Origin of the sequence: Pseudomonas sp. RIT-PI-a, from assembly GCF_001187875.1 — a bacterium.
Lineage (GTDB): Bacteria > Pseudomonadota > Gammaproteobacteria > Pseudomonadales > Pseudomonadaceae > Aquipseudomonas > Aquipseudomonas coleopterorum.
In genome coordinates, this window is sequence record NZ_LGIR01000033.1 from 1 (window position 1) to 55,949 (window position 55,949).

Below are 55,949 nucleotides of genomic sequence, written 5' to 3' on the forward strand. Positions count from 1 at the left end.
GACTAAGCCCCCCACACCCCGGCCACGAACCCGGCACATGGCGAGCGCCCTCGGCGCTGATGGCCGCCGGCCTACTGGAGGCGATCGGCGCGCATGCCCCCCAGGAACTACCCCGCCCCCGCTATTCCCCCGAAGCCCAGCCAGGCACACGGCTACGCAACGGCCACGCCATGCGCGCGTTCAACATCGCTTTGGCGAAGCGATTGGGCGAAGCCTGCAGACAGGGTGAGTTTGCCTTGGTCATCGGCGGGGGTTGTTCGATCCTTTTGGGGGCGTTGGCGGGCGCTCGCCAAGCCGGCCCCGTTTCCCTTATGCATATCGATGGGCACAGCGACTTTCGCCATCCGGGCAACTATGACTCGCAGCTGAGCCTCGGCGCGGTAGCGGGCATGGACCTTGCGTTGGCCACTGGGCGTGGTGAGTCATTGGCGACACAGTGGCCGGGCGTCGTGGGACCTCTGGTTGCTGACGTGGATGTCGTTCAGCTGGGCGAACGGGAAAATCGCGACGCAGATTTTGCGTGGCCTGACATCAACGATACGGCGATCAACCGGATCGATGTCTTTGAAGCGCTGAGATTGGGACCAGTTGCCGTCATTCAACGCATTCGCGAAACGCTGGGCCGAACACCTGAACAAGGGCTGTGGATACACCTGGATGTGGACGTTCTTGACCAGTCCGTGATGCCCGCCGTGGACTGCCCTGGCTCTCCGGGCATTCCAGCTGCGGACCTGTCGCGCATCATGGCTCCCTTCGTGGCTGACCCGCGGTGCAGGGGGATGACCGTCACGGTATTTGACCCTGACCTAGACCCTGACGGTCGCTACGCTGCGGTCATCGTGGATCTGTTGAAACAGTTGCCGTTCCCCGTTCAGGTGAACCCGTGATCCGAGCGAAGCAGGCCCTGTCCTTCAACCCCCACGAGCCCCGGGCATCACCCTCAACAGCTTCGCATCGACCCCATCGGTAAGCACATAGATCGACCCATCGGGAGCCACCTTGACGTCTCGCATGCGCTCGTCCAGTTCGCTCAGCAGCAGTTGCTGATCCACGATCTGCTGCCCGTTGCGGACAACGCGGCGCACGGCGCGTTCCTTGAGGGCCGGGACCAGCAAATCTCCGCGCCATTGGGGAAACAGTGGGCCGTCATAAATCGCCAAGCCTGAAGGTGCAATCGACGGTGTCCACTCCAGAACCGCATCTTGATAGCCCGGCAGCTGAGTGAACGGCGTCACCTTGGCGAACGGGTAGTCGATGCCAGCGGTCACGACAGGCCATCCGTAGTTGCCGCCCGGCACGATCCGGTTGATCTCGTCACCGCCGCGCGCGCCATGCTCGGTGATCAGCAGGTCGCCCGTTGTCGGATCCACGGCGATGCCTTGGACATTGCGGTGGCCGAGGCTGTAGATCTCGGGGGCCGCACCGGCTTTGCCGATGAAAAGATTGTCCGCCGCAGGCCTGCCCTCGCGATCAAGCCTGACCAGGGTACCCAGATCGTTCGCCGGGTTCTGCGCTTCCTCACGTCGCTCACTGCCGTCTCCCTGGGAAAGCACCAGGGTCTCGTCACCGAGAAAGGCAATGCGCCCACCGTTGTTGCCCGTGCGAGGTTTGAGCATGGAGCTGAACAGGACTCGGACATCCTCGATTCTGTCGCTCTTCAGCGTGGCCCGTACCAGGCGCGTGCCGTTCGCAGCGGCTTCGCCGTATCCCATCGTCAGGTACAGCCAACCATTGCGCTCGAACTGTGGATCCAGCGCGACTTCCATCAATCCTGCGGTGCCGCCCTGCTGGAAGATGGGCGGGAGCCCGTCGAGCTTGATCTGCGAAGCTGCGCCATTCGTGCCAATGACCAAGAGTCGCCCCCCCATTTCAGTGACCAGCACACGGCCGTCCGGAAGAAACGCCACCGACCACGGGCGGTTCAGCCCCGTCGCGACGGTTTGCACTTCATAGCTGGCCCGATCCGTTGTCGCCGGCTTGTCGGGGGCGCCTGGGGTCATGGCGAAAAAAAGCATGGCCGGTGCCGCCAGCAGAACTGCCACGACAGCCGCCTCGCGCCAGCGCCCTCCTCCGTCTGGCGAATCACTTCGTTTGGACGAGCTGTTCAGACGCGCATACAGCCACCCGCCGACGATCCCCGTCAGCGACATCAGGACAAGGCCCACAGTCGTGCGGGTGCCCGGCAGTGCGGGCATGGGGATCACCGAGCGCATCAGCCAGAAGACGAAAGCCAGACCACACACGCTGGCCGCGATGAACACGAACCGGCGCCAGGAAGGCGGCGCGAAACGCAGCACCCAGTGGCCTGCCAACACCGCGAGCAATAAGGCTGCCGCAGCGATACCGAACATGACCGGACCGAACCGTGCAAGGTCTTCGAGCGTCGTCCAGAGCCGAACCGATGAAGTCACCGGCGCCCCGAGACGGAGCAGCTCGCCTAGATTGAGCTGGGTCTGCACGATACTGGCGATGGCGCCGGTTGCCAGCGCGGCGACAAGCAGCGTCCTGAGGGTGCGAATCATGGCCGTCATTCGATTTCGTCTCTGGCTGGCTTCCACGTTTTGCAGAATCCCCACGCGTCCTGACCTGAGACACTTCCCCTGGAAAATTCGCTCATCGAGTGTGCTACCAGTTCTTACAGACGAACTGCCCGCGGTTCACCGGAGTTTCACGCCCCCAAACAACATACCTTCGTTGGCCTCGGCACCATCCCAGGCCTGGATGACCATGGCAACCTGCGACCTCAAGACCGCTTCCCCATCAGAACTGGTATTTAGCCGTGACCATGAGATTGCGTGGGTCGCCGTAGTAACCGCCGAGGAAGGTTTCATCCAGTGAACTCAGGTACTTCTTGTCGAACAGGTTGTTGACGTTGACCAGCGCAGACAGGTTGTCGGTGAACTCGTAGCGGGCCATCAGGTTGAAGACCGCGTAGTCGTCCTGTCTGGCTTTGACGGTCTTGCTCAACTGCCACGGCGTGGTGCTGAAGTGGATGCCGCTCTGCCAGTTGACGCCACCGCCCAGGGTCAGCCGATCCAGTTCGTCAGGCATGCGGTAGGTGGTCCAGAACTTGACCAGATCGGCAGGAGCAACGGTATTGATCCGGTCGCCATCGGCGTTTTCCGTCACGGCGTGGGTATAGCTGGCCGCGACTTTCCAGCCGGGCTGGATCTCACCGTTGATCTCCGCATCGAAACCGCGGGTCTTGGCGCCGTTGACCGCACGGTAGGCTCGTTCGCTGAGGGTGCCGCTGACGATCTGTCCTGGATCAAGCTCTGCCAGGTTGTCTTGCTTGGTCATGAACACGTCGAAGCTGGTGGTGATGCGACCGTCGAGAAACTCGCTTTTGACACCAATCTCGAACGCATCGCCGGTACGCGGTTCCAGGGACTTGCCGTCCCGATCATGCACACTTTGCGGCTTGAAGATGCTGGTGTAGCTGGCGTAGATCGAGTGTTGGTCGGTCAGGTCGTAGACGATACCGGCGTAGGGGGTGAACTCGCCGTGCTCCTGGTATTGGGTATCGCTACTGTTGGCGGCATCTGCCGGCGCCCGGTAATGGTAGTAGCTGTCGTATTTATAGTTGCTGGCCCGCCCGCCGAAGATGATCGACACGTCATCGGCAGGCCGCAGGCGCACGGCGGCGTAGGTGCCCAACTGGCGAATGGTGGTGTCGTTATCGAACAGAATCTGGCCGTTGCCCTGAGGTTCCTCGGTACGGTTGTTCCACGTGTAGTAGTTGATGGAGCGACCTTCGACATCTTCGCCCGCGGCAGGATCGTTGTGGTCTTCGAACTTTGTGTAGGTCATGCCGATCACGAGTTCATGCTCACGCCCGAACAACCGGAACGGGCCCTTGGCGTTGACATCAATCCCGGTCTGTTTTTGCCAGCCGGTCGACGAGCCACCATAGAGCTGCATGCCGTCACCGGTAGCTTCGTCGATAAACCCCCAGCTGGCGGAAGCCAGTTTCGAATCGCGCTTGCTGTACATCTGATTGACCGAAGCCTTCAGCGCCCAGTCATTGGCCAACTGCTGTTCCAGCGAGTAGAAGACATTCAGCGTGTCCTGCTGGCGCCTGCTCCAGCGCGACGCCGGGTTGGTGGAGCGGGAAAAATCGGTCTGCCCGCCCTCGCTGTTGAACAGCGGGAAACTGGCGAAGGACACGCCGCGCGGATCCTGTTTTTGATAGTCATAGCCAGCGGTCAGCAGCAGGCTGTCGGTCAAGTCGGCTTCGACGATGCCGTAATGGACCTGTTTCTCTGTCTGGTAGTGATCGATGTGGCTATTGCCTTGCTGATAGGCGTTGACCATGCGTCCGCGGATGTTGCCCGTGGGCGTCAAGGGTCCGGAAACGTCCATCTCGGTACGGTACTGATCCCACGAGCCCAGGCCTGCGCTGACATAGCCCTGCAATTGATCGGTGGGGCGCTTGCGCACCAGATTGATGGTGCCCGAGGGATCGCCGGCCCCGGTCAGCAGCCCGGATGCACCGCGCAACACTTCGATACGATCATAGATCGCCATGTCGGACAGGCTTTGCGGGGTGGCGCTGGTGGAAACCACCAACGTGGTAGGTACGCCGTCGTACTGATAGCTGTCGATACCATAGCCGCGGGAGTAGATGTTCACCCGCTCCGAATCCAGCGGTTGCAGAGAAATGCCCGGGGTTTGCTCCAGTACTTTGGCCAGGCTTGTGAGGTTCTGGTCATCGAGTCGCTGGCGGGTGATGACGCTGACGGTCTGCGGCGTTTCACGCAACGACAGGTTCAAACGTGTCGCGGTCGTGGTCGCCGTCGTGGTATAGGACCCGGAACCGTCGCTGGTAAGGCCCAGGGCTCGCGCATCGATACTGGTGGCTCCGAGCTCCACGGCGCCCTGCTCTTCGACGACCTGGTTCAGCAGGTAATTGCCCTGCGAGGTTTTCACCACAGCAAGGCCCGTACCCCTCAGCAAACGGGCGAAGCCCTGTTCCACGCTGAACGAACCTTGCAGACCGGGACTGGACAGGCCGGCGGTCAAACGGGCATCCGCAGACAGGGGAATTGCCGCCTGACGCCCAAACTGGCTGAGTGCCTGATCCAGCGGTCCGGCTGCGACCGAGAAGCTGACCACCGCCGAGACCGGCGCAGGCGGATCCTGAGCGTACACCCCAGAGGCGGCCAGCGTTGCGCCCAAGGAAAGACTGCTGGCCAGCAGCAACGGCAAAGACCAGACGCGGGTTTCTTCGATGGTGTGGCCAAGGGCCGGGCGACGGTGATGGCTAGGATGCTTCATGCAGTGTTTCCGGAAGGGCTGAAAAGGCCGCCTACATGGCGGGGGTATCCCCAGGCCAATCGAGAATCGAAAAACTGCCCCCCGTTTGAAAAAAAATCAGGCTGAACCCCGTGCCGCCACAGTGACCCAGTATCGCGTGCGGCGCACGATGCTCACCGGAAGGCTGTCCTCGAGTAGCGAGAGAATGCGTTCGCTGTCGTCCAGTGGGTAGGAGCCGGTAAGCAGCAGATCGGCCACCTGCGGATCGCAGCGCAGGACACCGTTGCGATAGCGCGCCAATTGCGCCACGAAATCGCCCAGCCGCATGCGCTCGGCCACGATGAAGCCGTCGATCCAGGCAAGGCTGGCCGCGTTGATCGGCTGGGGGGGGGAAATGCTCCCGCGAGGGATGCGGGCCTGACACCCCGCCTCGACGATCTGCTCCGCCAGGTTGCCGGGCATGGACGCCGCCACGCGACCGCTGCTCACTGACAGCAGTGTGCCTGACCCCGCCTCGTCGCAGCGTACGGTGAAGCGCGTGCCCAACGGACGCAGCAGGGCATCACGCGTTTGCACGAGCAGAGGTCGCCGAGCCGAATCGCTACCGGTGAGAATATCCACCTCACCGTAGCGCACGAGGATGCGCCGCTCATGAGCATCAAAGCGGATGTCCACTGCGCTGTCGGTGTTGAGCCACAACTGTGTACCGTCGGCCAGCCGGTGGCGGCGACGCTCACCGGTTGCCGTGCTCAGATCGGCCAGAGCCGATTGCAGCCAATGGCCGTCCTTTGTCTGCCAGCCGACTGCCCCCAGCAGCCCGGCCCCGATCAATATTTTCAATGCCTGGCGTCGGTCGCCACTGACGTAACGAGTCTGTTGCAAGGCGCGGCGCGCGACAGGGCTTTCCAGCGCCTGGGCGCGGTTCTTGATGACATCGGTCAGACCTGTCATGCGTTGCCAGGCGCGCTCATGCTCGCTGTCGCTTTGTCGCCAGCGCTGCAGTTGCTGTAGATCGGTTTCACTGATGTCGCCGGATTGGCTCAGGGTGAACCAGGCAAGTGCTTGATCTCGCACCTCGGCACGGATCGGCGACTCTGAGGTGCGGCGTGCAGACACGGGCTTCACTCGAACAGACTGGCGTAGCAGCGGCTGAATGCCTTGAGCATGGACTTCTGCACCTGATTCACGCTGAGCCCCAACTGGGCAGCGATCTGTTTGTAGGTCATGCCATCCAGCTGCGAGAGCAGAAAGATCTCCCGGACACGTGGCGACAGACCCTGCAGCAGTGCGTCGATTTCGGTGAGGGTTTCGATCAGCAGGTAACGTTGCTCGGCAGACAGCTCGACGTGCTGTGGCTGTGTGGCGAGCGCTTCGGCATAGGCGCGCTCGACGGCCAGGCGTCGCCAGCGATTGACCAGCAGGCTGTTGGCAATCGTCGCCAGGTACGCCAGCGGCTGCTTGAGTTCATCGACCGGATTGCGGGAACGGATGATCCGCACAAAGGTGTCCTGAGCCAGGTCATCGGCATCCGCAGCCTGGCCCAGACGGCGTTGGAGCCAGCCCTTGAGCCAGCTGTGATGTCGCACATAGAGGACTTCGACATCCTGTTCGAACGAGTTGTGCGTCCCCATCAGCCAGTACGCCTATCCGTAGATGATAACTATTCGCAATATTAGCGATAAGTCTCGGCTGGCTGCAACGTGTTACTCGGATCGCGTACGCGAAACTGCTTCGGCGACTGTCCCGTGCCGCGCTTGAAAAAACGCGAAAAATACGCGGGATCGGAAAACCCCAGGCGGTCGGACACCTGGCCGATGGTCATGGTGGTGTACACCAGGTCGCGCTTGGCTTCGAGCAACAGGCGCTGATTGATCATCTGCAATGCGGATTGGCCCGAAAGGCGCCGACACAAGGCGTTGAGGTGAGCGCTGCTGATCCCCAGGGTGGCTGCATAGTGGTCGATGGGCAAATGCTCGCGAAAGCGCAGTTCCAATGCCCGGGTGAAGTCCTGCAGATACTCCCGGCCCCGATCCGGTTGCGCGGCGTGCGACAAGGACAGCGCCTGTTTGCGGCGACTGAGCCAGATCGACAGCACCGTGATCAGCGATTGCAGCATCGCGTCGCGGCCGGCCTGCTGTTGGTTGTATTCCTGGGTCAGGGTTGCAAACAGGGTGTCCAGATAGGGGCGATCAGTACCGATCGGATAACAGGCCGCAGTGGTCAGCACCGGACTGTTGAGCAAGCTGGCCAGTTGCTCGGCCAACGGTTGCGCCAGGCTGAGTACGTAGCCCTGAATGTCTTCGGAGAACTTGAAGGTGTGCACACTCAGCGCCGGGACGACTTGCAGAGCAGGCGGATCGACGTGATTGATCACCTCCTCCACTTTCAGGCTCGCCTGCCCGGCCTGCACGTACAGCAGCTGCACCAGATCACTGTGTCGATGGGGCTTTATTTCCCAGCCGTGAAGCTGGCTGCGCGCGGGGATCGACTCGCAGTGAATCAGGTCGGGCGTCGGCCAGGCGCCGGTTTCGCCATACAGTTTGAACACCGGGACAGGTATCGCTGAGGATTTCGACATCGCTGGCTTTGCCTCGGGACGATCCACCGAAAGTCCATGGAATATGCCGAATATTGCCTTCTTATCTCAAGTTCAGTCATCAAAAATACCGGAGACAACAATAAAAAGTGCTCTGTGAGGCCTCGTGCCCCAGTGGCACACCTGAGGACAGCTCCCTATGAAAACCCAAGTCGCTATCATCGGCTCCGGCCCGTCCGGCCTTTTGCTCGGGCAACTATTGCATCGTGCCGGCATCGACAACGTCATCGTCGAACGCAAGAATCCCGACTACATCCTCTCCCGAATTCGGGCCGGTGTGCTGGAACAGGGCATGGTCGATCTGCTTCGTGAAGCAGGGGTCGGCGCGCACATGGACGCCCGCGGCCTGGTCCACGACGGCTTCGAGCTGGCGTTCGACGGACGCTGTGAACGCATTGATCTCAAGGCGCTGACAGGGGGCAGAACGGTGATGGTCTACGGCCAGACCGAGGTCACCCGTGACCTGATGGAAGCCCGCGCCGCCGTGGGCGCGCTGACGCTCTACGATGCCGACGACGTTCAGCCCCATGACATGAAAACCGACAGCCCTTATGTGACCTTTCAGCGCAACGGCGAGACGGTTCGCCTGGACTGCGATTACATTGCCGGTTGCGATGGTTTTCATGGCGTGTCGCGACAAGCGATTCCAGCCGAGGCGCTGAAGATTTTCGAGCGGGTTTATCCCTTCGGGTGGCTGGGGATTCTCGCCGACACCCCGCCGGTCAATCATGAGCTGATCTACGCCAACCACGAGCGTGGCTTCGCCTTGTGCAGCATGCGCTCAGCCACCCGCACGCGCTATTACGTGCAGGTGGGCGCCGAGGAAAAGGTCGAGGACTGGTCGGACGCGCGCTTCTGGGACGAGCTCAAGCTTCGCCTGCCGCCGCCTATCGCCGAGCGGCTGGTCACCGGCCCCTCCATCGAAAAAAGCATCGCGCCGTTGCGCAGCTTCGTGGTGGAACCGATGCAGTACGGTCGCCTGTTTCTGCTCGGCGACGCTGCCCATATCGTTCCGCCCACCGGCGCCAAGGGTCTGAATCTGGCGGCCAGTGACGTCAGCACCTTGTATCGCATTCTGCTCAAGGTGTATGGCGAGGGGCGCACCGATCTGCTGGAGAAATACTCGCAGATCTGCCTGCGCCGGGTCTGGAAGGCTGAACGCTTCTCCTGGTGGATGACCTCGCTGCTGCATCGCTTTCCCGATACCGATGCTTTCGGCCAGCGCATCCAGCAAACCGAACTGGACTACTTCGTAGGCTCGGTCGCTGGACGTCAGAGCATCGCCGAAAACTACGTCGGCCTGCCCTATGAGGACATCGAGTGAACGCGCTGAGCCACCCACTGAACTGACACGCGGGGGCTGCTATTTCTTTGGAAGTCGGTCCAGATCTGCGGGACCGAGTTCCACCCTTGCCCCCTCCCCTTCAGATTCGGCTTCTCGACTGACACGCTCATCATCCGTGAGGCCTTTGCCAACCTCCTTCTGCACGATCGGATCGTTTGGAGTATTTGGCGCGTCAGCGTTCTCGGCGTTCTTGTCGGTTTCTGTGTTCATGTCAACCTGCCTGATGAGTCAATCGAAACGAAGGGAAAAAGCGCTATCAGTCGATGATCGGGAAGGTAACGGTGAATTGGCTACCTCGCCCTGGACCGTCACTGTGCGCAGTTATACGCGCACCGTGCGCATCCACCAGTTCCCGAACCACGGTAAGCCCGATACCCAAGCCCGAGCCGTCGAAGCCGATGGCTTCCACGTCCTGGACGTAGGGATCGAATATACGAGGCAGCAGGCTCGACGGGATGCCTATGCCATTGTCCGATACAACGACGGCAAGGGTTTTTTCGGCCGGTGTACATATCAACGCGATCATTCCGTTTCGCGGTGTATATTTCGCCGCATTGGTAATGATGTTGGTGAAGATCTGCATGATGCGGACACGGTCGCCGTTCACCATGACTTCCGTCGCTGGAAGTGAAACATCGAATGTCAACGTCTTGGACAGTATCAGGGAGGCACAGCTGTCGACGGCTTCCTGAAGGATGGGAACGATATCGACCGGTATGCAATTCAGGCTCAGCTTTCCCCTGCTCACGCGGGAGATATCCAGCAAGTCCTCGATCATCCGTGACAGGTGCTTGACCTGATTTTCGATCAGAACGCCCATCTGCGGAACATCACAACTGGGCGTCATGCGCATGCGCTGGGCCAGCAGACTGATCGGTGTCAGCGGGTTGCGCATTTCATGCACCACCGATGTCAGCGCATTTCTCTGCTGCGACAATGCGTGTTCAGCATCGGCCTGAAGCTTTTGAGCCCTGAGCGCCGCCAGGACCAGGTGTTCATTGGCTTCCTGCATTTCTTGCTGCAGGCTTTTGAGTGTGGCCGGTTCCTGCACCGATGGAAGATCAGGCACTGCCAGGGCGGCGCGGACCAGCCGTTGGTTGGCCTCCACCAATAGCTGTATGTGCACGCCATTGCCAGCAACCGTTTCTGCTTCAAGAAGTTCGCGCTGCAGCGCAGCCAGATGGGCAAGCACCTGGCGCTTCTTCCTTGGATCGGTGAAAGCTAGCTTATGAGCCTCGTCCTTGTTTTCACGCGCGTCTGCTCCCTTCGACTCATTCACTAGGTGCTCTCATGAGATATCTTCTCCAGCAGGTGACGTCGAACAATGGCGTCGAGTCGGCCGGCCACCCAGCAGTCCCTCCTGGCCTTGGACCCTACCCCCGATTTGCAAGCCGTTGTCATTGATGCGATACATCCGCAGCTCGTCCGAATGCGCACTGGCCCTGACCTTGACCACGGCCATGATGCGCTGCAGACGACTGTCGACTTCGATATACCGCTGCACGATGATTGCATCGGTCAGAAACGCGGTTCCGTAAGGACTGAATCTGAGATCGTTGTAGCGATCTTCAAGCTCGGAGGTCATCAACACGGTGACCCCGGTCGAGGTGAGCGCACTGACCATGCGCGACAACGACTCGCGAAAATCCTCCCGGAAAGCCGGGGCAACGGCGAGCTCGAACCCTGACAACGAGTCGATGACCACCCGGGTCGCACCCAACCGCTGAATCTCACTGAACAGTTGCTGCACGATTTCATCGATGGACAGATCCGGCACGCGTCGATCGACTACGCCGACCTGATCGTTCTGGATCAGGCGAGTCAGTTCCGCGCTGCGCAGGTGGCTGGGCCGTTGTTCGAAGACCGCCATGACACCTTTCTCGCCACAACGCGCGCCTTCCTCGAGGAACGCCGCCGCCAGCAGGCTCTTGCCTGAACCCGAAGGGCCGGCAACCAACAGGGAGTAGCCCTGAGGAAGGCCACCGCCCAGCATGTCGTCCAGATGGGCCACGCCCATGCCCAGACGTTGCGCCAACCCACCTTGAAACAGCGCATCGCTGTGCTGGCTGCCTACCGAGGCCGGTGGAAACACAGTGACGCCGCCCTGGCCGATACGGAACGTATGCAAACCCGGTAGCGTCGGTTGCCCGCGCATCTTCATGATTTCCATCTTACGCACCATCGAGTTGCGCTGGACGCTTTGGCGAAGCCAGATCAATCCGTCGGCCACGGTGAAGATGGGGTTGCTGTCCAGCTCGTTGAAGTACTCGCCCAGCAGAAACGTCGTGGCATGCCAGGTGGTCATCAACATGCCCAGCTGTTGCACGAACTGAGGCAGGTTGTTGTTCGGATTGCATTCCGTTTCGCTGGCCAACACCACCGACCGAAACGAATCGACGAACACCAACGCAGGGGAATGGGTTTCCACCTCGCTGACAATGCGTCGAAGGACCTCGTCCAGGTCACCGGCGAGGGTATCGTCTGCCAGGTTGACGTAGCGGATCGACGTATTGACCGCTTCCTCGTCGAAGAAATCGAACTGCTGCTGATAGCGCAGCATCTTGAGCGGCGGCTCGCCCAGCACGGTGAAGAAAATGGCCGGACGTTCAGGCGTCGCCAAGGCAAACATCATGTGATGCGCCAGCGTGGTTTTTCCGCATCCAGGTGGACCTGCGATCAGGTTGAACGAAAACTCGGGTAGCCCCCCGCCGAGGATTTCATCGAAGCCTGGCACGCCGGTCTTGAGGCGGTTGATGGTGACTTTGGTACTCATTGTGGTGTGTCCTGCGGAGCTGGGCCGCTCAGAAAATTTCCCCACACGTCCAGTAGCAATCGTGCAGCCAGTGATCGTCCGATCAGGGTGGCGAGGAGCTCGTAGAATGTCTTCAGCAATTGCTCGCTAAACATGACTGCATCTGTCTTTTCTTGCTCGCTCAGGAGTGAACGTAGTTGCGTCAGGTTCATCGCAGCTGCGAGTCCCTTGTATCTTTCTGCATAATCCGGATGCGTCGACATGCACAAGAACAGGCTGCGACGGTATAAAGCAGCAACGCCTTTCGGCCCAATGATTGGCGTGAGGGTGGCATCGATATCCTCGAACATGGAAATGATCGCATCGGCGATTTGAAAATTGTCAACGAGGCTGCCAACCCGATGCGCCAAGGCTGCTGAGATCTTCTGGCTCGCTCCGGTTTCAGGTGACATGAGTGTAGATTCTGATAAATGTGTGTTAAGGGTACACCTTTCAGGCCACCAGGGTTGAATAAACGAATTCTATCTGATGAAAAGTCCCGACGGGTTGATTGCTGTTCGCATCGCTCTTGACATGTAACAACTTCAATACAAATTCTTATACAAGTTGTTATACAGTTCAATCCTGACTGAACAACTTAGTGCACAGCGTAGTACTTCCAAATGATTGTACCGCCCACACAATCATCAGCGGTACTGCATGACCCTATGGCACCGGGCGTTGGTCGACAGTGCCGGTTTCAGGCGTATGGCAGGCAACACAAGGCCTTGCGCATGGGCGTCCATTTCCACCCACCGCTCGCATGAACTCGGCCGATCGGTACGAAAACTGCATCTGTCCGATTCGCCGCCAATCCTATGACATCAATATGAAATTACGTCACTTCACCCCCGCCAGACTTTCGCCGTCGTCGCTGAGCAAAGCCTTGATCGGTTTCATTGCGCTGGTGTGCCTGTCCCTGATCCTGGCGACGGCCTGGCAAATGAACCTGTCCAGGCTGGAACGTCTGGCGACCGCCAAGGTGGCCGTGTCGAACGTCGTTCGTGCCGCTGAACAGCAAGCACAGGATACCGTGCGCCAGGCCGACAATACCCTGCGCGACCTTGTGGAACGCGTGGAGCACGACGGCCTGGCCATTGGTGAACGAGATCGCCTGGCAAAGCTGATGGCTCAGGACGTGGCGGACATGGAATCCATACAGGGGCTTTTCATCTACGACGCCCAAGGCAACTGGATAGTCAACTCCTTCTCCCAAGGACTGCAAAGCAACGACAACAGTGATCGACCGTATTTCATCTATCACCGCGACCATTCGGACAGGTCGGTTCAAATCGGCTCCATCGTGAAAAGTCGCCTCACCGGCGACATGGTCATCCCGATCAGCCGACGCATCGATGGTCCGGACGGCAGTTTTGCCGGCGTGGTACTGGCCACTGTGCCCGTGGCTTATTTCCAGAATTTCTTCGAGCGAATGGACGTAGACGACCAGGGCGTGATTTTCCTGGCACTCAACAACGGCGATCTGCTGGCTCGACGCCCGACCCTGACCGCGCTGATGACCACCAATCTGGCCAAGGGCGAGATTTTCTCGCGCTACCTTCCCCAGAGCGACAGCGGTATTGCCGTGACCAAATCGCTGGTGGATGGCGTGGAAAGGATCTATGCCTACCGACGCGTTGCCGGCCTGCCCATGGTCGCGGCTGCCGGCGTGTCCTCTCACCACGTCTTCGCGCCCTGGTGGGCATATGCCTATCGATCGGTAGGGATACTGGCCCTGATCTGCCTGGCGCTGATCGTGTTGAGCGTGTTGTTGTACAAGCAGATCCAGCAACTGATCACCGCGGAAAGCGAGTTGCAGAGCGCCCAGAACGAACTGGAGATCATCGCGCAGACCGACAGCCTGACGCACCTGGCCAATCGGCGCCGCTTCGACGTTGCCGTGCAACAGGAATGGGGACGGGCCAGCCGCAATCGGTCGACGCTCGCGATCATCCTGTTGGACATCGATTGGTTCAAGCAATACAACGACCACTACGGGCATGTCCGGGGTGACGACTGCCTTGTGGAGGTGGCCAGCCTTATCGGCGCCGCCGTGCAGCGAGCGAGCGATCTTGCTGCGCGGTATGGTGGCGAAGAGTTTGTAATTCTATTGCCCGAAACGGATTTCGCCGGTGCGCTCAGCGTGGCCGAAAAGGTCAGGCAGTCCATCTTCGATGCCCGCATAGCGCATTCAGCCAGCCCGCTGGGCAACGTCACGGTGAGTCTGGGCGTGGTGGCAATCACTGCGCCGAAACAAGACGCCTACACCGCCGCCCTGAAAGAGGCGGATCGGCTGCTTTATCGCGCCAAAAAACGAGGTCGAAACTGCGTCGAGGCCAACGAGCTGCTCGGTATGCAAGCAAGCAGCCCCTACACGACCAGCCCGGTGATCTGAAGACACGAGGATGCGGCCCGCCCCCACGGAGGCAGGCCCTACCCTTACACCTTGAAGCGTCGAACGACCGCGATGAGATTGGCGTTGGACGCGGCGAGTGCCGAAGTGCTGCTCTCGCTCTGCGCGCCACCGGCGACCAGTTCATCGACGATCTGCCGCACCGCCACCATGTTGCGGTTGATCTCTTCGCTGACGGCACTTTGCTCTTCAGCCGCCGTGGCTATCTGAGTGCTCAGGTCATTGATGCGCACCACCGACTCGGTCATCCCGTCCAAGCCTTCGTTGACTCTGGACGTCTTGTCGACCGTGGCCTGGCAACGCTCCTTGGTGTTCTCCATCGCCACCACTGCGGCACTCACACCGTGCTGCAGACGAGTGAGCATTTCGTTGATCTCCGAGGTGCTGGTCTGGGTACGCCCTGCAAGCGCCCTGACTTCATCCGCAACCACGGCAAAACCGCGACCCTGTTCGCCCGCCCGTGCCGCTTCGATTGCCGCGTTGAGCGCGAGCAGATTGGTCTGCCCTGCAATATCGCCGATGACGCCGAGCACGGAGTTGATGCGCTGGGCATCGTGCTCCATCGCCCTGACCTTGCTGGTCGCCTCTTCGACCTCCGAAATCAGCTCGCGAACGCTGCTGGACGCATCTTCCACCACCACCTTGGAATGGCGGGCTTTTTCGCTCGCCACCTGCGTCATGCTCGCCGTTTGTGCCGCATTACGGGCGACGTCATCGGCGGTCGAGCTCATTTCGGTGATGGCGGTCACGGCCTGATCGGTTTCGCTGGCGTGGCGAGTCAGGATGCTGTTGGTGCCACGGGACTGCCCGCGCAGTTGTTCGATCCCCTCGGCGATCAACGAAGAAGAGTCCGAAACTTCTGTGATCATTTTCTGCAAGTAGACGATGAAGCGGTTGATGGAGTGGCCTACCGCGCCCACTTCATCCTCGGCGCGGATCACGATGCGCTTGGTCAGGTCGGCATCACCCGCCGACAACGTATCGATATTGGTCTTGAGCACCGCCAAACGGTTCATCAGTTGCCTGAGGGCAAAGACGATCACCAGCAGCATGATGACCACCATCGGGATCTGCAGCATCGCCAAGGTCTTGAGCACATGGCTGCTCTGCGCCGTCAGTATCTGGGTAGGTTGCGCGACCGCCATCTTCCATGGCGTGCCTTCGACAGGCAGGAGGAACAGGGTGTACTCCTTGCCACTGCTGCCCGTGAACGTCGAGCGTGTGGCACCCGGGGTTTTCAGCAAGCCTTGCAAGGCCGCTGCGAAAGGATACTGGTCGGCCAGGTCGCTGAGGTTCTTGAGTACGATGTTGCCGGGGATCTCCGGCTGGTTGCTCAGGACCTTGCCGTCGCTTTCGACGATCATCAGCTCGGCGTTGATCTCGCGTTCTTTCTGGGCGATCAGATCATTGAAGAAGCCCAGCGTCACGTCGACGGTCGCCACGCCATAGGCGGCGCCCTCCTTGGTGATGGCCATCGCGCAGTTGGTGCGCGGCTCGGGGCTGGCGTCATCCTGATAGGCGGCCGCCCAATTGCACTGCCCTGCGGGCGCCTTGAGCCCACCCAGATACCAGGACTGCTCGAAGTAATTCTGCGATTCGGGCGAGTTCCAGTGCGTATTGACGATGAGCTTGCCGCTGGCATCTCGATGATAGAACGTACTGTGCTTGGCCCGGCCCTCGGTACGCTTGTTCGGCAGAGGCCAGATGCCACCGCCGAATACCTTCGACTCTCCGTACTGGTTGACCATGCTGGGTAGCAGGCGGTCGATACTGTCGCTGTCCAGTTGCGGAACCGTTTCGGTGATCACGCGCTGCTGCGCCTGCACCCTTGCCAGTTCACCCTTGATCACGGCACTGATTTCCCCCGCTTCAGTGACCAGCTTGCGTTCATCGGTGCTCGTCAGGCTGGGCGTGATCAAGTAGTTGATACCGACCGCCGTGAGCACGGCGATCAGCAGCACGAAGCCGACGAAGGTAGCGGTATAGCGAGCTTGAATGGTCTGCAGCATAGGGATGCATCCGCGATGTTTGGAATTGTTGGTCTTGTAAGACTTTATCGGCGCGGAGTGCTGCTGCATGAGGGCCAGTTTTCAGAAATACCCTGGTGTCGAAAGTGTTCTACCGAATGATTGCGCAAGAACCCATGAGGGTTTGTAGGCGCCCACTATTGTCAAGGCGATCAAGGTCACGGGCCGCAAGCAGATCATCATCGCCGGCGTGGTTACCGATGTGTGCGTGGCGTTCCCGACCTTGTCGGCGCTGGTTGAAGGTTTCGAGGTGTTCGTGGTCACCGATGCCTCCGGTACTTTCAATACCACCGTGCAACAGGCTGCCTGGGCCCGCATGAGCACCTGCTCAGTCAACGATCACTTGAATATAACGTTGAAGGGCGTACACTCGACCTTAACGAATAACGTTAAGCATTCAAGCCATGATCCGAAGCTTTGCATGTGCCGACACGGAAGCGCTTTTCACCACTGGCAGAACCAGGCGTTGGCCCGACATCAAGCAAGTCGCAGAGCGAAAACTGGCTGTACTGGATGCGGCAAACGAGCTTCGAGACTTGCGGTCACCGCCTGGAAATCGACTTCACTCCCTGGAGGGTGACAGACGGGGACAGCACAGCATCAGTATCAACATGCAATGGCGAGTCTGTTTCACGTGGACCGAAAGCGGCCCCGAAAACGTTGAAATTGTCGATTATCACTGAGGTGCATCATGTTCAAGAATGGCATGCGACCGGTACATCCTGGCGAGGTTCTTCGCGAGGACTTCCAGAGCGAGATGGGCTTTAGCGCTGCTGCCTTGGCCCGTGCTTTGAATGTCTCCACGCCCACCGTAAATAACATTTTACTTGAGCGAGGCGGCGTTTCTGCTGACATGGCTCTGCGCTTGGCCATCTGCCTGGATACCACTCCAGAGTTCTGGCTCAACCTACAAACAGCGTACGAGCTACGCAAGGCAGAGCAGGAGCACGGAGATGAGATCGCCGCTGCGGTACACCGCCTGGTTGCCTGAGCGCAAACTCAATACCCGCCGAGTGTGGGCTTTTTGCGCTTAAGCTTACGAAAGATACGGCTTGTTGATAAAAGCCGACATAAACCAGATCCCCGGGCTGCCAGCCTGTCGATCTGGTTTTTTTATTCCGGCACATCCGCGCGCACTGCCATCGGGCTTACGAACATCTACCTGCTTGTACGATGTCTTATCAGAGGGTATTACTGCACCTCCATAAAAATAAGATCATGGAGATCGCCCAGATGGACTTATCACTGCCTGCCCACTTCGAAACCTTTCCGATTGAACGCGACCGCGCCAATTGCCCATGTGTTCTGCGCGAAGAAAACACCTCTTGCGTCGTCGAATCGTGGGTCGCCCCATGAACGCACCTGCTGCACGCAACGTATCGCAGTTTCTCTCAGACCCTAAAATCGTACTGCTTTTGGCCACCCTTTGCTGTGCCTTGTGGGGCAGCTCTTACCCGGCGATCAAGAACGGCTACGAGATGCTCCAGATCGCTACGCACGACGTGTCGTCCAAGCTCATTTTCGCCGGCTATCGTTTTCTGCTGGCCGGCCTGTGCCTGTTGCTGCTCGCCGCCATCATGGGCAAGCCGGTCTTGCGCCTGAGCCGACACACGTTTGGCCAAGTGGCCCTGCTGGGTATCCTGCAAACGGGCCTGCAATACGTGTTCTTCTACATCGGCCTGGCCTTTACCACGGGCCTGCGCGCGTCGATTCTGAATGCCACCACCACCTTTTTCAGTGTGCTGCTGGCGCACTTCGTCTATCAGAACGACAAGCTGTCCACGCGCAAAAGCGTCGGCTGCCTGCTCGGTTTTGCCGGTGTATTGACCGTCAACGCTGGCGCAGGTCCGCTCGATGCCTTGCCGTCCCTGCACGGTGAGGGCTTCATCGTGATTGCCGCGTTCGTGCTATCGGCCGCGTCCATCTATGGCAAATACGTCTCGCATGGCATGGACGCAATGGTGATGACCGGCTGGCAACTGGCCATTGGCGGCATGGCTTTGCTCGTGGGCGGCTATGCCACTGGCGGCACTCTGGGTGACATGACACCAGCCTCCACCCTTCTGCTCGTTTACCTGGCCCTGCTGTCGGCAGTGGCATTCACGCTGTGGAGCCTGCTGCTCAAATACAATCCGGTTGGCAGGGTCAGCGTGTTCGCGTTTCTGGTGCCGGTGTTCGGCGCCGCGCTCTCGGCACTGTTTCTGGGCGAGAGCATTTTCGAATGGAAGAACCTGGCCGCCTTGGTGCTCGTGTGCGCCGGTATCGCACTGGTGACACGGGCACAGATGCCCAGCGTCGTGGCATCCAAGGCGAGCTAGTAGGGAAGCAGTGGTTACCAAGGCTCGTGGAAGGGGCGTACCTCTGCTATGAACGACCACGCATCTTTGGGTTGATGAGCCAAGTGATGGACCTCGCCGGCGATCGACGCCGGAGAGATAAAGAAATCATCCGGGGCTTCGGGACGCAGTTCGCGCTGCCAAGGCACATCGATTACAGCATCGATGATCAGGTAGGCGACATGGATTCCCTTGGGCCCCAGGTCTCGGGCCAGGGACTCGGCCAGAATGCGTTGGGCTGCCTTGGTTGGCGCAAAACCTGCGAAGGCTGCTTTGCCACGCAGCGCAGAGGTATTGCCGGTGACGATCAGAGCTCCCCTGCCTGCTTCGATCATGGCCGGTGTCGTCAGTCGTGCCAGGTGAAAGAGCGCCATGGTGTTGATCTCGAAGTTGCGCTGCAGGACGTCTGCATCGACCTCGGTGAATGTGCCGAAAGCCCCGCCTACCGCATTATGGATCACTACATCGGGATTTCCGATCCGCTGGATCGCACTCGCCAGGTCCTCGTGATGGGTCACGTCGCAGGGGACCGCGATGGAATGTGGGATCTCGCGTTCCAACTGCGCCAGTCTTTCCGCATTTCTCGCCAGCATGGCCACGCGATAACCCGATTCGGCGAAGCGTCGGGCAATCGCCGCTCCCGTACCAGGGCCGACCCCGGTCACCAAGGCCAATGGCTTGTTCGAATTGCTCATGAGTAGCTCCTTTTGCAGGGAAGTGAAATGGGGGTGCTCAATGCTTCGGACTGTCGCTACGGGTGCCGATCAAGCCGCCCAAGACGGCCGCCGGGGTCACGGGTCGACGGGGTACAGACTCGCCACTCCCTACCCCAGGACCGAACTGGGCTCGCAAGTCGCCGGGGCCGAGCACGCGGCCATCATCCGCGCAGATGGACACTGGCCTGATGCGTTTGCCGTTCTGGGAATCCGTGAAAACAATCCGCTCACCATCGGCGTGTGGCATGTGCTGCTCGCCCCATTGCGTCATGGCAACGAGGATCGGCTGCAGCGCTGCGCCCTTCTCTGAAAGCCGGTATTCCGGATGGCCCGGACCCTCTGATTTCTGAAGAACGCCCTCATCGACCAGCTTCTTCAATCTCAGGGTCAGCACATTTCGCGAGATGCCCAGGCTCTTGTGAAACTGATCGAAACGGGTAAGACCGAAGAACGCATCCCTGATGATCAGAAGCGTCCAGTGCTCGCCGATCACCGACAGGGTTTGCGCCAGGGAGCAATTGAATTGCTCGAAGGATTTCAACTTCACCGGAGGAACCCTGATTGATTTAGTCCTTTGATGCTACTAGGATCAGTCCTGTCAAACAACTAAATCAAATGGAAGTATGTTCTATGCCGTGTACTACGCTTGAGTCGCTGATCATTGGTAGCCACCGAAGCCCAGACAACATCGCACGCAATGCCGCACGCCATCCGCTTGAAACGCTGGAGTTTTTCGGCCTGCAACCGGACATGACCGTGCTGGAAATACTGCCGGGCAAAGGTTGGTACACAGAGATTCTGGCGCCCTATCTGGCCGAGAATGGCCGGCTGTATGCGGCGCATTTCTCACCCGATGGCGTCGAGTCGTACATGCCCGTCATTCTGGAGATGTTCGAGGATCGGCTGGTCAACGAGCCGGAAACCTTCGGCAAGGTCATCGTTCGGCATATCAACCCGCCAAGGGAGATCAGTGTGGCGCCTGCCGGGAAGGCTGACTTGGCGATGACCTTTCGTAACGTGCACAACTGGATAATAGCGGGCCAAGAGCATGAGTATTTCGCCGCGTTCTTCAAGGCGGTCAAACCCGGGGGCATCTTTGGCGTCGAGGAACACCGGGCTCCAGAACATGCTGACATGCACAGCATGCGCACCACGGGTTATGTGACGCAAGCGTACGTAATCGAGCTGGCAGAGCGCGCCGGTTTCGTTCTCGAGGCCAAGAGCGAGATCAATGCCAATCCCAAGGATACGAAGGATCATCCCAAGGGCATATGGTCCCTCCCGCCGTTGCTCATGTCAGGTGACGTCGAGAAATACCAAGCGATTGGCGAGAGCGATCGAATGACTCTGAGGTTTCGCAAACCGCAGTGAGGATTCGTGCGTTAAACGGGGCCGCAGTCGTAGCGGTCCTGGGTCTGCATTCTTCGCCATGGGAATAACCTGAATCATTTCCCTGGAAACCAAAAACCCCCGAAACGCTAAGCGCTCCGGGGGTTTTTGACGTATCGAATATGGCGGTGAAGAAGGGGTTCGAACCCTTGATACAGTTTCCTGTATACACACTTTCCAGGCGTGCTCCTTCAGCCACTCGGACACTTCACCGTTTCTCGTCAAACCTGTTCGATCTGTCGAGGCGCGCTAATGTATTCGAAAGCGTTCGTGATGGCAAAGCTTTTTTGCAAGTTTTTCATGCGCTTAAGCATAGCGCAGGATTTCTGCAGATGGGTTGACGTGACTGGGCAGTCAGTCACGGCGCTTTACCCAGCCGGCGAGGCTGGGTAACGTCGGCGCCACAACCTCATAAGGAATAACGCATGAACGAGCTGGTCGATTACCGATTCGAGGACGGCATTGCCACCTTGACCCTGAACAACGGCAAGGTGAATGCCATTTCGCCCGAGGTCATTGCAGCGTTCAACGACGCGCTGGACCAGGCCGTGCAGGCGCGCGCGGTGGTGATCATCACCGGCCAGCCCGGCATTCTCTCGGCGGGCTACGACCTCAAGGTCATGACCTCCAGCCCGCAGAATGCGATCAGCCTGGTCACCCAGGGCTCTACCCTCGCCCGCCGACTGTTGAGCCATCCGTTTCCGGTCGTCGTAGCCTGCCCGGGGCACGCGGTGGCCAAAGGTGCGTTCCTGCTGCTGTCGGCCGATTACCGGATCGGCGTCGAAGGGCCTTTCCATATTGGCCTGAACGAGGTGCAGATCGGCATGACCATGCACCATGCCGGCATCGAGCTGGCGCGGGATCGCCTGGGACGTGCGGCTTTCGAGCGCTCGGTGATCGGCGCGGAAATGTTCGACCCGGCCGGAGCATTGCAGGCCGGTTTTCTCGATCAGATCGTCGCGCCCGAGCAGTTGCAGGCAGCTGCGCTGGCCGCCGCGCAGCGGTTGCAGAAGCTGAACATGAAAGCTCACGCCAAGACCAAGCTCAAGGCACGTCGCGCGTTTCTGGAAACCCTCGACGAAGCGATCCTGCTCGATCAGGAGCAAGGCTTCTGACAGCGAGCGGCAAGCCAGACCCGCAATTGCCGATAGGGGTGCACGACCGTACACTGATGTTTTCCATTCAAGGTATTGCGCAGGATGCTCTACGCCGTTCGTCTCGTGTTGTTGGGGCTGCATTTCATTGCAGTGGGTGTGCTGGGATTGTTGCTCGGGCTGTGTCGACCGTTTCATCCCGACAACACGCGGTTGTTTGCCCGGCTCTATTCACTGCCCGCCAGACGGGTGCTGGGTGTAAAGGTCGAGGCGCAAGTGGATTCGCTGAACGCGCAGCCGCCCGGTTTTGTCATGGTTGCCAATCATCAGTCCAACTACGACCTGTTCCTGCTCGGCGGTATCGTGCCGCCGCGCACGGTGGCGGTCGGCAAGAAGAGCCTGGGGCTGATCCCGCTGTTCGGTCAGTTGTTCTGGCTGGGCGGCAACATCCTGGTCGATCGCGAGAACGCCCGAGAGGCCCGCCGCTCGTTGCAGCTCACATCGAAAACCCTGCGTGACCGCAGCACCTCCATCTGGATCTTTCCCGAAGGCACCCGCAACGGCACCGATGAACTGCTGCCGTTCAAGAAAGGCGCCTTTCACATGGCCATCGATGCCGGCGTGCCTATCGTCCCGGTGTGCATCAGCCGCTATCGGCGTACCCTGCGCCTGGGCCGCTGGCGCAGTGGCCAAGTGCGTGTACGGGCGCTGGCGCCCATCGCCACCCAAGGCCTGACGCACAAGGATACCGCCGAGCTGTTGCAACGCTGCCGCGCCCAGATGCAGCAGACGATCGATGAACTGGACCACGAACTGCGCCGCGCCTAGACACTCCTATCCACAGCAGGCCCATACCGGGCCGCCCCGCCAACCGAAGAAGTGAACATCATGGGCCGAGTGGTCGCCGCCGCCGTATACAGCGCGGGCAAGAAGATTACCGATATCAATCTCGACGAAGGCGCGCAGTGGGCACGGCGCCCGGGGCATTTCGTGTGGATCGGCCTGGAGCAGCCCAGCGCCGAGCAGATGAGCCAGTTGCAGAAGCAGTTCGACCTGCACGAACTGGCCATCGAAGACGCCCTGGAGGTGCACAGCCGGCCCAAGCTGGAGACCTTCGGCGATGCGCTGTTCATCGTCACTTACTCGCCTATTCGCCGCGACAACAAGGTGGAGTTCGTCGAGACCCATATCTTCGCCGGGCGTGGCTACATCATCACCTGCCGCAATGGCCATTCGGCGTCCTATGCCTCGGTGCGCAAGCGCTGCGAGGCCCGACCACTGCTGCTGGATCACGGTGAGGATTTCGTTCTTTATGCGCTGCTGGATTTCGTGACCGAAAACTATCAGCCAGTCAGTGAGACCATCCACGCCGAGATCGAAGCACTGGAACGCAGGGTGCTCGGGGGTTCGCTCAATGAGGCCGACATCCAGCACCTGCACGGGCTGCGCCGCGAGCTGCTGCGCATGCGGCGCTACGTGGCGCCCATGGTCGAGATCAGCGAGGAGCTGCAACGGCTGGACTTCCCGTTCATCGACAAGAACATGCGACCCTACTTCCGCGACGTGCAGATCCACGTGACCCGGCAGATGGAAGACTTGGGCACCATGAGCGACATCGCCACGCAGACCATCGAGATCGGCCTGCTGCTGGAGTCGTCACGACAAAGCATCACCCAGCGCAAGTTCGCCGCCTGGGCTGCGATACTGGCCTTCCCCACGGCCATTGCCGGCATCTACGGGATGAACTTCGAAAACATGCCCGAGCTGAGTTGGCACTACGGTTACTACATCGTGCTGGGCGTGATCGTGTCCGGCTGCAGCGGTTTGTTCGTCGGCTTCAAGCGCGCCGGCTGGCTGTAGCCAGGCGCGCAGAGCCCTCACCGCAGCCCGTTGCCCTTCACTGGGCGGGCTGGGTACCCTGCGCCACGAAACGCATCATCCACTCCGCCACGGTGATGCCGTGGTGATCGCGGTCGAGGCTGGCAATCGCCTGCTGATACACCGGCTCGCCCAGGTGCTGCTGACGAATGTCGAGCAGCGCGCGGGAGTAGTCGTGGATGAACTCCGGATGACCCTGGAAGCACAGCACCTGATCACCGATCTGGTAGGCCGCGAACGGGCAGAATTCGCTCGACGCCACCACCGAGGCGTCCTTGGGCAACGAAGTCACCTGATCCTGATGGCTGATGAGCAAGGTCAGGGTCTCGATTTCCGGAGTCATCCAGGGCGCGCGATTGGCCAGGCTGTACTCGTGGGTTCCCACGCCCCAGCCTTGGGTGGCGCGCTCGGCCTTGCCGCCCAGCAGCAGCGCCAGCAACTGATGACCGAAGCAGATGCCCAGCAGCTTGTCGCCACGCTGGTAGCGCTCCAACAAGAACGTCTTCAGCGTCTCAATCCATGGGTCGGTGGCAAACGAGTCCGCTTTGCTGCCCGTCACCAGATACGCGTCGTACTGGGCATCGGCGGGCGGATACTCGCCATTCATCACGTTGAACACAGTGAACCGGGCGGGAATGGGTTGGCTGGCAAACAGCCTTTCGAACATTCGTCCATAGCCATGGTATTGCTCGACCAGTTCGGGCCGCAGGACGTCGGTTTCCAGAATGCAGATGTTGAGGGTCATAGGTCACTCGAAGAAGAGGGAACGCAGGTGACAAGCCTGCCCGTTAATCGATTCCGCTGGCAAGTGAAGCCGCTTCGAATTTAGCCGATGAACGGTAGATTGCCTCTGCACACGGGCATTCCCGATCTCGGCTGTCTAGCCCGGCATGTTCGAATTTAGCAGAAGAGTTCCTTAGTCGAACTCGATTCGAAAAACCCGCCCAATTGCAGCAAAGCGTTCTAAGCCGCGCCAATCAAGGGTTCTAAGGTAAAAGCATGACTATTGATGCCGCCGATTGGGTGCATCGAGTCGTGGGGGTGCACCTTTTCGCCAAGCTCAACCCAGGTTGTGGCACGCGTTGGCGCCAGGAAGAACATAACTCATAGGCAGTCTGCCATGTTCAAACATCCGAAAATCCGTCAGGCCGGACTCATCGTGTTCACCATGACCCTGGTACTGATCCTGCCCAATCTGGGCAGGTTGTTCAGTTGAACGCTGGGAGCCAGGCATGAAACCGTCTTCGAGCCCGCAGCCCAGCGATGGCGTCGATTGAACGCCTAGCCTTGGGTCTGGCTCTGCGATTGGGGCTGACCGGCCACGCTGACGACGGGCGCGCTCGGGGCGACCAGCACCTTGGCGTGCATCTGCTCGAAACCGCCACCGCGACGCATCCCGCGCACCGGGCAGGCATCCAGATAGTCCAGGCCAACCGCCAGCTTCAGGTGACGTTCGGGACGCGCGAGTTGGTTGGTCACGTCGAAGCTGTACCAGGCGTCGTCCAGCCAGGCTTCGGCCCAGGCGTGGCTGGCCATGTGCTCGGTGTCCTCGGTGAACAGATAGCCCGACACATAGCGCGCCGGGATGCCGAGGCTACGAGCGCAGGCAAGAAACGCGTGGGTGTGGTCCTGGCAGACTCCGGCACCGCTGGCAAAGGCCTGAGCGGCACTAGTGTCCACGGCCGTTGCGCCGCTGGTGTAGGCGATGCGCTGGTGCAGGCCTTGCATCAGGTCGATCAGGCCATTGCGATCGCGCCGAGTGGGGCACTGCTGGGCGGCGAAGGCACGCAGGGCATCGTCGGCGTCGGTCAGTCGAGTGAAGCGCAGGAACGGCAGAGGTGATTGGGTTTCGTGTTCGGCTTCACGGGTCTCATCGATTTCGACCTGGCCGCGCGCGCCGATGATGATCGCATCATGGGGATCGTCCAGGGTCAGCACGTGCAGGATGTTACCGAACGGATCGAGCTGGGCCCGCACGGGGCGCGGCAGGTCCAGTTGCCAGCTCAGGATGCGCTGGCGCTCGCTGTCGTGAGGTGTCAGCCGCAGGTACTGGATGCTGGCCCGCACCTCATCATCGTAGTGATAGGCGGTTTCGTGACTGATGTTGAGCCTCATACAGCCTCCAGATAGGAACTGTGAATCGCGTTGCCCAGCTGGCGCACCAGTGGGATCTGTTCGTTCAACCACTCATGCAGGCCCTCGTCGAGGATCTCGCCGATGCCGGTGTAGCGCAGACGCGCGTCCAGCTCGGCCGCCAGACGCTGGGCCGGGCGGCCGTTGGCACCGGGCAAGTCGGCGAGGATCTGGTTGATCTCCTCGGTACAGGCGCGCAACGAGCGCGGCACGTCGGCACGCAGCAGCAACAGCTCCGCCACCGGCTTGGCCGCCGGGGCGTCGCGGTAGATCTCGGTGTAGGCTTCGAAACTCGACAACGCACGCAACAGCGCGCTCCACTGGTAGTAGCCCCGTGCCGAGCTGTCGTCGACCGAGTAGGCTTCATCGCCGAGCATTTCGTAACGTGCATCGAGCAGACGCAGAGTGTTGTCGGCGCGCTCGATGAAGGTACCCAGGCGGATGAAGCGGAAGGCGTCATTGCGCATCAGGGTGCCATAGGTCGCTCCGCGAAACAGGTGGGCGCGCTCCTTGACCCAGTCGCAGAAACGGCTCATGCCGTAGCGACCCACGCCCTGCTCGGCAATGCCACGGATCTCCAGCCACGTGGAGTTGATGTTCTCCCACATGTCGGCGGTGATGCGTCCGCGCACCGCATGGGCGCTGGCACGCGCCGCCCCCAGGCAGCTGTAGATGCTGGCCGGGTTGGCCGGATCCAACGCGAAGAAATGCAGCAGGCGCTCGGCGTGCAGCTTGCCATGGCGTGCCAGATAGTCTTCCAGGGTGCCGGTGATCAACAGCGGCATGGCGATTTCATCCAGGCCGTCACCCCGGCCGTCCTGGGGCATCAGCGACAGCGAATAGCTGACATCGAGCATGCGCGCCAAGTTTTCGACGCGCTCCAGATAGCGCGACATCCAATACAGATCAGAGGCAGTTCTACTTAGCATTGGCAGGCATCCTTAATCCTCGACCACCCAGGTGTCTTTGGTCCCGCCGCCCTGCGACGAATTCACCACCAGCGAGCCTTCACGCAAGGCCACGCGGGTCAGGCCGCCGGGCACCACGCGGGTTTCGCGGCCGGCGAGGACGAAGGGGCGAAGATCGATATGGCGTGGCGCTATGCCGTTCTCGACAAACGTCGGGCAGGTCGACAACGACAACGTGGGTTGGGCGATGTAGGCATGGGGCCGGGCCTTGATGCGCGCCCGGAAGGTTTCGATTTCCGCGGCACTCGCACACGGGCCTACCAACATGCCATAACCACCCGAACCCTGGGTTTCCTTGACCACCAGATCCGGCAGGTTGGCCAGCACGTGGGAAAGCTCCGAGGGCTTGCGGCACTGCCAGGTCGGCACGTTCTTGAGGATTGGTTCTTCATCGAGGTAGAAGCGGATCATGTCGGTCACGAAGGGGTAGACCGACTTGTCGTCGGCCACGCCGGTGCCGATGGCATTGGCCAGCACTACGTTGCCGGAGCGATACGCAGCCAGCAGGCCAGGCACGCCCAGCATGGAATCGGGGTTGAAGGCCAAGGGGTCGAGGAAGGCGTCGTCCAGGCGACGGTAGATCACGTCCACCGGCTTGGGTCCGTCGGTGGTGCGCATGAACACCTTGTCGTCACGCACGAACAGGTCGGCCCCTTCCACCAGTTCCACACCCATCTCGCGCGCCAGGAAGGCGTGCTCGAAGAATGCACTGTTGAAGCGACCCGGCGTCAACACGACCACGCTGGGGTTGTCGATGGCGCTGGAGCTTTTCAGGGTGTCGAGCAGCAGATTGGGGTAGTGATCAACAGGTGCGATGCGCTGCGCCGCGAACAGCTCGGGGAACAGGCGCATCATCATCTTGCGGTCTTCGAGCATGTAGCTCACACCGCTGGGCGTGCGCAGGTTGTCTTCGAGTACGTAATAGGTGCCATCACCATCGCGCACCAGGTCGACCCCGGAAATGTGCGAGTAGATGTCGCGGTGCAAGTCCAGGCCTTGCATCGCCAACTGATACTGCTCGTTGGCCAGTACCTGCTCGGCAGGAATGATGCCGGCCTTGATGATGCGCTGGTCGTGGTACAGGTCCGCCAGAAACATGTTCAGCGCCTTGACGCGCTGAATGCAGCCGCGCTCAACGATCCGCCATTCGCTGGCAGGAATGCTGCGCGGAATGGTGTCGAAAGGAATCAGCCGCTCAGTGCCCTGCTCGTCGCCGTACAGGGTGAAGGTGATACCGGCGCGATGAAACAACAAATCGGCCTCGCGTCGACGCTGGGCAAGCAATTCCTGCGGCGTCTCGGCCAACCAACGGGCGAACTCCCGGTAATGCGGGCGAACCTGGCCGTCGGCATCGTACATCTCATCATAATAGGTGCGGCTCATGCCGTACTCCTTGTCACCCGGACCCAAGAGCCTTCGCAAGGCCCGTGCCATCGGCATATGTGCCATTAAATCAAGTGCTTGGGATCCCTGATCGAGAACCGTGCACCGTTCTTGTGCGGCAATGTCCGAACGCCGATGACATACGCTTCATTGCGAAGCGGATTGTTCAAGCGGCTTGACTCTATGACCAGCATAGACAGAGTTGAATTCAATAGCTTGCGGCGTTAGCTGATAATTATTTCATCGAAACCGGCAAAAGCTTGGCGCTGCTGGAATCCATCGAATTCCCATTCGCCGCTCCCTTGAGAGCGGCTTTTTTTTGCCTGTCATTCGCTGGAACGAGTGAACCACCGCACCGCCGTGGTTCACTCCGGCTCAGGCCTGAGGACGCCTGACTTCGTGCTTGACGCCCCAGCCTTCGATCTCACCGCCCAGGGGTTCGACCACGGCTTCGAAATCCTGCTCGAATTCACCGATGCCACCGTGGGTGGCGTACATCAGTTTGCTCAATTCCAGATGCCAGGCACCGTCGTCGCGCTCACTGATCTGGGCGTTGAGCGACTCGCCGCGAAACTTGCCGGCAGCCGTGCGCGCCCGGTCTTCATCGGGAAAGACCGCATAGAACTCGATGGGATGGATGCGGGCGAAATCGAAGCCGCCCTCTTTCATGCGGCGTAATACATTGCTGCTGATGTCTTCTTGATAGGTTGTGCTCATGAATCGTCTCCCTCAGCAATAACGACGGATAGACTTTCAGTACTTCCAGAACCTCCTCGGGACAAGGAATGGGTGCGGTGCAGCGTCAGTGACGCAGCGCCTGGAATCGAGCGTGTTGCAAGAAGCGGGATATAAAGGCGAGCAGCGAGATCCGCGAGGACCTCGAGCGCAGAGTAACGCGAAGGCCGGGCCTGTGCCAATGGCCCGGATCACTCGCAGTTCACACGACTTCAGTGATGGCGGTGATTTCCACGCTGTGCTGGGACTTGAGCGTCTTGGCGACCGGCGAGGCTACGGTATCGGGAAGGTTGACTTCATCCAGTTCGGCTGCGACCGGGTACAGCCTGGAGCGCACGAGGGTCGCCGCCTCTTCGATCGACGGACAGGTGTCAGCATTGATCGCCATGCTGTCCAGTACGCCATCCTTGTTGAAGAAGCTGATTTTCCACTCTTTCATTGTTGTACATCTCCTCGACGCAATTCAGGCAGGAAGCTGCTGGATAGGCTCACTCAACGTTGACTCGCAACGCCCGGCATTCGTTCCGGACGGCAGATTGCCGGAGGTGTGCCGGAACGGGCTCGATCACCCCATGAAAAAAGGCCCCGAAGGGCCTTTTCACAGAGCGTCAGGGACTTACTCCTGCTTGCTCTCCACGGCACCTGCGGTGTTATCGAGCAGGCTCTTGGTCGCAGTCTGGATGAACGAGTCCAGCTTGGCCCGCAACTGCGGCACATCGGCGGCGTTGGCGTCGGTATCGGGGATCAACTGGGCGCCGAACTCGCGGCCCAGCTGGTAGCGATACAGGCGTGTGTCCATGTCGCGCGGCTCGACCAGAATACGGTCACCCTTGACGATGGCCACGGTTTGCTCGCTGCCCGAAGGCTTGATCACGGCGAAGCCAGGATCGCCTGCCGGCAGGTTGAGCAGGTCACGCCCCCAGCACTGGTGCTGGCTGGCGCCGCCCAGGCGACCCATGATGGTCGGTACCACGTCGGGTTGCGAGCCGACGGTGTGGTTGACCTTGCCGAACTTCTCCTGGATGCCGGGGCCGATGAGCAGCAACGGAATGTTGAAGCGCCCCAGGTCCATCTCGGTGATCTGCTGCTCGTTGCCGAAGCCATGGTCGCCCAGCACGATGAACAGGGTTTCCTTGAAGTATGGCTCCTTGCGGGCCTTCTCGAAGAACTGGCCCAGGGCCCAGTCCGAGTAGCGCATGGCGGTCAGGTGCAGGTCCAGGCTGCCACGACCGGTGACCTTGTCCACCGGCAGTTCGGCCGGCAAGGCATAGGGCACATGGTTGGACAGCGTTTGCAGCAACGCATAGAACGGCTTGCCGGCAGCGCCGCGCTTGGCCAGTTCTTCGTTGCCACGGTTGAACATGTCCTGGTCGGACACGCCCCAGGTCGGATCGGAGAACACCGGGTTGACGTAATCGTTGCGGCCGATGAACGTGGTCATGCCCTGGTTGCTGAAGAAACCGGACTGGTTGTCCCAGGCGAAGTCGCCGTTGTAGACATAGACGTCGTCGTAGCCACGCGCGGCGCTGAGCATCTCCGGCAGGCCCGACAGCTTGTGGCTGCCCTCCGGGGTCTGCATCAGGTATTCGAAGCCTGGCAGGTTGGGGAAGCAACCCATGGTCGCAAACATGCCCTGGTGGGTATGGGTGCCGCTGGAGAAGAAGTGGTCGAACAACAGACCTTCCTGGGCCAGCTTGTCGAAGTAAGGCGTGATGTTGCCTTCGGCGCCCAGCGCGCCCACCGAATGACCGGCGAAGCTTTCCATCAGGATCACCACGACGTTCTTGATCGGCAGCGTGTTGGCCTGAGGCGGCTGGAAGTTGCGACGCACGGCGGCAGTGTCGTCGTCCACCAAGGTGTCATGGGGTGTGAGCAGCATGTCACGCACGGTGCTCTGCGCCTGATCCTGCGGCAGGGTCGCTTTCCAGATGTTGTCGCGGTCCTCGGACATGCGGCTTTTCGCGGCAGCGATCAGCGTCAGCGAACCGTTGAGGCCCAGCTGGTTGGCGAAGTTCGAATCGGTGGTGTAGGCATCACCCCAGCGCAGCGGCGGCCCCTGGCGCAAGGTGCCGCGCGCGGCAACCACGGCGATCAGCAGGATCACCACGAACACGCCCACTCGTGCGTACCACGGTGCAACCGAACGGCCGACATTGGCGGGCGCCGCGACCCGCGGACGGGTCAGGCGATCGAAGCCCTTGAACACCAGGCTCAGCAGCCAGGTGACGAAGGCCCAGGCCAGCAGGTAGCGCACCACCGGATAGCCGTACCAGATCATGCTCAGCACGGTCTTGGGGTCTTCCTTCACGTACTGGAACACCAGGCCGTTGAGGCGCTGGTGAAACTCGCGGTAGAAGTCCATTTCCATCAGGCCGCACAGCAGCACCACGCTGGACGCGATGGTCAGCCATGCCCGGAACAGCCCGCGCCAGCGCATGGCGCGGGCGCTGAGCACGGCCAGCAGCAGAGGAATCAGCAGGTACACCACCAGGCGCAGGTCGAAGCGCAAGCCATTGAAGAAGGCTTCGACGAAGGTGCTGGTTGGGGTATCTCCGATCATCTCGCGGTTGTACATCAGCAATGCCAGGCGCAATCCGCTGAGCATCAGCATGATCGCCAGGCCGCTGAGCAGCGTATAAGCCAGGTGCGATTTGACGGTCGGTTGCAGTTTGCCGCGCGCGGCCTGCTTTTGACTCAAGGCGTCCGGAGTAGCCATGTGTAGGAAAGGTCCGTTGAGGTCTATTGTTGGGATCTGTTGGAAGTGCGTAGGGTAAATCTGGGCGCGGATTGTCCGTGAAGACAGGTGAAAATTCCGTTCAGATGCTACGCATCGGCCGCGAAACGGCGGTCGGGCCGAGGATGATACGTCGCCGGGGCAGGCAGGTCGAACCCGTTGCAGGTTCGACCTGTTTGATTCAGACCCGCACGTTGCCGCGTGGACCGGCGATGGCCCAGATGATCAGGCCCAGTACCGGCAGCAGGATGATCAGCAGTACCCACAGGACCTTGGCCCCGGTCGAGGCACCACTCTTGATGACGTTGATGACCGCCCAGATGTCCAGCGCGAGGATGATCAGGCCGATCAGGCTATTGAAAGTGGAACCCATGTGATACTCCTTGTGGATGGCATGCATCAACTAGGATAGCGGCGTGTCGCAGGGGTTCCGTGGTCGCCGTGCGAAAGGTGAAGGCTGCGTTCAGACGTGCACTGCCACGCGCAACGCTTCCAGGGCGGGCACGGCCCTGATGTGCAACTCGGCCCCCAGTGCCGCGACCCGATCGGCATCCTTGCCGTACACCAGCACCATCTGCAATTCATCATCCAGTGGCTGGCTGAAATCGAACAGCACGTACCCTCCCCGATCCTTGCTCATGGCAGCCAGTTGCACCTGGATACGATTGAGTGCGGTCAACGCGTCGATCTTGTTCAGCTGCTTGGGCTTGATGTTGAACGTGACGTCGGGCCCGAACGAATCGATGATCTGCTGCAGCAGCTCGGAGTAGGTATCGGCCTGGAAGATCACCGTGTCGGGCAGGCTGCCCACCACGACCCATTCGCCCAGGGGAATCGGAAAGCTGTCGTCGTAATTGATGTCGGGATTGGCAGTGAGGAACGCCTGGGGGTCGGCGTAGGCCTGGGCGGCCTCATCGGCGATGCGACCGATGTCGTCATCGCGCATGCAGCCGGAACTGATTTTGCCGATGAGTTCGACAAGTGACTGTTTCATGAGGCAACCCCTGCGACGCTGGAAAAATGGCCGCAAGGATAGCCGCAAATCAGCCAGACGGGTATCAGGCGGCCAGCTTCTCCAGCTGTTCGATGGTCAGCTTGGCACCCATGGCACGTGCGGCGCCCAATGCATTGATGCCCTGAGCATCCACCGCAGCCGGGTTGGCCCCTTGCGCCAAGAGGTACTCGACCATTTCCGTGCGGTTGAACATGGCCGCCATCATCAGCGCCGTGCGTCCATCAGCCGAAGCGCCATCGACGGGGGCGCCTTCCTCTATCAGCAACTGCACGATCGGCAGATTACCCTTGAAGGCGGCACCGGCCATGGGCAACTGGTTCTTGTCATTGGCAATCAACGGATCCGCCTTGTACCTGAGCAACACCCGTGTGGCATCGAGGTGACCATGATAGGTCGCCAGCATCAACAAGGTATCGCCGTTGTGGTTGCGCAGATTGGGCGGAAGGCCTTTTTCCAGCAGACGCTCGAGCATCTGCGCGTCACCGTTGCGGGCAACATCGAACACCTGTTCGGCGAACTCGGCGGCTTCTTCATCGTTCATTTGGCGAGCTTCGGGCTGGGTCATGGAAACCTCCTGGCAATGGATCACGGTAGACAGTGTTCCCGCTTGGGTTCAAGCCTGCAACAGAGCCTGGCTATCACCCGCGAATCGGGAATTTATTGGCGATTTGTGGTCATAGACAGTAGCGCCATGGGAAAAAATCCATTGCGCGCGCCTCACTCCCTCGCAACGACTCATCGCTCGCCTTACTCCGCCGCGCAAAATGCAGCATGTCAAATGGCTGTTCATGCAAATTGCACGGAGGGCAAAAAAAGCATAATTCTCAAGCTGCTGATTTATAAGGGTTTTATTTTTAAAGAGACTTGGCACACTCGCTGCAACTACCTAGACATGCCTGCCAACTTGCTAGGAGCTGCACATGAACTTCCTCCACGAAAAATTCGTTTCCGTTTTCTCCGAGTACGAAGTGACCACCCAGCCACGCCCGGATGGTGCCGTTCTGCTGACCCTGCGTGACACCGATGGCAAACAGATCAAGCGTTCGATTTCCTACGCTCAGCTGCACACCCCTGAGCAACTGACCTGGGTCATCAGCGCCATCCGCCGCGATCTGGCCGGTGAAGCCAGTCAGCTGCCAGCGATCAACATGCTGCAAAGTCAGAACCGCTTTGCCCTGCCGACCTACCATTCGGCCTGATCAGCGCAACTGATCTACCTGGCAAGCTTGGCTTGGCCTGACTGATACACCTCTGTTTCCTCTGCTCTGTTTATTGCAAAACCCGATACCTGGCGCATCCTGGTACCGGGTCTTTTTTTGCCTGGACGAAACCGGAATCAGTGATCCAGCTGCGGAAACAGGTCATTCACAGGCTGATCCACGTAATCGGGTCGCCAGCCATGGGAATCGGAGAGGATACGCAGGCCGAGGAACCGTGCACGTTCGCCCAGGTCCAGCCAATGCGCCACGCCTGCCGGTACCGTGATCCGGTCGTCACGTTCGCAGAGCACGGCATACACGTAGTCACCGGCGTGCACGCTCAACTGGGCACGCCCGGCCACCACGCACAGGACCCACTCTCCCTCCAGCCGGTTCTCACGCAGAAGCTCGGCCTGGCTCGAGGCCAGCGGGCGGTGATCTTCGTCAATGCTGACGACGTCTACGCTCATGTAGCCACCCTTGGCCATCCAGGCATCCACTTCACTGCGGCAGGTCGCGATGACCTCTTCCGCGCTCGCCTCCCAGGACACGGGAAGCGTCGCTTCGGCGCGCTCGAAGCCGATGCCCAGCTCGGCCAGGGTCGCGGCGATGTCTTCAGGGTGGCTCAACACCTTGTTGGGGATGTCGGGCGTGCTGCGGTGGTAGACGGTCAGGCGGCTCATGCAGAATCCTCGAATGGGTGTCAGTGGCTGGCTGCGGGCGGGAGCGTTGCAGGCGAGCGTTTGAGCATGATCAGGGCGGCGGCGAATGCGGCAAGGCTAGCCAGGGCAAACGTCCCCGTGGCACCCAGCGGTTGCCACAGGTAACCGGAGTACAGAGCACCCAGAGCGCCACCGACACCGGCCAACGTTGCGTACAGGGCCTGTCCCTGCCCCTGTTGATGGATGCCGAAGCTGCGTTGCACGAAATGGATCGCCGCGGCATGGAAGCTGCCGAAGGTGGCCGCGTGCATGAGTTGGGCGAGCACCAGCAGCCACAGGTGCTCGGCGAAACTGCCCAGCAACAGCCAGCGCACCGCAGCCAACAGGAAACTGGCGACCAGCACGTGGCGCAGGGAAAACCGCGCCAGGATCCGGCTCATGGCCAGGAACATCAACACTTCGGCCACCACGCCGACCGCCCACAGCATGCCGATCACCGCGCGGCTGTATCCCAACTGTTCAAGGTGCAGGGTCAGAAACGTGTAGTACGGACCGTGGCTGAGCTGCATCAGCCCCACGCATCCGTAGAACGCCAGTACGCCAGGGCGAACCAGTTGCTTCATGAAGCCGTCCCCCGGCGTCCGACGCGGGCCGTCGCCAACCGGCGCATCGGGCACCCAGGCACTGGCCACGACGATCCCGGCCATGATCGCCAGCAGGGTATAGGGGTAGGCATCCAGACTCAGGCTTTCGAACACCCGGCCCAAGCCAACGACGGTGAGGATGAAGCCGATCGAGCCCCACAGGCGGATCTGGCTGTAGCGCGCCGTCTGGCCCTGCAGATGGCCCAGGGTCAGGGTTTCGAACTGCGGTAGCACGGCGTGCCAGAAGAAGGCATGCAGCGCCATGACCAGCGCCAGCCAGGCGTAGCTGGTGTCCAGCAGGATCAGCGAGAAACTGGCCAGCGTACACACCGCGCCGATGCGCACGATGGCCAGTCGCCGACCGGTGTAGTCGCCCAGCCAGCCCCATAGATTGGGCGCCACGCAGCGCATGAGCATGGGAATCGCCACCAGCTCGCCGATGCGCGCGCTGTCGAAGCCCAGGTGATGGAAGTACAGCGCCAGGAACGGCGCCGTCGCCCCCAGCAAGGCGAAGTAGAACAGGTAGAAGGTGGACAGTCGCCAATACGGGACTGCATGTCCCGCAGGCGACGGCACCGCGCTCAAAGCTGGCCCAGCACCGGGGTGTCGACCTTGACGTCGGCATTCTGCCCACGATGACGCAGCAGGTGGTCCATCAATACGATGGCCATCATGGCTTCGGCAATCGGCGTGGCGCGGATGCCTACGCACGGGTCATGGCGGCCTTTGGTGATGATGTCGGCCGGCTGGCCGTGCACATCGATCGAGCGTCCTGGCGTGGTGATGCTGGACGTCGGCTTGAGGGCCAGATGAGCGACGATGGGCTGCCCCGAGGAAATACCGCCCAGCACCCCACCTGCGTGATTGCTGAGAAAGCCCTCGGGCGTCATCTCGTCGCGGTGCTCGGTGCCACGCTGGGCCACGCTGGCGAAACCGGCGCCGATTTCCACACCCTTGACCGCGTTGATGCTCATCAATGCATGGGCCAGATCAGCGTCCAGACGATCGAAAATCGGCTCGCCCAGACCGGGCATCACGCCTTCGGCGACCACGGTGATCTTCGCGCCGACCGAGTCCTGGTCGCGGCGCAGCTGGTCCATGTAGGCCTCCAGTTCCGGCACCTTGTCCGGGTCGGGGCTGAAGAAGGCGTTGTCTTCCACGCCATCCCAGCTCTTGAAGGGAATCTGGATCGGGCCCAGCTGGCTCATGTAGCCACGAATCAGGATGCCCTGGGTGGCCAGGTACTTCTTGGCGATCGCCCCGGCCGCCACGCGCATGGCGGTTTCGCGCGCCGAGCTGCGGCCACCGCCGCGGTAGTCGCGCTCGCCATACTTGTGATGGTAGGTGTAGTCGGCATGGGCGGGACGGAACAAATCCTTGATTGCCGAGTAATCCTTGGATTTCTGATCAGTGTTGCGGATCAGCAGGCCGATGGAGGTACCGGTGGTCCGCCCTTCGAACACGCCGGAGAGGATCTCGACCTCGTCGGGCTCCTGGCGCTGGGTGGTGTGCCGGCTGGTGCCCGGCTTGCGGCGATCCAGGTCGCGCTGCAGTTCGTCCAGGGAGATCGCAAGGCCTGGCGGGCAGCCGTCGACGATGGCGACCAACGCCGGGCCATGGCTTTCGCCAGCGGTGGTGACAGTGAACAGCTTGCCGTAGGTATTGCCGGACATGCAGGGCGCTCCGCGAAATCAACCGAATCAGACAGGGCGCCAGTATACGCAGGGTCGACGGCCAGTTCATCCCTGAACCTTACCCAGACGCCCCAGTCCAAATCGCACTTCCCTGGATAGTGGCTCGATGATGTTGCAGATGATGTTCCGATTGCTTGCCGTGTTCCTGTTCGCCAGCAGTGCCGCTGCACTGGCCGCCACGCCCGACATCGCCAGGCGCCCGATCGAGTTGCAGACGGCTCAAGGCACGTTGTACGGCTCGCTGCTGGTGCCCCGCGCCGACCGGCCGGTCCCTGTTGTGCTGATGATTTCTGGCTCGGGCCCCACCGACCGCGACGGCAACAATCCCGAAGCCGGGCGCAACGACAGCCTGAAGAAGCTGGCACTGCTGTTGGCCCAGAACAACATCGCCAGCGTGCGCTACGACAAACGCGGTGTGGCGACCGGCCGCAAGGCCACGCCCGACGAGCGCGACCTGAGCGTGGCGGGCTACGTCGACGATGCGGTGGCCTGGAGCGCGCTACTCAAGCGCGACCCGCGTTTCGGCCCACTGGTCATTCTCGGTCACAGCGAGGGTGCGCTGATCGCCACCCTGGCGGCTCAACGTACCGGCGCCAACGCGGTGGTGTCGCTGTCGGGCAGCGGCCGGCCCCTGGGTGAAGTGCTGCGCGAACAGATCGGCGAGCGTCTGCCGGCCGAACTGCAGCCGCGCAGCTATCAACTGATCGAGCGCCTGGAGGCGGGACAGTTCGACCCGGACGTACCTCAGCCCTTGCAGGTGCTGTTTCGCCCCAGCGTGCAGCCCTACCTGATTTCGCTGCTTCGCCAGGACCCTGCGCAAGCCTTCGCTGCATTGAAGATCCCGGCGCTGATCGTGCAGGGCAGCCACGACATCCAGGTGGGCGTCGGCGATGCGCAGGCACTGCAGCGCGCCAAGCCCGATGCGCAGCTGGCGATCATTCCCGGCATGAACCATGTGCTGCGCATCGTGCCGATGGACCTGCCGTCCCAGCTCAAGTCGTACCGTGACCACAATCAGCCGTTGGCGGCGGAGCTGGGCCGCGTCGTCGTGCCCTTCATTCAGGGTCTTTGAGCGGCGTTCTGCGCCGGGCACACTCAAGAGTGGGTCGAGGTAGCCGATACAAGGTGCGTGAAGAGGATCGCGCCATGACCGAACAAGACCCGCCGAACGCCGACATCGATGAACCCGCGCAAGTGCCGCGGCCATGGGCCGAGGTCACCACCGAGCAGTTCAGGATGCTGCGCCTGGCGCCCCTGCCCGCCGACCGGGCGACCGGCCCACGCCCGCTGCGTTTCGTGCAGTTCGGCCTGGCCGAGCGCCACGACCCGGCCCTGAGCCTGCTGCGGCTGGACATCCAACTGCCCGGCCAGCGTGTGCGCAAGGAACAGAACCAGTTGGACGTATGGGTCGATCACCAGCTCAAGCAGGTCACTCTGGGCAGCGAAGCGGGTCTGCAACTGGAGCCGGTCAACCGCGGCCTGGGCCGTTTCGTCATGGCCCAGGCCACCGCCTGGCTGCAGCGTCACTGGCCGCACTACACCCTGCAGGGCGCAGCGCTGTCGAGCAAGGAAGCGCTGCAACCGGCAGGCCTGGATCGCCGCGATCACGCCCTGCGCACCCAGGGCCTGAACGTCGAATACGCCGACGTGCAACGCCTCAAGGGGCGCTATCACCCCATCGCCGTCAGCCAGTTGCTGAGCACCTGGAACCCGGAAAAGGTCCAGGTGGTCGAGGTGCTGGCGGCCAGCGAAATGCTGCAACTGGCCGAACAGCAGTTGCAGGAGATGGAGCTGAAACTGCACACCCAGCAGGAGCGCATCGGCAAGTTCTCGCGAGAAGAAGGCGGCCTGCGCTTCACCATCGCCTGCCTGATCGCGTTCGCCGTGTTCCAGGCCGCGTTGCTGATCTGGATCGCCACTCACCGCTAGCATCAGCCGCGGTGAAGCGGGCGTGCGCGATCAGATCCGCGAAACGAACAGCGCCTGGTGCTCGCGGCACTGCTCGGCGCTGAGCATGAACACGCCATGCCCACCGCGCTGGAACTCCAGCCAGGCAAAATCCACTTCCGGATACAGCGCCTCGACGTGCACCTGGCTGTTGCCGACCTCGACGATCAGCAGGCCTTTGTCGGTCAAATGATCCGCCGCCTCGGCCAGCATGCGTCGCACCAGGTTCAAGCCGTCATCGCCACAGGCCAGGCCCAGCTCCGGCTCGTGCTGATACTCGGCCGGCATGTCGGCGAAATCTTCGGCATCGACGTAGGGCGGGTTGGACACGATCAAGTCGAACCGCTGTCCCGGCAAACCTTCGAAACCATCACCCTGCACGGTGTAGACGCGTTCTTCCTGACCGTGCCGCTCGATGTTCTGATTGGCCACCTCGAGCGCCTCGAAGGACAGGTCGGCCAGGATGACTTCAGCGTCCGGGAAGACATCGGCGCAGGCGATACCGATGCAACCCGAACCGGTGCACAGGTCGAGGATCCGCGCCGGCGGCTGGCTCAGCCACGGCTCGAAGCCGTTTTCGATCAACTCGCCGATCGGTGAACGGGGCACCAGCACCCGTGCGTCGACGATGAACGACATGCCACAGAACCAGGCTTCGCCGATCAGGTAGGCGGCCGGCACGCGCTCTTCGATGCGCCGCTTGAGCAGGTGTTGCACACGTACGATCTCGTCCTCTTCCAGACGGCAGTCGAGGTAGCTGTCGGCGATTTCGTAGGGCAGGTTCAACGCGCCCAGCACCAGCAGACGGGCCTCGTCCCAGGCGTTATCGGTGCCGTGGCCAAAGAACAGTTCTTCGCCATGAAAACGGCTGACGGCCCAACGGATGTGGTCGCGCACGGTGCGCAAGCGGGAAGTGATCACAAAAGCTCCTCGGTCGAATCAAGCCGGGATATTAACAGAGGGCCGCGGGCGATTTTCGCCATGTTCGCTCAATCCGATTCACAGAACGGCTCGAGCAGAGGACAATGCGGCAAAAGCCCTAGCCAAAGGAGCCCCCGATGTCCGTTCCAAAGACGATGTTCCAACTCAGCGGCCGCGGTTTCCCGCCCACGCGGATCGCCAACGCCAGCCTGATCATCATCGATGCACAAAAGGAATACCTCAGTGGCGACCTGGCCCTGTCGGGCATGGACGAGGCGCTGGCCAACATCGCCAAACTGGTGACTGCGGCACGCGCAGCCAAACGTCCGGTGGTGCACATTCGCCATCTGGGCACCGTGGGTGGGTTGTTCGACCCCCAGGGCGAGCGTGGCGAGTTCATCAAGGGCTTCGAACCCCAGGGCGACGAAGCCGTGGTCGAAAAGCGCATGCCCAATGCCTTCAACAACACCGGCCTGCACGAACTGCTGCAGAGCTACGGTCATCTGGACCTGATCGTCTGCGGCTTCATGAGCCATTCCAGCGTCAGCACCACCGTGCGCGCCTCGAAGGATTACGGCTATCGCTGCACGCTGGTGGCCGATGCCTGCGCCACCCGCGACCTGCCCCAGGGCGATGGCGTCCTGGCTGCGGCCAAGGTGCAGGAAGCCGAAATGGCCATCATGCGTGACAATTTCGCTGCGGTCGCCATGACCGGCGATCTGCTCTGACCTCCCAAGCCGGCCCGATCGCCATCGAGGAATCAATGAAGTCATCCCAGGGTTTCAATGCGCGCAGGCTCAGGAAGCGCAGTTCAGGTGGCTGGCGTTACCGTCTCGGCGCAGCGCTGGGTGCCGTGCTGTTGACCCTTGGCCTGCTGCTGGCCATGGCCGGCATCGCTACCTTGCTGGGGCATCCGCCCCAGGTGACCGGACTGGACACCACGACCACCGGCGCGGCCATCCTGGCGGGCATCGGCGTGCTGGTTCTGTATCTGGGCCTGTGGTTCTGGCGGCGCAGCCGCCGCGGGATGCGCCGCAGCCGTGAACTCGATCTGGCCCCGCATCTGATGAAAAAGCACGATTGAGTCGCGTAGACTAGCGCTCCCGTGCCGGAGGCCTTCATGCAAGACGACGAATTTTCCCTGTTCAAGGACCAGATGCGCGGCGTCAAGCCGATCCGGCACGACCGTGCCGACACCGGCAAGCCCAAGGCCGACAAGGCCAAGCTGCAAGCGCTGCGTCAGGCTGCGACGGTGGGGACCAACGTCACGACCGTCGACGGCCTGTCCGATCAGTTCGTCATCGACGTCGGCCCCGAGGACGACCTGCACTGGGCGCGTGATGGTGTGCAGGAAAGCCAGATGCGCAAGCTCAAGGTCGGCCAGATTCCCTTCGAAGGCAGCCTGGACCTGCACGGCATGACCGTGGAAAAGGCTCGCGAAACCCTCTGGGCGTTCCTCGCCGAAGCCACCCGCTTCGAAATCCGCTGCGTGCGCGTGACCCACGGCAAGGCTGTGCGCTTGGACGGCAAGCGGCCGATGATCAAGAGCCACGTCAACACCTGGCTGCGCCAGCACCCGCAGGTGCTCGGCTTCACCTCCTGCCAGCCCCGCCACGGCGGCGCCGGCGCGGTTTACGTGATGCTCAAGCGCACCATGCTCGAAGGGCGTGACGAATAACGCCCCGCTTGCACCCGTGCGAGCGGAGCCGTACCCTTCGCGTCTGCGAAATATTTCCCCACAGGTTTGATCATGTCCCTGGAACAGAACTACACCGAGATCCTTGGCCAGCTGGGCGAGGACGTTACCCGCGAAGGCCTGCTCGACACGCCCAAACGCGCTGCCAAAGCCATGAAGTACCTGTGCCGCGGGTACGAGCAGACCCTCGACGAGGTCACCAACGGAGCCCTGTTCAGCTCCGATGCGAGCGAGATGGTGATGGTCCGGGATATCGAGCTGTATTCGTTGTGCGAGCATCACCTGTTGCCGTTCATAGGGCGCGCCCATGTCGCCTATATCCCCAATGGCAAGGTGCTGGGGCTGTCCAAGGTCGCGCGGATCGTCGACATGTACGCCCGCCGCCTGCAGATCCAGGAGAACCTGGGCCGGCAGATCGCCGATGCAGTGCAGCAGGTCACCGGCGCGCTGGGTGTCGCGGTGGTCATCGAAGCCAAGCACATGTGCATGATGATGCGCGGTGTCGAGAAGCAGAATTCCTCGATGATCACCTCGGTGATGCTGGGCGAGTTCCGTGACAACGCGGCGACCCGCAGCGAGTTTCTCAGCCTGATCAAATAAGCCGTACCCCAATCTCGAGGACTGCCACATGTTGATGAAAGCCTTGCGTATCGGACTGGGCCAGGTAATCGTGGCGGGCGACCTGCTCACCCGTCCACCGCAGCGCAAGCGCACCGCCGAGGCGCAGGCCGAGGTGGACCGCGCAGCCAGCGGGCTGACGCTCTATCAGTTCCACGCCTGCCCATTCTGTGTGAAGACCCGCCGCACCCTGCACAAGCTCAACGTGCCGGCGAACCTGCGCGATGCCAAGAACGACAGCGTGGCTCGGGAAACCCTGCTGGCCGAAGGCGGCAAGATCAAGGTCCCGTGCCTGCGCATCGAGGAAGCCGGCAAGGTTACCTGGATGTACGACTCCAAGGTGATCATCGATTACCTGAACGAGCGCTTCGCGGCAGCCTGATCGCTGTCGCCCAGCTGTATCGTCGATTGATCGCGCCGCTGTACCGCTGCTGGCCGGACACCTTGGCTTACCCTTGACCGACGCTGTTCAGGACAAGGATCCGACCGCCATGCCCAACCCCATCACCTCTGCCCCACTGCGCCCGCTGGCCGACACTGCCCCCTGCGCGGTGGTGGCTGGCTTCATCGCCATGATGACCGGCTACACCAGTTCCCTGGTGCTGATGTTCCAGGCGGGTCAGGCTGCCGGCTTGACGACCGCGCAGATATCCTCCTGGATCTGGGCCCTGTCGATCGGCATGGCAGTGTGCAGCATCGGCCTTTCCCTGCGTTACCGCACGCCCATCACGGTGGCCTGGTCGACGCCGGGTGCGGCCCTGCTGATTACCAGCCTGGGCGGCGTGAATTATGCCGAAGCCATCGGCGCGTTCATCACCTGTGCGGTGCTGGTCACGATCTGTGGCCTGACCGGCAGTTTCGAGCGCCTGCTCAAGCGCCTGCCGGCATCGCTGGCCGCCGCGCTGCTGGCCGGCATCCTGTTCAAGATCGGCAGCGAAATCTTCGTCGCCGCGCAACACCGCACCGCCCTGGTGCTGTGCATGTTCTTCACCTACCTGATCGTGAAGCGCCTGTCGCCACGCTATGCGGTGCTGGCAGCGCTGGTCATCGGTACGCTGGTGTCCGGACTGCTCGGCCTGCTCGACTTCAGCCATTTCAGCCTGCAGGTGGCCCAACCTCAGTGGACCACCCCGTCCTTCTCCCTGGCCGCGACCATCAGCATCGGCATTCCGCTGTTCGTGGTTGCCATGACCTCGCAGAACATGCCCGGTATCGCCGTACTGCGCGCCGACGGCTACCAGGTGGCAGCCTCGCCGTTGATTTCGGTGACCGGCATCGCCTCGGTGCTGATGGCGCCATTCGGTTCCCATGGCGTCAATCTGGCTGCCATCAGTGCAGCCATCTGCACCGGCCCACAGGCTCACGAAGATCCGGCCAAGCGCTACACCGCAGCGGTCTGGTGCGGTGTGTTCTACGCCATTGCCGGCACATTCGGCGCCACGCTGGCCGCGCTGTTTGCCGCACTGCCCAAGGAGCTGGTGCTCTCGATCGCGGCGTTAGCGCTGTTCGGCTCGATCATCAACGGCCTGACTCAAGCCATGAGCGAGCCCAAGGAGCGCGAAGCGGCCTTGGTCACGTTCATGGTGACCGCGTCAGGGCTGACGCTGTTCTCGGTGGGCTCGGCGTTTTGGGGCATCATCGCCGGGGTCCTGACGCTGCTCATCCTCAATGCGCGCAAGGCCTGACACCTGAAGCATCATTAAAGGATTGTCATCAAGCCGAATGAACCGCACCTGCCGCGACGCTTTCACACCTGTAACTCCACATCACAGAGGACACAGGCATGAATCGTTTCCAGGACAAAGTCGTGATCGTCACCGGCGCGGGCTCCGGCATTGGCGCGGCCACCGCGCTGCGCTTCGCCAAGGAAGGTGCACGCGTCGTGTTGGTGGGGCGCAAGGCTGAAAAATTGGAAACCGTGGCCAAGGGCATCGGGCCCGGCCAGAGTCTGGTCGTCAGCGCCGATGTCTCGAAGTGGGAAGACGTGCAGCAGTTGGTCAAGCGTGCAGTCGAGCATTTCGGCCAACTGGACGTGCTGGTCAACAATGCTGGCGTGGCCCCGTCGGGCGCCTTGACCGAGGCCTCGCTGGACGACTGGCGCAGCGTGATGTCGATCGACGTGGACGGTGTGTTTTACGGTTGCCGCGCCGCCATGCCGCATTTGCTCAAGAGCGGCGGCAGCATCATCAACGTGTCGTCGGTATCGGGCCTGGGCGGCGACTGGGGCATGAGCTTCTATAACGCCGCCAAGGGTGCGGTCACGAACTTCACCCGCGCCCTGGCGCTTGAATACGGCGGCCAGGGTGTACGCGTGAATGCCGTATGCCCTGCCCTGACCAAGAGCGAGCTCACAGCAGGCATGGCCGACGACAAGGCCCTGATGGACAAATTCGCCGAGCGCATTCCCATGGGCCGCCCTGCCGAGGCCGAAGAAGTGGCAGACGTGATCGCCTTCCTGGCCAGCCACGACGCGCGTTTCGTCAACGGTGTGAACCTGCCCGTGGACGGCGGGCTGCACGCCTCTAACGGTCAGCCCAAGCAGGCCTGATCAGGCGTTGATCTGCGCCACGACATCGGCCAGCGCCTGGGCAGGATCGGCGGCCTGGCTGATCGGACGGCCGATCACCAGGTAGTCGGAGCCGGCGTCCAGCGCCTGGCGCGGAGTCAGGATACGGCGCTGGTCATCCTGGGCACTGCCCGCCGGGCGAATGCCGGGAGTGACCAGCTGCAGAGCGGGATGCGCAGCCTTCAGGGCCTGGGCTTCCAGTGCCGAGCAGACCAGACCGTCCATGCCGGCCTTCTGCGCCAGCGCCGCCAGACGTAGCACCTGCTCCTGTGGTTCGATGTCCAGGCCGATGGCGGCGAGGTCTTCACGTTCCATGCTGGTCAGCACGGTCACGCCGATCAGCAACGGCTTGGCACCGGAGCGCTGTTCCAGCACTTCGCGACACGCCGCCATCATGCGCAGGCCGCCCGAGCAATGCACGTTGACCATCCAGACACCCATTTCCGCCGCAGCCTTGACGGCCATGGCGGTGGTGTTGGGGATGTCGTGGAATTTCAAGTCCAGGAATACCTCGAAGCCCTTGTCATTCAAGGTTTCGACGATGCCCGACGCACTGCTGGTGAACAGTTCCTTGCCCACCTTGACCCGGCACAACGTGGGATCCAGCTGATCGGCCAGCTTCAGAGCCGCCTCGCGGGTCGGGTAATCCAGGGCGACGATGATGGGAGTCTGGCAGGCGGACATGGCGGGCTCTCTGAAGGCGGGTCGAAATCGGCGCGCATTGTAGCGGATTTTGCTGGCTCAGGGGCGTTGCCACGATTGTCCACGTCGCCATCGGGCGGCGTCGCTACAGGGCAGGAACGGGCTATGATGGAACCACTGCGACACCCTGTCGCTCCAATCTCTACAAGCGCCGCGCATATTCGGCGCACCGCTCAAGGAGTGTCCTCATGCCCTGGTATGCCTGGTTGATCCTGTTGGTGGCCATCGGCTCGATCGTCGGTGGACTGCTGGTGCTCAAGCAAAGCGCGCAGAAGCTGCCGTTGACCGACGAGCAGCTCAAGAAGGTGCACGAACGCAACGCCGAAATGGATGCCAAGGACGCGAGAAACCGCTGACAGGTACTCAGCCTCCCGGGTGTCTCTGCGCTTTGGGAGGCTGGCTAGTCACTCTCATGGGTTATCCAAGAAAAAGCTGCATGAGGCTGTGCATAAGCTGGGTGCAATACCCTGCAGGCCACGGCCCGTCAGCGTTTCCGGCCTTCGCTTAAAAAACGAGCAGTTTCAAGGGGTTGTGCACATTCGGCGTGCACCTGCCTGTGGATAAGCTTGGGAGAACACGCTGCAGGCCACGGGCCGCAAGGCTCAGCGAAGTCTGATCATTTTTTGATCAGCTGTTTTCTCCGCCCGACCCATCCTTCGCTGCGCCCTTGATTGCCTCAAGCAGCATGGCGAACGCCGGATTGTCATTGCTCTCGCGCCAGATCAGGTGCAGTTCGCTCTGCACACCCTCCCCCAGATCGATATCGCGGAACACCACATTCTTGAAGACCACGCTGGTGGCGCAGCGCGGCACCAGCGCCACCCCCATGCCAGCGTTGACCAGTGCCAGGATGGTCAGCGACGACCCCAGCCACTGCACGTATTGCGGGGTCACCTGAGCTGAACGCAGCATGCCGGTGAGCAATTCGTTGAACGGTGGATAGGCGGCGTGCGAGTACATCAGGAAGGGTTCGCCGTCCAGATCCTGCACACGTACCTGGGCTGCATTGGCCAGCCGATGGGTGGCCGGCGTTGCCAGCACGAACGGTTCGCGCACCAGGCATTCGGTGAGGTAGCCACTGTCGAGCAACGGCGCGCGGGCGATGCCCAGATCGATACGCCGGGCACGCAAGGCCTCGTGCTGCTGGTAGGTGTTCATTTCCGACAGGTCGATTTTCACCTGCGGTTGCTTGAGCCGCGCTTCGGCGATGACCTTGGGCAGGAATTCGTACACCGCACTGCCCACGAAGGCAATGTTCACCGAGCCGATGTCGCCATCGGCGAAGCGACGTGCCGACACCGCAGCCTGCTGGGCACGCTCCAGCAGATTCTGCGCCTCGATGAAAAAGGCCCGACCGGCCGCCGTCAACGCCACGCTGCGCGTGCTGCGGGTAAACAGCTCGACGCCCAGGTGATGCTCCAGCAGCTGGATCTGCCGACTCAACGGCGGCTGCGTCATGTTGAGGCGCTCGGCGGCCCGGCGGAAGTTGAGTTCCGTGGCCACGGTGGTGAAGCAACGGAGCTGGCTAAGTTCGAACATTGATTCAACCTCGGTATCAATCAAGTGCCAACTTGAATTGGACTGAAACAATACCCCAAGTTCATGATCGAGCCCTCCAAAAAAAACAATGATCGGAGTGTCGCCCTTGAACGTTCAATCCGGTGCCGTCGACCCCAGCGTGCTCGCCAGCGCAGTGGCCAAGGTCAAGCGGCACGTACTGCCGCTGTTCGTCGTGATGTTCATCGTCAACTACATCGACCGGGTGAACATCGGTTTCGTCCGCACCCATATGGAAACCGACCTGGGCATCGGCGCTGCGGCCTATGGTCTTGGCGCTGGTCTGTTCTTCGTTGGCTACGCGTTGTTCGAAGTGCCCTCCAACATGCTCCTGCAGCGCTTCGGTGCGCGTGCCTGGTTGACCCGGATCATGTTCACCTGGGGCCTGGTGGCCATGGGCATGGCCTTCGTTCAAGGCGAGACCAGTTTCTATGTCATGCGCTTCCTGCTCGGCGTCACCGAGGCAGGCTTCTATCCCGGCGTGCTCTACTACTTCACCCAGTGGTTGCCTGCCAGCGAACGCGGCAAGGCCATGGCGATCTTCCTCAGCGGCTCGGCGATCGCCTCGATCATTTCCGGCCCCATCACCGGCGCCCTGCTGAGCGTGACCGGGCTGGGCCTGCACGGCTGGCAGTGGATGTTCCTGATCGAAGGCGGCGCATCGGTGGCGCTGTGCGGGTTCGTCTACTACTGGCTGCAATCGCACATCCATGAGGCCAAGTGGCTCACCCCTGCTGAGCAAACGACCCTGAGCGGGGTAATCGCCGAGGAACAGCGCGCCCGTGAAGCCGAGCATGTGGTCAAGCCGTCGATCTTCAAGCTGCTCGCCGACACCCAGATCCTGGTGTTCTGCTTCATCTTCTTTTCGGTGGCGCTGACCATCTATGGCGCCACCTTCTGGCTGCCGAGCATGATCAAGAAAATGGGCAACGTCTCGGACTTCGAAGTGGGGCTGTTCAACTCCATCCCCTGGATCATCTCGATTGCCGCCATGTATGGCTTCGCAGCCCTCGCCGCGCGCTTCAAGCATCAGCAGGCGTGGGTGGCGACGACGCTGATCATCGCGGCCGGGGGTATGTTCATGTCGACCTATGGCGGCCCGGTGTTCGCCTTCGTCGCCATCTGCTTCGCTGCAGTGGGGTTCAAGGCGGCATCGGCGCTGTTCTGGCCTATCCCGCAGGCCTATCTGGACGCCCGGATCGCTGCCGCCGTCCTGGCGCTGATCAACTCGGTGGGCAACCTGGGCGGCTTCGTCGCGCCCACCGTGTTCGGCTTTCTGGAAGAGAAGACCGGCTCGATCCAGGGCGGCCTGTACGGCCTGGCCGCGACCTCCGTGCTGGCCGCGATCGTGGTGTTCTTCGCCCGCACCCGGCCTCGCGGGCAGAAGCCCGATGACAAGCCACTGCAACCTGCCGCCGCGCACTGACCGCCGTGTACTGATCGCCGTGTACTAGAAAGGAACGGCCCGCTGCGGCGCGCCTGCATACCGAGGAGAACGCCTGTGAAGATCAAACGTGTCACCGTCACACCCATCGCCTTCCGCGACCCGCCATTGCTCAACGCCAGCGGTATCCACGAACCCTATGCCTTGCGCTCGATCATCGAGGTGGAGAGCGACAACGGCTACGTCGGCCTGGGTGAAAGCTATGGCGATGCCCCGGCCCTGGCCATTCAGATGGCCATCAAGGATCAACTGCCGGGCCTGGACCCGTTCAACCTCAATGGCCTGCGCCAGATCGTCGCCAGCACCGTGGCCCGGCACAAGCCGGCCAGCGTGAGCGGCGCAGAACTGGCACCCGGCTCACATGCCAGCAAAGCCGTGACCAATGCCTACTCGGCCTTCGAAGTGGCGCTGCTCGATCTTCAGGCGCGGTCGCTGAATCGGCCACTGGTCGACCTGCTCGGCGGTGCGGTGCGCGATGAAGTGCCCTTCAGCGCCTACCTGTTCTTCAAGTACGCCGAGCACGTCGACTCGCCCTACCCTGCTGACAATTGGGGCGAGGCGTTGGACGAGGAGCAGATCGTGGCCCAGGCCAGGCGCATGATCGAGCAGTACGGTTTCAAGAGCATCAAGCTCAAGGCCGGGACCTTGGAACCCGAGCGTGAAGTGGCTTGCATTCTGGCGCTGAAGAAGGCTTTTCCCGACCATCCCTTGCGCATCGACCCCAACGGCAACTGGTCGCTGGAGACGTCGATCAGGATGGCCGAATTGCTGGGCGACAGCCTGCAGTACTACGAGGACCCCTGCCCCGGCCTGGACGACATGGCCCAGTTGCACAAACGCACCGGGCTGCCGCTGGCGACCAACATGGTGGTGACCGATTTCGCCGAGTTCCGCCGCAGTGTCGAGCGCAACAGCGTGCAGATCGTGCTCGCCGATCACCATTACTGGGGCGGGCTGCGCGATACCCAGGTACTGGCGAGCATGTGCCAGACCTGGGGACTGGGGGTGTCGATGCACTCGAACTCGCACCTGGGTATCAGCTTGATGGCCATGGCGCATGTGGCCGCGTCGGTGCCGAATCTGGACTATGCCTGCGACACCCATTATCCGTGGCAGGAGCCGGACGAAGAGGTGATCAAGGGCGGCAAGCTGCCGATCGTCGATGGCTGCGTCAAAATCAACAAGACCCCTGGGTTGGGTCTGGAGCTGGATCGCGACCAGTTGGGCATGCTGCATGAGCAGTTTTTGCGCTGTGGGATTCGCTCGCGGGACGACGTGCGGCAGATGGCTCGGTACAAGCCTGATTGGAAGGCGGTGAAGCCGCGGTTTTGAGGATTGATGGTTTGATCCAAGGGCCTCTTCGCGGGCAGAGCCCGCTCCCACAAGGACCGCGGTGCATGTGGGAGCGGGCTCTGCCCGCGAATGCTTATGTCTCACCTGCGGGAGCGGGACGGGCGGCGAGCCCTCTGCCCGCGAATGCTTGCAGCGACTCGGAAATCCGTCCATGGCACCCTTGGATATTCGGATTCCCGAACGATCCTCTTATCCCTCTCCCTCCTCAAAAGTGCTGCCCGCCCCAGCCGACCTGGCTCTGAGCCACTTCCCCCGCCTTGGCATGACTCATGCTCTACACTCTTCAACGAAACCGGCGCATACCAGCCGCCGAGCTTCGCCGTACCCCGAGGGCCTGCGGGCTCGATAAAAAAAACAAAGTCGAGGATTCACTGATGCGCATCGTTCCAAAACTCCTGAGCGCCGCCATTGCCGCCGCTCTGATCAGTACTCCAGCATTGGCCGCCGAACTCACCGGCACCCTGAAGAAAATCAAGGATTCGGGCACCATCACCCTCGGTCACCGCGACGCCTCCATCCCCTTCTCGTACATTGCCGATGCGTCCGGCAAGCCGGTCGGCTACTCCCATGACATCCAGCTCAAGGTGGTCGAGGCCCTGAAAAAAGACCTCGACATGCCGGACCTGAAGGTCAAGTACAACCTGGTGACCTCGCAGACCCGTATCCCGCTGGTGCAGAACGGCACCATCGACCTGGAGTGCGGCTCCACCACCAACAACGCCGAACGCGCCCAGCAAGTGGATTTCTCCGTCGGCATCTTCGAGATCGGCACCCGTCTGCTGAGCAAGAAAGAGTCGTCCTACAAGGATTTCGACGACCTGAAAGGCAAGAACGTCGTCACCACCGCCGGTACCACTTCCGAGCGCATCCTCAAGTCCATGAACGCCGACAAGCAGATGGGCATGAACATCGTCTCGGCGAAAGACCACGGCGAGTCCTTCCAGATGCTCGAATCGGGCCGCGCCGTCGCCTTCATGATGGACGACGCCCTGCTCGCCGGCGAAATGGCCAAGGCCAAGAAGCCGACCGACTGGGAAGTCACTGGTACCCCGCAGTCCTATGAAATCTACGGCTGCATGGTGCGCAAAGGCGACGAGCCGTTCAAGAAAGCCGTGGACGATGCCATCAAGGCAACTTTCGCCTCGGGCGACATCAACGGCATCTACGACAAGTGGTTCAACCAGCCGATCCCGCCAAAAGGCCTGAACCTGGGCTTCCCCATGAGCGACGAGCTCAAGGCGTTGATCGCCAACCCCAACGACAAGCCGGCTCCCGACAAGAAGTCGTAAGCACCACCCTGATTTCACCCGAACGCCGCCCGGCGCTCGGGTGAAAGCCTGTGCCCGTGAATCAATTTCCGAGGGGTATTCCCCATGAATTACAACTGGGACTGGAGCGTCTTCTTCAAGTCCACTGGCGTCGGCAGCGAGATCTACCTGGATTGGTACATCTCCGGCCTGGGCTGGACCATCGCCATTGCCGTGGTCGCCTGGATCATCGCCCTGCTGCTGGGCTCGGTACTGGGTGTCATGCGCACCGTGCCGAGCCGCTGGGTCTCGGGTATCGCGACCTGCTACGTCGAGCTGTTCCGCAACGTGCCGCTGCTGGTGCAGCTGTTCATCTGGTATTTCCTGGTACCCGACCTGCTGCCCGAAGGCATGCAGGAGTGGTACAAGCAGGACCTCAATCCGACCACCTCGGCGTTCCTGAGCGTGGTGGTCTGCCTGGGCCTGTTCACCGCTGCGCGGGTCTGCGAGCAGGTGCGTACCGGTATCCAGGCGTTGCCGCGCGGCCAGGAATCGGCCGCCCGAGCGATGGGTTTCAGCCTGTCGCAGATCTACTGGAACGTGCTGCTGCCCCAGGCCTACCGCATCATCATTCCGCCGCTCACCTCCGAGTTCCTCAACGTGTTCAAGAACTCGTCGGTGGCCTCGTTGATCGGTCTGATGGAGCTGCTGGCGCAAACCAAGCAGACCGCGGAGTTCTCGGCCAACCTGTTCGAGGCCTTCACCCTGGCCACGCTGATCTACTTCACCCTGAACATGAGCCTGATGCTGTTGATGCGGGTGTTCGAGCGCAAGCTCGCCGTGCCTGGGCTGATCTCCCTGGGAGGTAAATGATGGACTTCAGTGGAATCATTCCAGCCCTGCCGGGCATGTGGAACGGCATGGTCATGACCTTGCAGCTGATGGTGCTGGGCGTCATCGGCGGCATTGCGCTGGGCACCGTGCTGGCCCTGATGCGCCTGTCGTCGAACAAGCTGCTGTCGCGCTTCGCCGGCGCCTACGTCAACTACTTCCGCTCCATTCCGCTGCTGCTGGTGATCACCTGGTTCTACCTGGCGGTTCCTTTCGTGCTGCGCTGGATCACCGGCGAAGACACGCCGGTGGGCGCCTTCACCTCGTGCCTCGTGGCCTTCATGATGTTCGAGGCCGCGTACTTCTGTGAAATCGTGCGCGCCGGTGTGCAGTCCATTTCCAAGGGCCAGATGGGCGCGGCGCAAGCGCTGGGCATGAACTACGGTCAGACCATGCGCCTGATCATCCTGCCCCAGGCGTTTCGCAAGATGACCCCGCTGCTGTTGCAGCAAAGCATCATCCTGTTCCAGGACACCTCGCTGGTCTACACCGTCGGCCTGGTGGACTTTCTCAACTCGGCGCGTGCCAGCGGCGACATCATCGGTCGGGCCAACGAGTTCCTGATCTTCGCCGGCGTGGTGTACTTCGTCATCAGTTTCAGCGCCTCCCTTCTGGTCAAGCGTCTGCAAAAAAGGTTAGCCGTATGATCTCCATCAAGAACATCAACAAGTGGTATGGCGACTTCCAGGTGCTCACCGATTGCAGCACCGAGGTCAAGAAAGGCGAAGTGGTCGTGGTGTGCGGGCCATCGGGTTCGGGCAAATCGACCCTGATCAAGTGCGTGAATGCCCTGGAGCCTTTCCAGAAGGGCGACATCGTGGTCGACGGCACCTCCATCGCCGACCCCAAGACCAACCTGCCCAAGCTGCGCTCGCGGGTGGGCATGGTGTTCCAGCATTTCGAGCTGTTTCCGCACCTGACCATCACCGAAAACCTGACCATCGCGCAGATCAAGGTGCTGGGCCGCAGCAAGGAAGAGGCCACGAAAAAGGGCCTGCAACTGCTCGAACGCGTCGGCCTGTCGGCCCACGCCCACAAGCACCCTGGCCAGCTGTCCGGTGGCCAGCAGCAGCGTGTGGCGATCGCCCGTGCGCTGGCGATGGATCCGGTGGTCATGCTGTTCGACGAGCCGACTTCGGCGCTCGACCCGGAAATGGTCAACGAAGTGCTCGACGTGATGGTGCAACTGGCCCACGAAGGCATGACCATGATGTGCGTGACCCACGAGATGGGCTTCGCGCGCAAGGTTGCCAACCGGGTGATCTTCATGGACCAGGGACAGATCGTCGAAGACTGCCCCAAGGAAGAGTTCTTCGGCGATGTCAGCGCGCGCTCCGACCGCGCTCAGCAATTCCTCGCCAAGATCCTGCAGCACTGATGACCGGCCGTCCCGCGCCCGCGCTGTCGGGCGCGGGACGCTGGCTGCTTGAAGGCGACTGTGATGAAATGCCTGCCCGCCACAAAGCCTGACCTGATCGTGAAGCCCCGCCTGATTCGCCAACTGTTCCTGCCGCCCCTGATCCTGCTGTTGACGCTGGGCCTGGGCTACGTGGGCTTTCTGGTGAGTGAGCACAACAGTATTCGTGCCCTGTCCGAGAACGGCGAGCGGCAGCTCGAACTGCACGCGCGTGCGGTCGAAAGCGAAATCACCAAGTACACCTATCTACCCAGCCTGCTGGAGCTCGAAGACAGCGTCTCGACCCTGCTCAACGACCCCGACGGCGAACATCGCCAAGCGGTCAACGACTACCTGGAAGGCCTGAACCGGCGCAGCCGCAGCCGCGCCATCTATGTGCTCGACACCACCGGCCGCGTGCAGGCCACCAGCAACTGGCGCGATGCCGACAGCTTCCTCGGCGAGGATCTGTCCTTCCGCGGTTACTTCCAGGCGGCCATTCGTGGTCAGCCCGGTCGCTTCTACGGCATCGGTAGCACCACTGGCGAGCCTGGCTATTTCCTCGCCCATGGCCTGGAGGAGCACGGCAAGCTGATCGGCGTGGCAGTCATCAAGGTGCGCCTGGAGGCGCTGGAGGAACGCTGGCAGAAGGCTCGGCTGGAAGCCTTCGTCAGCGACGAGAACGGCATCATCATCCTCTCCAGCGATCCGGCACGGCGACTGAAGTCGATACGCCCGCTGACCCCGGAAATCAAGGAGCGCCTGGCGCGCAGCCTGCAGTATTACTGGTGGCCGCTCAACGAACTCGAACCCCTCGCCCGCCAGAGCCTGGCCGATGGCGTGGAGCTGCTGACCTTCGCCACCCACACCGACAAGCCGGGCAAGGACATCAACGTCACCTACCTGTCGCAGTCGCGGCGCCTGGCCGACACACCCTGGCGCTTCACCCTGCTCACGTCCCTGCAGGACCTGCGCCACGAAGCCATCGTCCAGGGCGTGCTGGTGGCCGTGGCGTTTGCCTTGCTGGCCTTCCTGCTGATCGCCTGGAACGAGCGCCGCAAGGTGCTGGCCACCCGCCTGGCCGCCCGTGAAGCGCTGGAACAGGCCAACAGCCACCTGGAGCGCCGCATCGCCGAGCGAACCCAGGACCTGCGCGCCAGCAACGAACGGCTCAAGGGCCAGATTCGCGAGCGCCGTCAGGCCGAGGAAACCCTGCGCAAGGCCCAGGATGAACTGGTCCAGGCAGGCAAGCTGGCGGCCATCGGGCAGATGTCGACCAGCATCGCCCACGAGCTCAACCAGCCGCTGGCAGCGCTGCGCACGCTGTCGGGCAATACCGTGCGCTTCCTGGAACGCGGCGCCCTGGACACGGCCAGCACCAACCTGAGCACCATGAACGAACTGATCGATCGCATGGGCCGTATCACCGCCAGTCTGCGCTCCTTCGCCCGGCGTGGCGACGACAAGGGCCAGGCCAGTCTGGGCAAGGCCCTGGACGGTGCGCTGCAGGTGCTGGCCAGCCGCATCGAGGCCAGCCATCTGAGCGTGGAACGCACGTGCGCCGAGCTGCAACTGGCGATCGACCAGACCCGTCTCGAGCAGATTCTGGTCAACCTGATCGGCAACGCCCTGGATGCCACCGCCGGCGCATCGGAACCGACGCTGTGGCTGGACGGCCGCATGGAGGGTGAACGCTACGCCCTGCGCGTGCGCGACAACGGCCACGGCATCGATGTCGAGACCCGCAAGCACCTGTTCGAACCGTTCTTCACCACCAAGCCCGGCGATCACGGCCTGGGCCTTGGCCTGACCCTGTCGGCCAGCCTGGCGGCCGCCGCCGGTGGCAACCTGGCCGTCGAGCACCCCGCCGACGGTGGCACCACTTTCATTCTCAGCCTGCCGCTTGCGGCAGCGTCGCCCAGCGAGTCGCCATGAACGCCTTGACCGTCCTGATCGTCGAAGACGACCCCCATGTACTGCTCGGCTGCCAGCAGGCCCTGGCGCTGGAAGACATTCCCAGCCAGGGCGTGGCCAGTGCCGAGGCCGCGCTGGCGTGCATCGGCGACGACTTCGCCGGCATCGTCGTCAGCGATATCCGCCTGCCCGGCATGGACGGCCTGGAACTGCTGAGCCAACTCAAGGCGCGTGACCCCAGCCTGCCAGTGGTGCTGATCACCGGCCATGGCGACATCTCCATGGCCGTGGGTGCCATGCGCAGCGGCGCCTACGACTTCATGGAAAAGCCTTTCTCGCCCGAACGCCTGGTGGACGTGGTCCGCCGCGCGCTGGAGCAGCGCGGCCTGGCCCGCGAGGTCAGCTCGTTGCGTCGGCAACTGGCCGAGCGCAGCTCCCTGGAAGGTCGCATCATCGGTCGCTCACCGGCTATGCAGAACCTGCGCGAACTGATCGCCAATGTCGCCGACACTTCGGCCAACGTGCTGATCGAAGGCGAAACCGGCACTGGCAAGGAGCTGGTCGCCCGCTGCCTGCACGACTTCAGCCGCCGTCAGCCACAGCCGTTCGTGGCGCTCAACTGCGGCGGGCTGCCGGAACAATTGTTCGAAAGCGAGATTTTCGGTCACGAGGCCAATGCCTTCACCGGT

The 55,949-nt window shown here is 61.5% G+C and carries 57 protein-coding genes, 1 tRNA gene and 1 pseudogene (1 of these 59 running past the window's edge); 30 read left to right on the top strand and 29 right to left on the bottom strand.

All coding sequences use genetic code 11. The features are described from left to right. The coding region (locus AC788_RS18920) for an arginase family protein (RefSeq protein WP_049862358.1) at window positions 1-887 on the top strand (887 nt) is incomplete at its 5' end. 24 nt (window positions 888-911) lie between these two features. On the opposite strand, the gene AC788_RS18925 is transcribed toward AC788_RS18920, so the two are convergent. The 5 genes from AC788_RS18925 to AC788_RS18945 form a co-directional block, all read right to left on the bottom strand. After that, window positions 912-2,522, bottom strand: a complete 1,611-nt coding sequence (locus tag AC788_RS18925) for a PQQ-dependent sugar dehydrogenase (RefSeq protein ID WP_236690544.1) — start codon at window positions 2,520-2,522, stop codon at window positions 912-914. Between the two features lie 238 nt (window positions 2,523-2,760). Continuing rightward, window positions 2,761-5,277, bottom strand: coding sequence for a TonB-dependent siderophore receptor (locus AC788_RS18930; protein ID WP_082223718.1), 2,517 nt, complete (start codon window positions 5,275-5,277; stop codon window positions 2,761-2,763). A gap of 96 nt (window positions 5,278-5,373) precedes the next feature. Next, on the bottom strand, window positions 5,374-6,372 hold the full coding sequence (locus tag AC788_RS18935; RefSeq protein WP_236690545.1) for a FecR domain-containing protein: 999 nt from the start codon (window positions 6,370-6,372) through the stop codon (window positions 5,374-5,376). 5 nt (window positions 6,373-6,377) lie between these two features. Then, window positions 6,378-6,887, bottom strand: coding sequence for a sigma-70 family RNA polymerase sigma factor (locus AC788_RS18940; RefSeq protein ID WP_049862104.1), 510 nt, complete (start codon window positions 6,885-6,887; stop codon window positions 6,378-6,380). A gap of 41 nt (window positions 6,888-6,928) precedes the next feature. Then, a complete protein-coding gene (locus AC788_RS18945; RefSeq protein ID WP_049862105.1) occupies window positions 6,929-7,834 on the bottom strand; it encodes a helix-turn-helix domain-containing protein in 906 nt (301 codons plus the stop codon). A gap of 157 nt (window positions 7,835-7,991) precedes the next feature. Between AC788_RS18945 and pobA the strand changes: the two genes are divergently transcribed. After that, window positions 7,992-9,176 carry a 4-hydroxybenzoate 3-monooxygenase gene (pobA, locus tag AC788_RS18950; protein ID WP_049862106.1) on the top strand — a complete coding sequence of 395 codons (1,185 nt, stop codon included), beginning with the start codon at window positions 7,992-7,994 and terminating at the stop codon, window positions 9,174-9,176. 39 nt (window positions 9,177-9,215) lie between these two features. On the opposite strand, the gene AC788_RS18955 is transcribed toward pobA, so the two are convergent. The 4 genes from AC788_RS18955 to AC788_RS18970 are packed head-to-tail and all read right to left on the bottom strand — an operon-like array spanning window position 9,216 to window position 12,401. Then, window positions 9,216-9,407, bottom strand: coding sequence for a hypothetical protein (locus AC788_RS18955; RefSeq protein ID WP_049862107.1), 192 nt, complete (start codon window positions 9,405-9,407; stop codon window positions 9,216-9,218). A 46-nt stretch (window positions 9,408-9,453) separates the two neighbouring features. Then, complete coding sequence (locus AC788_RS18960; RefSeq protein ID WP_049862108.1) at window positions 9,454-10,476, bottom strand: sensor histidine kinase; 1,023 nt, start codon at window positions 10,474-10,476, stop codon at window positions 9,454-9,456. Window positions 10,477-10,485: 9 nt separating this feature from the next. Then, window positions 10,486-11,970, bottom strand: coding sequence for an ATPase domain-containing protein (locus AC788_RS18965; protein ID WP_049862109.1), 1,485 nt, complete (start codon window positions 11,968-11,970; stop codon window positions 10,486-10,488). Then, a complete protein-coding gene (locus AC788_RS18970; protein ID WP_049862110.1) occupies window positions 11,967-12,401 on the bottom strand; it encodes a hypothetical protein in 435 nt (144 codons plus the stop codon). Before AC788_RS18970 ends, AC788_RS18965 begins: the two co-directional genes overlap by 4 nt. 416 nt (window positions 12,402-12,817) lie before the next feature. Between AC788_RS18970 and AC788_RS18975 the strand changes: the two genes are divergently transcribed. Then, a complete protein-coding gene (locus tag AC788_RS18975) occupies window positions 12,818-14,383 on the top strand; it encodes a sensor domain-containing diguanylate cyclase (protein ID WP_049862361.1) in 1,566 nt (521 codons plus the stop codon). A 44-nt stretch (window positions 14,384-14,427) separates the two neighbouring features. Here the strand turns inward: AC788_RS18975 and AC788_RS18980 are convergent, their stop codons facing one another. Beyond that, window positions 14,428-16,416, bottom strand: a complete 1,989-nt coding sequence (locus tag AC788_RS18980) for a methyl-accepting chemotaxis protein (protein WP_161804306.1) — start codon at window positions 16,414-16,416, stop codon at window positions 14,428-14,430. 154 nt (window positions 16,417-16,570) lie between these two features. On the opposite strand from AC788_RS18980, the pseudogene AC788_RS21480 reads away from it, so the two are divergent. The 4 genes and pseudogenes from AC788_RS21480 to AC788_RS18990 form a co-directional block, all read left to right on the top strand. Next, window positions 16,571-16,750: pseudogene (locus AC788_RS21480) on the top strand (isochorismatase family protein); the annotation flags it as partial. A gap of 82 nt (window positions 16,751-16,832) precedes the next feature. After that, window positions 16,833-17,111, top strand: coding sequence for a type II toxin-antitoxin system RelE/ParE family toxin (locus tag AC788_RS21485; protein ID WP_082223720.1), 279 nt, complete (start codon window positions 16,833-16,835; stop codon window positions 17,109-17,111). An 8-nt stretch (window positions 17,112-17,119) separates the two neighbouring features. Further along, on the top strand, window positions 17,120-17,419 hold the full coding sequence (locus tag AC788_RS18985; protein WP_043185531.1) for a HigA family addiction module antitoxin: 300 nt from the start codon (window positions 17,120-17,122) through the stop codon (window positions 17,417-17,419). Window positions 17,420-17,780: 361 nt separating this feature from the next. Next, window positions 17,781-18,746, top strand: coding sequence for a DMT family transporter (locus AC788_RS18990; protein ID WP_049862112.1), 966 nt, complete (start codon window positions 17,781-17,783; stop codon window positions 18,744-18,746). A gap of 14 nt (window positions 18,747-18,760) precedes the next feature. On the opposite strand, the gene AC788_RS18995 is transcribed toward AC788_RS18990, so the two are convergent. Together AC788_RS18995 and AC788_RS19000 are read right to left on the bottom strand one after the other, a co-directional pair. Continuing rightward, window positions 18,761-19,459, bottom strand: a complete 699-nt coding sequence (locus tag AC788_RS18995; RefSeq protein WP_049862113.1) for an SDR family NAD(P)-dependent oxidoreductase — start codon at window positions 19,457-19,459, stop codon at window positions 18,761-18,763. A gap of 37 nt (window positions 19,460-19,496) precedes the next feature. After that, a complete protein-coding gene (locus AC788_RS19000; RefSeq protein WP_049862114.1) occupies window positions 19,497-20,027 on the bottom strand; it encodes a winged helix-turn-helix transcriptional regulator in 531 nt (176 codons plus the stop codon). A 68-nt stretch (window positions 20,028-20,095) separates the two neighbouring features. On the opposite strand from AC788_RS19000, the gene AC788_RS19005 reads away from it, so the two are divergent. Beyond that, complete coding sequence (locus AC788_RS19005) at window positions 20,096-20,851, top strand: class I SAM-dependent methyltransferase (protein WP_049862115.1); 756 nt, start codon at window positions 20,096-20,098, stop codon at window positions 20,849-20,851. A 141-nt stretch (window positions 20,852-20,992) separates the two neighbouring features. On the opposite strand, the gene AC788_RS19010 is transcribed toward AC788_RS19005, so the two are convergent. Then, a tRNA-Ser gene (locus AC788_RS19010) sits at window positions 20,993-21,082 on the bottom strand. 212 nt (window positions 21,083-21,294) lie between these two features. On the opposite strand from AC788_RS19010, the gene AC788_RS19015 reads away from it, so the two are divergent. The 3 genes from AC788_RS19015 to AC788_RS19025 all read left to right on the top strand — a co-directional run bounded on the left by AC788_RS19015 (window position 21,295) and on the right by AC788_RS19025 (window position 23,823). Next, window positions 21,295-21,984 (top strand): crotonase/enoyl-CoA hydratase family protein, encoded by a 690-nt coding sequence (locus AC788_RS19015; RefSeq protein ID WP_049862116.1) that lies wholly within the window; start codon window positions 21,295-21,297, stop codon window positions 21,982-21,984. Between the two features lie 84 nt (window positions 21,985-22,068). Then, complete coding sequence (locus AC788_RS19020; RefSeq protein WP_049862117.1) at window positions 22,069-22,791, top strand: lysophospholipid acyltransferase family protein; 723 nt, start codon at window positions 22,069-22,071, stop codon at window positions 22,789-22,791. Window positions 22,792-22,851: 60 nt separating this feature from the next. Beyond that, complete coding sequence (locus tag AC788_RS19025; protein ID WP_049862118.1) at window positions 22,852-23,823, top strand: magnesium and cobalt transport protein CorA; 972 nt, start codon at window positions 22,852-22,854, stop codon at window positions 23,821-23,823. 37 nt (window positions 23,824-23,860) lie between these two features. Here AC788_RS19025 and AC788_RS19030 read toward each other — a convergent pair whose 3' ends face one another. The 10 genes from AC788_RS19030 to AC788_RS19075 form a co-directional block, all read right to left on the bottom strand. Beyond that, on the bottom strand, window positions 23,861-24,586 hold the full coding sequence (locus AC788_RS19030) for an amidotransferase (protein WP_049862119.1): 726 nt from the start codon (window positions 24,584-24,586) through the stop codon (window positions 23,861-23,863). Between the two features lie 536 nt (window positions 24,587-25,122). Beyond that, window positions 25,123-25,956, bottom strand: a complete 834-nt coding sequence (locus tag AC788_RS19035; RefSeq protein ID WP_049862120.1) for a transglutaminase family protein — start codon at window positions 25,954-25,956, stop codon at window positions 25,123-25,125. Then, window positions 25,953-26,903 (bottom strand): alpha-E domain-containing protein, encoded by a 951-nt coding sequence (locus AC788_RS19040; RefSeq protein ID WP_049862121.1) that lies wholly within the window; start codon window positions 26,901-26,903, stop codon window positions 25,953-25,955. Before AC788_RS19040 ends, AC788_RS19035 begins: the two co-directional genes overlap by 4 nt. 12 nt (window positions 26,904-26,915) lie before the next feature. Continuing rightward, entirely contained in the window at window positions 26,916-28,325 is a 1,410-nt protein-coding gene (locus tag AC788_RS19045) for a circularly permuted type 2 ATP-grasp protein (RefSeq protein ID WP_049862122.1), read from the bottom strand. Between the two features lie 375 nt (window positions 28,326-28,700). Then, complete coding sequence (locus AC788_RS19050; protein ID WP_049862123.1) at window positions 28,701-29,042, bottom strand: ribonuclease E inhibitor RraB; 342 nt, start codon at window positions 29,040-29,042, stop codon at window positions 28,701-28,703. 220 nt (window positions 29,043-29,262) lie between these two features. Beyond that, window positions 29,263-29,499: a hypothetical protein gene (locus tag AC788_RS19055; RefSeq protein ID WP_049862124.1), complete on the bottom strand. Its 237-nt coding sequence runs from the start codon at window positions 29,497-29,499 to the stop codon at window positions 29,263-29,265. Window positions 29,500-29,676: 177 nt separating this feature from the next. Further along, window positions 29,677-31,776, bottom strand: a complete 2,100-nt coding sequence (locus tag AC788_RS19060; protein WP_049862125.1) for an LTA synthase family protein — start codon at window positions 31,774-31,776, stop codon at window positions 29,677-29,679. A gap of 199 nt (window positions 31,777-31,975) precedes the next feature. Beyond that, a complete protein-coding gene (locus AC788_RS19065) occupies window positions 31,976-32,167 on the bottom strand; it encodes a PLDc N-terminal domain-containing protein (protein WP_043185491.1) in 192 nt (63 codons plus the stop codon). Between the two features lie 90 nt (window positions 32,168-32,257). Beyond that, window positions 32,258-32,788 (bottom strand): hypothetical protein, encoded by a 531-nt coding sequence (locus AC788_RS19070; RefSeq protein ID WP_049862126.1) that lies wholly within the window; start codon window positions 32,786-32,788, stop codon window positions 32,258-32,260. Window positions 32,789-32,852: 64 nt separating this feature from the next. Beyond that, the gene (locus AC788_RS19075; protein ID WP_049862127.1) at window positions 32,853-33,374 is read right to left on the bottom strand and encodes an ankyrin repeat domain-containing protein; all 522 of its coding nucleotides are present in this window, start codon (window positions 33,372-33,374) and stop codon (window positions 32,853-32,855) included. 355 nt (window positions 33,375-33,729) lie between these two features. Between AC788_RS19075 and AC788_RS19080 the strand changes: the two genes are divergently transcribed. Further along, window positions 33,730-34,008: a DUF3509 domain-containing protein gene (locus AC788_RS19080; RefSeq protein ID WP_043185483.1), complete on the top strand. Its 279-nt coding sequence runs from the start codon at window positions 33,730-33,732 to the stop codon at window positions 34,006-34,008. Window positions 34,009-34,145: 137 nt separating this feature from the next. Here the strand turns inward: AC788_RS19080 and AC788_RS19085 are convergent, their stop codons facing one another. Genes AC788_RS19085 through aroC form a run of 3 tightly spaced genes read right to left on the bottom strand, consistent with a single transcriptional unit; the run spans window position 34,146 to window position 36,987 of the window. Further along, entirely contained in the window at window positions 34,146-34,691 is a 546-nt protein-coding gene (locus AC788_RS19085; RefSeq protein WP_049862128.1) for a hypothetical protein, read from the bottom strand. Window positions 34,692-34,711: 20 nt separating this feature from the next. Beyond that, window positions 34,712-35,890 (bottom strand): MFS transporter, encoded by a 1,179-nt coding sequence (locus tag AC788_RS19090; RefSeq protein ID WP_049862362.1) that lies wholly within the window; start codon window positions 35,888-35,890, stop codon window positions 34,712-34,714. 5 nt (window positions 35,891-35,895) lie between these two features. Next, on the bottom strand, window positions 35,896-36,987 hold the full coding sequence (gene aroC / locus AC788_RS19095) for a chorismate synthase (RefSeq protein WP_049862129.1): 1,092 nt from the start codon (window positions 36,985-36,987) through the stop codon (window positions 35,896-35,898). A 139-nt stretch (window positions 36,988-37,126) separates the two neighbouring features. Between aroC and AC788_RS19100 the strand changes: the two genes are divergently transcribed. Next, the gene (locus tag AC788_RS19100) at window positions 37,127-38,080 is read left to right on the top strand and encodes an alpha/beta hydrolase (protein ID WP_049862364.1); all 954 of its coding nucleotides are present in this window, start codon (window positions 37,127-37,129) and stop codon (window positions 38,078-38,080) included. 74 nt (window positions 38,081-38,154) lie between these two features. Next, window positions 38,155-38,937 (top strand): hypothetical protein, encoded by a 783-nt coding sequence (locus AC788_RS19105; protein ID WP_049862130.1) that lies wholly within the window; start codon window positions 38,155-38,157, stop codon window positions 38,935-38,937. Between the two features lie 30 nt (window positions 38,938-38,967). Here the strand turns inward: AC788_RS19105 and prmB are convergent, their stop codons facing one another. Further along, on the bottom strand, window positions 38,968-39,876 hold the full coding sequence (gene prmB, locus AC788_RS19110; RefSeq protein WP_049862131.1) for a 50S ribosomal protein L3 N(5)-glutamine methyltransferase: 909 nt from the start codon (window positions 39,874-39,876) through the stop codon (window positions 38,968-38,970). Window positions 39,877-40,013: 137 nt separating this feature from the next. Between prmB and AC788_RS19115 the strand changes: the two genes are divergently transcribed. The 7 genes from AC788_RS19115 to AC788_RS19145 all read left to right on the top strand — a co-directional run bounded on the left by AC788_RS19115 (window position 40,014) and on the right by AC788_RS19145 (window position 44,738). Continuing rightward, entirely contained in the window at window positions 40,014-40,604 is a 591-nt protein-coding gene (locus AC788_RS19115) for a cysteine hydrolase family protein (protein WP_049862132.1), read from the top strand. Between the two features lie 35 nt (window positions 40,605-40,639). Continuing rightward, complete coding sequence (locus AC788_RS19120; protein ID WP_049862133.1) at window positions 40,640-40,960, top strand: hypothetical protein; 321 nt, start codon at window positions 40,640-40,642, stop codon at window positions 40,958-40,960. A 36-nt stretch (window positions 40,961-40,996) separates the two neighbouring features. Beyond that, window positions 40,997-41,554 (top strand): Smr/MutS family protein, encoded by a 558-nt coding sequence (locus AC788_RS19125; protein WP_049862134.1) that lies wholly within the window; start codon window positions 40,997-40,999, stop codon window positions 41,552-41,554. 72 nt (window positions 41,555-41,626) lie between these two features. Next, complete coding sequence (gene folE / locus AC788_RS19130; RefSeq protein ID WP_043185450.1) at window positions 41,627-42,172, top strand: GTP cyclohydrolase I FolE; 546 nt, start codon at window positions 41,627-41,629, stop codon at window positions 42,170-42,172. Between the two features lie 28 nt (window positions 42,173-42,200). After that, window positions 42,201-42,572 (top strand): glutaredoxin family protein, encoded by a 372-nt coding sequence (locus AC788_RS19135; protein ID WP_049862135.1) that lies wholly within the window; start codon window positions 42,201-42,203, stop codon window positions 42,570-42,572. Window positions 42,573-42,681: 109 nt separating this feature from the next. Next, window positions 42,682-43,875 carry a benzoate/H(+) symporter BenE family transporter gene (locus AC788_RS19140; RefSeq protein ID WP_049862136.1) on the top strand — a complete coding sequence of 398 codons (1,194 nt, stop codon included), beginning with the start codon at window positions 42,682-42,684 and terminating at the stop codon, window positions 43,873-43,875. A 98-nt stretch (window positions 43,876-43,973) separates the two neighbouring features. Then, on the top strand, window positions 43,974-44,738 hold the full coding sequence (locus AC788_RS19145; RefSeq protein ID WP_049862137.1) for an SDR family NAD(P)-dependent oxidoreductase: 765 nt from the start codon (window positions 43,974-43,976) through the stop codon (window positions 44,736-44,738). On the opposite strand, the gene pyrF is transcribed toward AC788_RS19145, so the two are convergent. Further along, window positions 44,739-45,440, bottom strand: a complete 702-nt coding sequence (gene pyrF, locus AC788_RS19150; protein ID WP_049862138.1) for an orotidine-5'-phosphate decarboxylase — start codon at window positions 45,438-45,440, stop codon at window positions 44,739-44,741. A 206-nt stretch (window positions 45,441-45,646) separates the two neighbouring features. On the opposite strand from pyrF, the gene AC788_RS21490 reads away from it, so the two are divergent. After that, window positions 45,647-45,814 (top strand): DUF2897 family protein, encoded by a 168-nt coding sequence (locus tag AC788_RS21490; RefSeq protein ID WP_082223724.1) that lies wholly within the window; start codon window positions 45,647-45,649, stop codon window positions 45,812-45,814. A 271-nt stretch (window positions 45,815-46,085) separates the two neighbouring features. Here the strand turns inward: AC788_RS21490 and AC788_RS19155 are convergent, their stop codons facing one another. Next, complete coding sequence (locus tag AC788_RS19155; RefSeq protein WP_049862139.1) at window positions 46,086-46,997, bottom strand: LysR substrate-binding domain-containing protein; 912 nt, start codon at window positions 46,995-46,997, stop codon at window positions 46,086-46,088. A 139-nt stretch (window positions 46,998-47,136) separates the two neighbouring features. Here AC788_RS19155 and AC788_RS19160 point away from each other — a divergent pair, with 139 nt between their 5' ends. The 8 genes from AC788_RS19160 to AC788_RS19195 form a co-directional block, all read left to right on the top strand. Continuing rightward, complete coding sequence (locus AC788_RS19160) at window positions 47,137-48,441, top strand: MFS transporter (protein ID WP_177327981.1); 1,305 nt, start codon at window positions 47,137-47,139, stop codon at window positions 48,439-48,441. Window positions 48,442-48,516: 75 nt separating this feature from the next. Continuing rightward, window positions 48,517-49,791 carry a glucarate dehydratase family protein gene (locus tag AC788_RS19165; protein ID WP_049862141.1) on the top strand — a complete coding sequence of 425 codons (1,275 nt, stop codon included), beginning with the start codon at window positions 48,517-48,519 and terminating at the stop codon, window positions 49,789-49,791. A gap of 395 nt (window positions 49,792-50,186) precedes the next feature. Beyond that, window positions 50,187-51,101 (top strand): glutamate/aspartate ABC transporter substrate-binding protein, encoded by a 915-nt coding sequence (locus AC788_RS19170; protein WP_049862142.1) that lies wholly within the window; start codon window positions 50,187-50,189, stop codon window positions 51,099-51,101. A gap of 84 nt (window positions 51,102-51,185) precedes the next feature. After that, window positions 51,186-51,932 (top strand): amino acid ABC transporter permease, encoded by a 747-nt coding sequence (locus AC788_RS19175; RefSeq protein WP_049862143.1) that lies wholly within the window; start codon window positions 51,186-51,188, stop codon window positions 51,930-51,932. Further along, window positions 51,929-52,597 (top strand): amino acid ABC transporter permease, encoded by a 669-nt coding sequence (locus tag AC788_RS19180; protein WP_049862144.1) that lies wholly within the window; start codon window positions 51,929-51,931, stop codon window positions 52,595-52,597. Before AC788_RS19175 ends, AC788_RS19180 begins: the two co-directional genes overlap by 4 nt. Continuing rightward, a complete protein-coding gene (locus AC788_RS19185) occupies window positions 52,594-53,328 on the top strand; it encodes an amino acid ABC transporter ATP-binding protein (protein ID WP_043185416.1) in 735 nt (244 codons plus the stop codon). The genes AC788_RS19180 and AC788_RS19185 overlap by 4 nt, the downstream gene beginning before the upstream one ends. A 63-nt stretch (window positions 53,329-53,391) precedes the next feature. Further along, complete coding sequence (locus AC788_RS19190) at window positions 53,392-55,281, top strand: sensor histidine kinase (protein WP_049862145.1); 1,890 nt, start codon at window positions 53,392-53,394, stop codon at window positions 55,279-55,281. After that, a protein-coding gene (locus AC788_RS19195) for a sigma-54-dependent transcriptional regulator (RefSeq protein WP_049862146.1) crosses the window boundary here: on the top strand, window positions 55,278-55,949 show its 5' portion. 648 nt of this gene lie beyond the right edge of the window; the window shows 672 of its 1,320 coding nt (coding positions 1-672); its start codon is at window positions 55,278-55,280; its stop codon lies beyond the right edge, outside the window. Before AC788_RS19190 ends, AC788_RS19195 begins: the two co-directional genes overlap by 4 nt.

What these genes read in the sequence shown, in the direction of transcription:
- AC788_RS18925 (WP_236690544.1), bottom strand. Translation starts at nt 2,522, where the DNA reads ATGATTCGCACCCTCAGGACGCTGCTTGTCGCCGCGCTGGCAACCGGC.
- AC788_RS18930 (WP_082223718.1), bottom strand. Translation starts at nt 5,277, where the DNA reads ATGAAGCATCCTAGCCATCACCGTCGCCCGGCCCTTGGCCACACCATC.
- AC788_RS18940 (WP_049862104.1), bottom strand. Translation starts at nt 6,887, where the DNA reads ATGGGGACGCACAACTCGTTCGAACAGGATGTCGAAGTCCTCTATGTG.
- AC788_RS18945 (WP_049862105.1), bottom strand. Translation starts at nt 7,834, where the DNA reads ATGTCGAAATCCTCAGCGATACCTGTCCCGGTGTTCAAACTGTATGGC.
- pobA (WP_049862106.1), top strand. Translation starts at nt 7,992, where the DNA reads ATGAAAACCCAAGTCGCTATCATCGGCTCCGGCCCGTCCGGCCTTTTG.
- AC788_RS18955 (WP_049862107.1), bottom strand. Translation starts at nt 9,407, where the DNA reads ATGAACACAGAAACCGACAAGAACGCCGAGAACGCTGACGCGCCAAAT.
- AC788_RS18965 (WP_049862109.1), bottom strand. Translation starts at nt 11,970, where the DNA reads ATGAGTACCAAAGTCACCATCAACCGCCTCAAGACCGGCGTGCCAGGC.
- AC788_RS18970 (WP_049862110.1), bottom strand. Translation starts at nt 12,401, where the DNA reads ATGTCACCTGAAACCGGAGCGAGCCAGAAGATCTCAGCAGCCTTGGCG.
- AC788_RS18975 (WP_049862361.1), top strand. Translation starts at nt 12,818, where the DNA reads ATGAAATTACGTCACTTCACCCCCGCCAGACTTTCGCCGTCGTCGCTG.
- AC788_RS21485 (WP_082223720.1), top strand. Translation starts at nt 16,833, where the DNA reads ATGATCCGAAGCTTTGCATGTGCCGACACGGAAGCGCTTTTCACCACT.
- AC788_RS18985 (WP_043185531.1), top strand. Translation starts at nt 17,120, where the DNA reads ATGTTCAAGAATGGCATGCGACCGGTACATCCTGGCGAGGTTCTTCGC.
- AC788_RS18990 (WP_049862112.1), top strand. Translation starts at nt 17,781, where the DNA reads ATGAACGCACCTGCTGCACGCAACGTATCGCAGTTTCTCTCAGACCCT.
- AC788_RS18995 (WP_049862113.1), bottom strand. Translation starts at nt 19,459, where the DNA reads ATGAGCAATTCGAACAAGCCATTGGCCTTGGTGACCGGGGTCGGCCCT.
- AC788_RS19005 (WP_049862115.1), top strand. Translation starts at nt 20,096, where the DNA reads ATGGAAGTATGTTCTATGCCGTGTACTACGCTTGAGTCGCTGATCATT.
- AC788_RS19015 (WP_049862116.1), top strand. Translation starts at nt 21,295, where the DNA reads ATGAACGAGCTGGTCGATTACCGATTCGAGGACGGCATTGCCACCTTG.
- AC788_RS19020 (WP_049862117.1), top strand. Translation starts at nt 22,069, where the DNA reads ATGCTCTACGCCGTTCGTCTCGTGTTGTTGGGGCTGCATTTCATTGCA.
- AC788_RS19025 (WP_049862118.1), top strand. Translation starts at nt 22,852, where the DNA reads ATGGGCCGAGTGGTCGCCGCCGCCGTATACAGCGCGGGCAAGAAGATT.
- AC788_RS19030 (WP_049862119.1), bottom strand. Translation starts at nt 24,586, where the DNA reads ATGACCCTCAACATCTGCATTCTGGAAACCGACGTCCTGCGGCCCGAA.
- AC788_RS19035 (WP_049862120.1), bottom strand. Translation starts at nt 25,956, where the DNA reads ATGAGGCTCAACATCAGTCACGAAACCGCCTATCACTACGATGATGAG.
- AC788_RS19040 (WP_049862121.1), bottom strand. Translation starts at nt 26,903, where the DNA reads ATGCTAAGTAGAACTGCCTCTGATCTGTATTGGATGTCGCGCTATCTG.
- AC788_RS19045 (WP_049862122.1), bottom strand. Translation starts at nt 28,325, where the DNA reads ATGAGCCGCACCTATTATGATGAGATGTACGATGCCGACGGCCAGGTT.
- AC788_RS19050 (WP_049862123.1), bottom strand. Translation starts at nt 29,042, where the DNA reads ATGAGCACAACCTATCAAGAAGACATCAGCAGCAATGTATTACGCCGC.
- AC788_RS19055 (WP_049862124.1), bottom strand. Translation starts at nt 29,499, where the DNA reads ATGAAAGAGTGGAAAATCAGCTTCTTCAACAAGGATGGCGTACTGGAC.
- AC788_RS19060 (WP_049862125.1), bottom strand. Translation starts at nt 31,776, where the DNA reads ATGGCTACTCCGGACGCCTTGAGTCAAAAGCAGGCCGCGCGCGGCAAA.
- AC788_RS19065 (WP_043185491.1), bottom strand. Translation starts at nt 32,167, where the DNA reads ATGGGTTCCACTTTCAATAGCCTGATCGGCCTGATCATCCTCGCGCTG.
- AC788_RS19070 (WP_049862126.1), bottom strand. Translation starts at nt 32,788, where the DNA reads ATGAAACAGTCACTTGTCGAACTCATCGGCAAAATCAGTTCCGGCTGC.
- AC788_RS19075 (WP_049862127.1), bottom strand. Translation starts at nt 33,374, where the DNA reads ATGACCCAGCCCGAAGCTCGCCAAATGAACGATGAAGAAGCCGCCGAG.
- AC788_RS19080 (WP_043185483.1), top strand. Translation starts at nt 33,730, where the DNA reads ATGAACTTCCTCCACGAAAAATTCGTTTCCGTTTTCTCCGAGTACGAA.
- AC788_RS19085 (WP_049862128.1), bottom strand. Translation starts at nt 34,691, where the DNA reads ATGAGCCGCCTGACCGTCTACCACCGCAGCACGCCCGACATCCCCAAC.
- aroC (WP_049862129.1), bottom strand. Translation starts at nt 36,987, where the DNA reads ATGTCCGGCAATACCTACGGCAAGCTGTTCACTGTCACCACCGCTGGC.
- AC788_RS19100 (WP_049862364.1), top strand. Translation starts at nt 37,127, where the DNA reads ATGATGTTCCGATTGCTTGCCGTGTTCCTGTTCGCCAGCAGTGCCGCT.
- AC788_RS19105 (WP_049862130.1), top strand. Translation starts at nt 38,155, where the DNA reads ATGACCGAACAAGACCCGCCGAACGCCGACATCGATGAACCCGCGCAA.
- AC788_RS19115 (WP_049862132.1), top strand. Translation starts at nt 40,014, where the DNA reads ATGTCCGTTCCAAAGACGATGTTCCAACTCAGCGGCCGCGGTTTCCCG.
- AC788_RS19120 (WP_049862133.1), top strand. Translation starts at nt 40,640, where the DNA reads ATGAAGTCATCCCAGGGTTTCAATGCGCGCAGGCTCAGGAAGCGCAGT.
- AC788_RS19125 (WP_049862134.1), top strand. Translation starts at nt 40,997, where the DNA reads ATGCAAGACGACGAATTTTCCCTGTTCAAGGACCAGATGCGCGGCGTC.
- folE (WP_043185450.1), top strand. Translation starts at nt 41,627, where the DNA reads ATGTCCCTGGAACAGAACTACACCGAGATCCTTGGCCAGCTGGGCGAG.
- AC788_RS19135 (WP_049862135.1), top strand. Translation starts at nt 42,201, where the DNA reads ATGTTGATGAAAGCCTTGCGTATCGGACTGGGCCAGGTAATCGTGGCG.
- AC788_RS19140 (WP_049862136.1), top strand. Translation starts at nt 42,682, where the DNA reads ATGCCCAACCCCATCACCTCTGCCCCACTGCGCCCGCTGGCCGACACT.
- AC788_RS19145 (WP_049862137.1), top strand. Translation starts at nt 43,974, where the DNA reads ATGAATCGTTTCCAGGACAAAGTCGTGATCGTCACCGGCGCGGGCTCC.
- pyrF (WP_049862138.1), bottom strand. Translation starts at nt 45,440, where the DNA reads ATGTCCGCCTGCCAGACTCCCATCATCGTCGCCCTGGATTACCCGACC.
- AC788_RS21490 (WP_082223724.1), top strand. Translation starts at nt 45,647, where the DNA reads ATGCCCTGGTATGCCTGGTTGATCCTGTTGGTGGCCATCGGCTCGATC.
- AC788_RS19155 (WP_049862139.1), bottom strand. Translation starts at nt 46,997, where the DNA reads ATGTTCGAACTTAGCCAGCTCCGTTGCTTCACCACCGTGGCCACGGAA.
- AC788_RS19170 (WP_049862142.1), top strand. Translation starts at nt 50,187, where the DNA reads ATGCGCATCGTTCCAAAACTCCTGAGCGCCGCCATTGCCGCCGCTCTG.
- AC788_RS19175 (WP_049862143.1), top strand. Translation starts at nt 51,186, where the DNA reads ATGAATTACAACTGGGACTGGAGCGTCTTCTTCAAGTCCACTGGCGTC.
- AC788_RS19180 (WP_049862144.1), top strand. Translation starts at nt 51,929, where the DNA reads ATGATGGACTTCAGTGGAATCATTCCAGCCCTGCCGGGCATGTGGAAC.
- AC788_RS19185 (WP_043185416.1), top strand. Translation starts at nt 52,594, where the DNA reads ATGATCTCCATCAAGAACATCAACAAGTGGTATGGCGACTTCCAGGTG.
- AC788_RS19190 (WP_049862145.1), top strand. Translation starts at nt 53,392, where the DNA reads ATGAAATGCCTGCCCGCCACAAAGCCTGACCTGATCGTGAAGCCCCGC.